The organism is Deinococcus humi (assembly GCF_014201875.1).
In the GTDB taxonomy this organism is placed as follows: Bacteria; Deinococcota; Deinococci; order Deinococcales; family Deinococcaceae; genus Deinococcus; species Deinococcus humi.
This window is the reverse complement of the sequence record NZ_JACHFL010000017.1, coordinates 1-57,671: the sequence shown is the minus strand read 5'-3', so window position 1 is coordinate 57,671 and position 57,671 is coordinate 1. Positions and strand designations below refer to the sequence as shown.

Genomic DNA, 57,671 nt, shown 5'->3' with positions numbered 1-57,671 from the left:
GCGGTTGGCGCCGCTGGACACAGCGATGGCGTTTTCTCCATCGGCACCAACGGTCACGAACGCTGCTCCCGTCTGGTCCGCAACGGAGCGCAGGTACGCCGTGTCAATGCCCTCCGCATCGAGGGCCTGACGAAGCTGCTGGCCATGGTCATCGGTCCCCACACACCCCACAAAGCACACCCGAGCGCCGGCGCGCGCACTCGCCACGGCCTGGTTGGCTCCTTTTCCCCCCGGACTGACCCGGTAAGGGCCACCCAGCACGGTCTCGCCTGGAGACGGCAAGGCCTGCACTTGCACCGCGAAATCGATATTGACGCTGCCCGCCACCAGGATCACGGGGCACACCTCGGGTCAGGACCGCGTGCCCCACACCTGATGAACTGAAGCGAGCGGGGCAGAGGTTCCGCCCCCTCAGACTGCAGCGTCATGCACCGGGGCACCAGCCAGCGTGAGGCCGTCTTCCGACAGGGTCTGGGCGAATCTGTCGAGCTCCAGAATCAGGGCGTCCCTCTCCTCAGCAGTGAGGTTGGGCAGGGGCAGGCGCGAGGGCCCGTTGGTCAGGCCGCGCCAATCCAGGCCGGCCTTCAGATAATCGATCCGGCCACCACCCCGAATCATCCGACTGAACTCACGGATGTGCCGTGAAAGGGCCAGGGCCCGGGCCGTCTGCTGGGCGTCCAGAGCGGCAAAGAAGGCCTGAAACAGCTCGGGAACCACACCGCCTGGGCCGGAGACCAGGCCGTGCCCGCCACTGGTCATGAATGGGTAACACAGATCGTCTGCACCGGCCAGCACACTGAGGCCTGGGACCTCGAGCAGGGCCAGCAGGCGATGCATGTCGCCGCTGGAATCCTTGATTCCCGCGAAGTTCGGCTCACGGCGCAGTTCAGCGATGCTGGAAGCCGACATCGAGTTTCCAGCGCGCTGCGGGATGGTATACGCGTAGACCGCCAGGTTCGGCAGGGCCCGGCACACCGTCTGGTAGAAGGCCAGGAGCGCCGCCTCTTCATAGCCGTAATAAAAGGGGGTGACAACGGCGACGGCTGGCACCCCCTGGGCCTGGGCATGACGGCTCAGACGCAGCACTTCATCCAGCGTGGCCGCGCCAGTGTGCGCGATGATTTGCGTCACTGCGGTGCCGATGGACTGGACGCCGCGTACCACCGCTTCCAGCAGGGATTCACGCTCGTCCAAGGTCAGCAGCGCAAACTCTCCGGTGGTGCCGCCAGGAAACAGTGCCGGCACATCCTGCGCCGCGTAGAAACGGGCCACGGCTTCGGCCTGGGCGAGGTCCACGCTGCCTTGGGGCGTGTACGGTGTGACGATCGGGACCACCAGGCCGCGGACGTGAAAGGCAGAGGAAGCAGTATGGGTCATAAACACCTCGGTGATGCAAGGAAAGGAGAAGGAGGCCGCGGGACCACGCCTGGCAACTCAGGATGTGTCAGGTGTGGTCCCGCAGGTGGGACTTGATGTGCGCTCAGCCCTTCATGGCGCCGGCGGTCAGACCCTCGACCAACTGGCGTTGGAAGAAGATGGTGCCGACAATGACCGGCAGGCAGACCAGGGTGGCGGCGGCGGCCAGGGGGCCCCAGTTGGCCTGCTCGAAGCTCAACATCCCGTAGACCGTGACCGGTAGGGTCTGTGAGCCGGGACCACCCAGCACGGCTGCGAAGAGAAAGTTGTTCCAGGACTGAATAAAAGCCAGGATGATCGCAGCCACGATGCCGGGTTTCACCAGGGGGACGGCGATGAGAGCGAAAGATTGCCAGGCATTACAGCCGTCTACGGTGGCCGCCTGTTCAAGATCGGGCGGCAGGGCCTCGAAAAACCCGATCATGATCCAGATGATCAGTGGGAGGGTAATGGTGATGTGCAGCAGGGTAATAATCACCAGTGAGTCGCCCAGACCGAGCCGTTTGGCAATGATGTACCAGGGAATCAAAAAACTGATGGCCGGGGTAATGCGCGTGATGAGAAAAAGCGTGCCCAGACTGGTGAGCCGCCAGCGTGCGATGGCATAGGCGGCGGGTAGGCCAATGGCCAGGCCGATGGCCGTGGCACACACGCCCACCACCAGGCTGTTCCAGGTGTACTGCAAAAAGGGCATCCGGCGCATCAATTGGCTGTACCACTCGGTGGTGGGTTGAGCCGACCAGAAGGTGGGTGGGTTGGAACTGATTTCCACCTGGGTCTGGAACGACATCGAGATCATCCAGTAGAAGACGAAGACGATGGGAACAATAAAGAACGCAGAGATGAGCAGAGGCAGCAGGTGCGCGGTCAGCGGGTGGGGACGGGCTTTACGGCGGGGAGCCGTGGCCGCAGGAGGACGGACTTCCGTCACCGTCATGAGCGGTCCTCCGCGAGTTTCCGTGCGCGGATCAGCAGCAGGGTAATGCCCAGCACCAGCACCAGCAGCGCGATGACCATACTCGATGCGTACCCCATGCGGAAGTAGTTAAAGCTCAGGGTATACAGGTAGAGGTTGATGGTCTCGGATGCCGTTCCAGGTCCACCCTGGGTCATCGCGTAAATGGTGTCGAACAGTTTCAGCGTATCGATGGCGCGGAACAGCAGGGCCACGAACAGTGAGGGCATCAACATGGGGAGCGTGATCCCCCAGAAGGTCTGCCAGGCATTGGCACCATCGATCTTGGCCGCCTCGTAGGGTTCGGTGGGCAGGGTGGCCAGGCCAGCCAGGGCGATCAGCATCACGAAAGGGGTCCACTGCCAGGTGTCCACCAGGATCAGTGCAGGCAGCACGCTTTTCTCGGCGTAGATCCACTGCTGGGCATTCAGCCCCACGGACGTCAGAAAGTGGTTCAGGACACCGGTTTGAGGGTTCATCATCGTGACGAAAATCAAGGAGATGGCGACGGGCGTGGCCACCACCGGGAACAGGGCCATGGTCCGGAACAGGCCGCGCCCGAAGAAATGCTTGTTCATCACCAGCGCCATCGCCACCCCAAGGACCATCTGCAGGCCGACCGAGCAGACTGTGATCAGTACGGTCCGCCCCAGAGACTGCAGCGCGCGCTGGTCTCGCAGCAACTCCGCGTAATTGGCCAGTCCGATAAATTTCGGAGGATTGGGGCTGGTGATGACCCAATTAGTCATCGACTGGTACAAGGTGTAGCCCAGTGGAAAGGCAATGACCAGGACCGTCAACAGCAGGGCGGGGAGGACAAACAGGAGCGGTGCGGCCGGTCGGCGCCTCAGGCGCCGGAGGGACGTGCCAGGCAACGGCGAGGTGGTCATCTCATTACTTGGCGCTATCCAGCGCGGTCTGGAAGTCCCGGTTGGCCTGGTCCAGCGCCGGCTTGGAGGCTGTGCCCTGGATGGACTGGACGATGGCGATGCCAACGGTATCTCGCATCTCCTGAACCGGTGGAACTTCCGGGAACGCAGGTTTGGCCACCTTCAGGGCGTCGAAATAGGTTTTGGCCCAGGGAATGGTCTCCAGCGGCTTGTTGCTGGCGGCAGTCCAGCTCGACTGGCGCGGTGAGGTCACGCCGTTTTCCACCAGATTCTTGTCAAAGGCGCGGTTGGTGGCCCACTGCATAAACAGGAAGGCTGCGTCCTTGTTGCCGCTGCGCGAGGACATGGCCAGGGCGTTGTAGGTGGCCGGGGCCAGGCGCCCAGGCAGCACGGCGTAGCCCACCTTTCCGGCAACCTTCGATTTGGTTTTGTCCTCCAGCTGAACCGCAAAGCCAATCCCGTCATTGAACATGGCCAGTTGCTCTTGCTGGAAAAGCCCCAGCACTTCGCTCCAGTTGTAGCTGACCACGCTGGGTGGAGCGTACTTTTTCAGCATGGCGCTGTACCAGTTCAGCGCCTTGACCCCCTGTGCGCTGTTGACTGTGGAGTTGCCCTTGCTGTCTACCCACTTCCCGCCAAAAGCCTGGAGTGGGAACGCATAAGTGTAGGCGTTGGCGTTTTTCAGCCCACGTGCGGCGTAGCCATACATCTTGCCGGGCACATGCAATTTCGCGGCGGCGGCTTCGAGCTCATCAAGTGTGGTAGGCACCTTGAGGCCAGCCTGCGCGAAGAGATCCTTGCGGTAGTACAGCACCTGCACATCTGCTTTCCAGGGCAGGCCGATAATACGGCCATCCGTGGTTTTCACAGCCGTGCGGGCGGAGGTGAAGAAGTCATCGAAGCGGTAGGTGGGGTCGAGTTTACCCTCGACCATGTACTTGTTGAGCGGTTCGTACCAGCCGGCCTGAGCAAAACGGGCCTTTTCGACGGTCAGGCTTGAGTCGAACACGTCGACGGTCCGGCCGCCTGACGCAAAGTCAATGGCCAGTTTCTGCCGGGCCTGTTGCTCGGGCAGCACACTCAGATTGACCTTGATCCCACTGAGTTTCTCGAATTCCTGCACGCGGTCTTGCAAGATGTCGGACCAGGGGCTTTTGACCACACTGACAGCAATGGTCTTACCTTTCTGAGCCTGCCAGTTAAAGGCCTGAGCATGGGCAGTGGCAAGGACGCCTGAGCCGCAGAGCGTCAGGGCAGTGGTCAAAGACAGAAAAGAACGCGACATAAAGACCTCCAGGAACAGAAAGGGGTCTGGACGGCCCGCTGCGGGCCGTCACAGTCCAGCACCGACAGTACAGGCGGCTAGGAATTAAACGTACTATCTTTGTATACGGGAAAGACCAAGTTTTGTCAAATTTACGCGCTGGTTTTTTGGAAAACTTTGTGAAAGACAGCGAATTCGCGTCGTTGTCTGGATGAGGCCGGATTCCCAATAGGTCATACCTATATCGACAAAACACCCACGGATGGATTAATCTGGAGACGTGACCACCAAAAGCATCAGTCGCCGCCATCTGGTTCAGTCGGAACTGACGCGCCGGATCGTGACCGGACACGTTTCGCCGCTGTCGCGTCTTCCGAAAGAAACGGAATTGGCCGAAGAATTTGACGTCAGCCGCGTGGTGATCCGGGAGGCCATGAAAGTCCTGGCCGAAAAGGGATTGATTGAGATTCAGCAGGGGCGTGGGACCACCGTCAATCCTGCCCACCGCTGGAATCCTATGGATCCGCAGGTCCTCATGCATCTTGGCAACGGCTCGTCGTTCTATACCGTACAGGCCGAACTTCTTGAAGCGCGTATGGTCTTTGAGGTCAAGTTGGCCGGATTGGCCGCCACCCGCATGACTGACCGCGACCTGGGTCATATGGAAAACCTGCTCCGCACCATGGACCAATACCTGGATGACCCGGACCGATTTTCCGAGCTGGACGCAGAATTTCACGTGACCCTGATTCAAGGGGGCAAGAACGCGATTCTGGCCAAACTGCTGGAACCGGTCCACGACCTACTGAAAGTGGGGTTTCAGCAGACCATTCTCAAACCCGGCGCGGCGCAGCAGGCGCAAGTCTTTCACTGGGCCATCTTCGATGGCCTGAAGCGGCGCGACCCCGTCGCCACGCAGGAGGCGGTGCAACGACATCTCATCCGCGCTCAGGAAAATCTCCAGGCACTGGGCGAATGGCTGAATCCAACGCGTGAGGGCAGCAGTGCGTGACGCTGGCGTAGCCGGCTGTCCGAGTTCTGGCCACTGAACCTCGACGAGGGCCTGGACCTCAGCAAGACGTGAAACGTCTTGCCCCACCGCTGAATTGAGAAGCGGACCTTCGCTTGGCTGGGTCAATGTAGCCGTCTGTCGAAGGACGACGAAGCGTTGCCCGAAACGCCCGAAATGCTGATGTCCCTGGCCACGATTCGACCGACGCTGCGCCGCTTGGTTCGCGGTCCTCCAAAAGGGGTGAGCTACTCTTGAACGATGGCGCCCCAAGAGCTGCCCTTCCATGAGCTGTTGACGTTGGGTGGGTACGCTGTTGGGCTTCGAGGCAACCTCTGGGCGGTCAAAGCTCGGGACGGCACACCTGTGCCCCTCCCAGAGTATGTTGCGCCTGGGCTAGTCGTTCTCCTGGAACGGGTTCCAGCCGATTTTGACCACGAGCTCAGGAGCCTCCTGCAAGCCCAGGGACTCAATGGACAATTCGCCGGGACCTTTCCCTTACCCATCATTCTCCGCCTTGGCCTGGAATGGCCGAGTGAACGTTGGCAGGGGCTCGCCCTCACCTGGGTTGAAACGTTACAGTGCGCCCCTCAGGTCATGAGCGCCTTGGAGGTGACGGCCGTTGACGGCCGGACACAGCGCCATCGGCAGCGGGCCAAGCGTCTCTTGAAGCACGCTCGAAGACCTGAGTAGGCCTTCCAGAGTCGAATGGAATAGTGTGTCTGCGAGCCTTCCAGAACGGTAAAATACGCACTTTAGTTGGCTGCTTCAGGCAGAAGCCATGAAGCTTCCTCCACGTCAGGCTCAGGCTGCTCAGAGAGCTCCAGGGCAAAATGGCGCCAGCTCAAAAAGCATCAGCCCGGCCAGGTGAAGCCGGATGTTCCGCCCCAGCAGCACACTGGGGCTTTTTTCTGGCCAACCGTGCGGCACTGCAGCGACGTGGCGGGCACGGCTCCTGACTCAGGCATGGGTGGCAGTGCCCTTTTGGTTGTGACTCAGGCTGGCAGGTTGGCTTGTCGGTGACCACCTGCACCTGGTCCACCAGTGCGTGCGCCTCCCTCAGGATGACCTGATACCAGGCCTGGGCACTTGCCAGCGCCGCCGTGGCTCTTTCCTGCACGATCTGCAGGAAAGAGTGACTCCAGCCGGGCATTGCGGGAATTCTTCAGATCTCGTTCGCGCTGTAGGCGATCAGCGGCGGCAGTGAGGCCAGGGCAGTCGCGGGGATCTACCGACAGCCCATTGAAGGCGTGCCGCTTCGGGAATGAGGCGACCCACCGGAGAATTCTTGCCTGCTCCAGGGCGCTCGTAAGGTCCTGAAATGCCTGCCCACTCCTCAGGCAGAGATCGGGCATAGGCTGTCCCCCACAGTGGCGCTGACCGGATGAACCCTGGCCACAAGTCGCCTGATGAACACGCCCCATCGTGCGCCGGCGCTGAGGCTTCTGTTGCCATGGGCTGGGGGCACGGCGGGACCCACGCGATCAGGGTGTGCCCTGGATTGGCTGGCACGTTCTTGTCACCGACGCTGGTTCTCACACCTGCACTGACCCTGGAGCTGGACTCGAATGAGGCCGCTAAGCCGTACGCCAGACAGTCCAGAGCAGCAAGAATGCGACCACCGCCGGGGCGTGCGGCTGTGGGCCATACCGCGTCAGCACACCAGTGCCCAGCTGCGGTGATTCAGCGTGTCCTCAGGGCAGCTCAAGTGTCCAGATCCGCTTTCCTGACCGGTGTCAGGAAGCGGACGGCACCCGGCACGATGCTCGCTGTGAAGGGTGTCGTCTCGACGTGCAGCTCACCGTCGTATTGCAGGGGAAAAGGATCGTCAGCCCCGACTGTCACCGTCTTGGCCTCCAGGGTCTCCAGGTTCCCGCTGAACATGGGATCTCCGAGATTCAGCTTGGCCCGAACGGAGTCAATGATGTTGGGCACTAGGCGCAGAATGTTCCCGGCCTTGATCAGCACCACTGTGAGCTTGCCGTCACTGGGACTGATGTCCGACGTGATCGGCAGGCGGTAATTGGCCATACCGAAGTTCGCAACCATCACCCCGATGCCCTCAAATGAGCGGAGCTCGCCATCAATGACGAGGTGAAAGGTGGTCTTCTTCGGATTGACCTGGCGCATCGCGCTCATGACGTAGGCGAGTTCACCGTATTTCTCCTTGAGGTCTTCGGAATCGCGGATCATCGCTGCATCCGCGCCCGCGCCCGCAAGCATGGCAAAGCCGCTCTTTTCGCCCCTGACCTCAATCTCGCCCAGATCCACCCGCACGCTCTGGCCAGCCGCCAGAACGGCCGCCAGTTCGGCAGGGTTGTTCGGCAGATTCAGGTTCCTGGCAATCAGGTTGGCGGTGCCCGCCGGGTAGGCGAGAATGGGCACGTCCGTATACCGCGCAGCGTAGGCCAGACTGCTCACCGTACCGTCACCACCTGCTCCGACCAGAAGATTGAAGTTCTCCAGATCGGCAACGTATTGACTCATCGGCGTGTCCTTGACCAGTTCACGCTCAGTGACGTCCGCTCCGGCCCCCCGGACCAGGCTGACGAAATCGGGGAGGGTACTTTCTCCCTGGCCACTTTTGGGATTGAAGACCAGCAGCACCCGCTTGCCTGCCAGGGCGGAGAGGGGATCAGGGGAACTCGCAGCGCCGGGGGAAGCGAAGGGATCTGCCATAAGTGACCTATTCATATGCCTGAAGGGAAGCTGGCCGTGGTGGACAACTTTTCTGCTTCTTTAGAGTTCACGGGTCTCCGCGGGCTGTGGGCCGACTCGAGTTCCACCGGAATATGATTCTCAACCTGCTTCCACAAAGCCTCTGTACAAGGGTGGTGACAAGATGAGCCACCTCACACCTGGCGGTCCTGCAGCCCTGACGCGCTTCATCTGGGAACCGGACGTTCCTGCGGCTGGCACGGGCTCGGTGTAGATCTCCCAGGTCCCGCAGAAGCGCCGCCCTCCTCAAAGACCGCCGCCACCGACACAAGCGTAACCCGCCATAGCTGGGTGGATCTTGATCCGCCTGCGGCCATTCGGGACGCTGCCCAGGCCGCCAATCTCCCTCTGGAAGGCCCGGCGTTCCGGGACGCCCTGCAAGCGTTTATGGACTGGGAATTTCCACCGGAATCCCAGCACACACCCTGACACTCAATCATCCATGCCTCAGGGCCGCGGATCAATCGCCAGCCACCTTCTCAACCGACTTTTAAACGCTCGTTTTTGTTGACACCCTTGACGGTTTTTGAGGGAGCCCATTCTTTTGGACACAGGACTGATTCTGCTGCTCAGCCTGCTGGCGAGCAAAGTTGGTGGGCGTCTGGGCCTGCCCGGCCTGCTGCTGTTTTTGACGATCGGCATGATTGCGGGCAGCGAGGGTCTCGGTGGCATCGAATTTGCAAACTACGAACTGACCCAACTTGTGGGCCTGATCGCCCTGGCCTTCATCCTCTTTACTGGTGGCCTTGAGACCCGGTGGCACACCACCCGGCCGGTCCTGTGGGCCAGCGTTTCGCTGGCCAAGCTCGGCGTTCTGCTCACCACTCGCCTGTGGCTGCGAATGACGCAATATCGCCCGCACGCGGGCCATCAGCTCCCCGAACACAAAGGGCTTGACCAGGTAATCGTCGGCCCCGGCCTGAAAGTGGGCGGTCCGCTCACCCACGCCGTCGCGGGCGGTCAGGACCAGCACGGGCGTGTCGCCACGTTCGCGCACGGCTCGCAGGACAGCGCTGCCATCCAGACCCGGCAACCCCAGATCCAGAATGATCATGTCGGGGGCGAGTGCGGGCGAACTGTTCCAGCGCCTCGCCGCCTGAGCGGGCGCGCACGGCAGTAAAGCACTCGTATCCGAAGCCAGTTCCAGCAGCTCACCGATGGCCGGGTCGTCTTCCACGATCAGCACGTTGGAAGATCGCGGCGGGGGCAGTTCGGCCATATCCGCTACTGTAGCGGCGCACAGAACGGCACGGGAGGACTGGACCGATGGAGCGTCACCGGACCGCTCTCAAGCGATGCTGGGCTTCTCTTTCAAACGGCCATACTCAGGATTGGTTTGTGAAGGACCGCATGAAAATGGTGGCAATACCCCGGTTTCGTTTCCATACCTCCAGGAGTACAGCAACGCCTAGACCGGCCAGACCATGCGCGACGCCTTTGACGATGGCCTGTGGAGCGGATGGGCATGGTGGATTTCACCCGCACGGACCTGCTCGCCCGCATTGAGGTTGGACAGGCCTCCTCGCCAAGTGACAGAAGGTCCGGTTCCCGTTGGTCGCTGGAACAGTGCCTGAGACCTCAAGTGCTTGGGCGCCCGACGGACCAGGAGCAGGTGGAGGAGCAGCGGATGAAGGAGGTCTTTGAGACTTCGAGGTGAGGCCGTATTTGAGGCCGCAAGTTTTTAGCGGTCGGGGATGTAGGTGGAGCCGCCGATGTACAGCAGGTTCTGGTCGTAACGCGCGAAGAACAAACGCTGTTGCTGGCCGTTCGCCCCCTTGAGGGTGATGCTATACCCGCTGACCGCGTAGGTGCCGCCCGTCTTGCGCGTGCTTCCCGCCACCACGCTCGAGCTGCTGACACTGCCAAAGCTGCCGCCGCTGAAGGTTCCGTCAGGCTGGAAGGTGTAGGTGCCTCCGCCCGCCACCATCACGTCGCCACCCATCGCTGTGTTGCCGCCGCCCGAGATGGTCTGGAAGGCGCCACTGAGCTTGGTCCCGGCCGGCAGGGGTTTTGGGGCTCCCTCAACCTCAAAGGTTTCGGTCCCGCCGTCGCCCCAGCGGATCACGAAGTTGTTGCCCTGACGGGTCCACCTGCCCCACTTCTGCGGTTCGAGCTGACGCGACAGTTTGTAGTTGAAGCTGCCCGGCGCCCAGTAGGGGTCATTGTAGACGGTGCCATCCTTCAAAAAGAGCGAGACTGGGTAGGTGGTCAGGACCATGCCGCCCACCCCGATGCCGGTGGATTGCTCCATGTACGCGCCCAGGATGTCGTTGTCCTTCAGGCCCTGTCCGGCGGCCACCAGGAACTTCTCCGCCGGCTGGGCCTTAAAGCGCCAGCCCGCGTCCACGACGGCGACGGTGGACTTCTTGAGCTGGGCCGTCTGTGCCGGGCTTAGGACCACGCAGTTCTCCAGGGTAATGCCCGTGTCGTGGTCAAACTCGCGCACCCGCCCGGCGACGGTCACCTGACCCTTGGGTGGGTTGTCGGCGTCATTCGCCATGTCATAGCAGTACACGTCGAAACGCGCCGCACGCCGGTCATCCTCCTGTGTGATGGAACGTGACCGCTGCGTGGTGCCACTCACGGCGATGACCGTGCCCAGCGACTGCAACTTCTTCAGGCCAGCAGCATCCTGCTCTCGTCCCGTGGCTTTGCCCAGCGGCGCGAGGGTCTGCGCCATGAGCGAGGAGAGCTGCGCGACGCTGTAGACCGCTACGTTGCTGCTGGAGGGGGAGGTCTTGGCCGCTGTACCCGTTGCCGCAGTCGTGCTCGACCCACTGCCTGGTCCCAGGAGGGTCGTGAGATTGGGAATCTTCTTGCGAATGTTGAAGGTGTCGGACGCGAAGATGGTGGCCACTGCTGGGCATGACTGGCCAGGAGGTCCCAGTTTTTGCAGTGCAGCGTCGAGGGCTTTGAGGTCATTCGCCAACCCCTGGCGGAGCTGTGTCAGCGTCTCTTTGCCGAGCTTCTGGCCCAGTTTTGCTTCGAAATCGGCTAGATTCTGCGTTCCTACCCAGGTCGTATACGCCTGCTTGACCTTTGCAGCGCTGGCTGGGTCACGCTTGAGGCAGGTATCGCGCAGGTAGCCCACACTCACGTACAGGGCATAGGCCGTGCCAAGATCCTGCAGTTCAGTGGCACTCTGGGCGTGGCCGCCAGGCCACAACGAGGGAGCGAGAGCCAGGCCTGCGAGAAGCGCCGTACGTCTGGTCTGCATGCTTCACCATAAATGGGGAGAACTTTAGATCCCAGAAGAGAGTGGGGAGATGGACTTGGGGACGTCTTCATGAACAACGACAGGGCGCCTGTAGCCGAATTAAATCCTGCCGCGATCGTTCATTTCACGCAGGACAACTACGCGCCACCTCTACCTTGGCCCAATTTCCTGGCGAAAAGGAGAGACAGTCGTATGGTCCCCGTACCTGGCTCCCCGCGCCTGCCGCCTATGCCAACTTGGCTCCGCATCCTTGGGGTCGCGGTGTGACTCGTGCCTGGGATTGCGGCCTTGGTGGTCTTCGCCCTGAGCGTCGAGGATGCGCGAATGTAGTGGAAGCGTTGTCTACACGGCTCTGGTACACGGCTCTGGCAACTCAACCTCAGCGGGGCCAGGGAACGCAGCAGGCGGCTTGCTTCTCAAGCCGCCTGCTGCATCGCCTCTTACTCCAGAAAAAGTGCTGCGGTCTGGTTGCTTCGTCGGACTGAAGCAGGCACGGTGGAACGAGTGTGCTGTGGAGGTTCGAGACGTGGGCGTGCAGGGCGAAGCAGCTGCGGGCAGCTACTGTGTCTCGGTGTGACTGGAGCCGGATATCGAGCACGGCACCCTCCCCGTCCACGGCCCGCCACAGCCGGTTTTTGGCTCCGCCAACCTTGATGCACCCCTCGTCGAGAGGCCACCGGGACCCCCGCCTCTGTGCCCGGTGACGCAGACCTTCGACGAAAAGGGCGCTGAACTTGATGCACCACTCGCGGAGGCTCTCGTGGCTGACCAGGGTGCCGCGCTGGCGCAGCAATGCCTGCACGTCTCAGTCACTCAGTGGAAAGCGGTGGTCAAGCCAGACGGCGTGCCTGATGATGGTCACCTTTGAACCGGTAGCGGTCAGGCGTTGCGTCGGTCCCGGCGGGTCACCCTCCCCCCACCCAGCGAAGGCAACACAACCTTATTTTTGCATTCTCTGACGAATCAGGGCGAGGCCCTCGAACCTGAGTCAATCCCCAGCTGTTCAGTCAATCCGCGCGCCCCCCGCCGCCAGTGTCAGCAGCCAAAAGCCAAGAACCAACTCAAAAAGTCACCCCAATGTGTAAAGACTCTGGCATGCGACTGAGATAGATGCAGGCCTAGACTCCGTCCATGGCTCACCTGACGCCCACGGCGCTTGGACCTGCGCCCGAATATCGGCGCCTGGTGGAAGAAATGCCGATCATGCTCTGGACGGCTGACGTTGCGGGACGCTGGACGCATGTCAATCGGCGCTGGATCGAGTACACCGGCGTCATCGGAGAAACCACGGGGTTTGGCTTTGAGGAGGGCCTGCATCCTGAAGACGTTGCCCCCACCCTGGCAGTCTGGACCGAGGCCATCCGCACCGGGCAGCCTTACGACATCGAGTACCGCCTGCGCGATCAGGCTGGGGGCTACCGCTGGTTCGTCGTGCGTGGCCGTAAGCTGGCTGCGCCTCTTGCCGACGACGTGGCCTGGGTGGGCAGTTGCAGCGACATCGATGAGCACAAGCAGGCCGAACTCCAGGCTCTGGCCGCGCAGCGCGCAGCGGTACGCGCCCTTGGGTTGGCGCTCGAAACGCGGGACGGGGACACTGGCGGCCACACAGACCGGGTGGTGCGCCACGCCCTCAGCCTGGGACGGGCGTTGGGCCTGAGCGCCGAGGACCTGACGGCGCTTGAACTGGGGGCCTTGCTGCACGACGTGGGCAAGATCGGTCTTCCAGATACGGTGCTGCTCAAACCAGGCGCGCTGGATGACCAGGCATGGGCGCTGATTCGCAGTCATTCTGCTGAAGGTGAACGCTTTGCCGCCGCCCTGGGCTTCCTTCCCCCAGCCGCGCTGGCCGTGATCCGGCATCACCACGAGCGCTGGGACGGCCAGGGCTATCCTGATGGTCTGGCCTGGGACCGGATTCCGCTGCTGGCCCGCATCTTTACGGTGGTGGATGTGTACGACGCGCTGGTAAGTGAGCGGCCTTACAAGGCTGCTTGGACGCCTGCGCAGGCCCGCGAGGAGATCGCACGGCAGTCAGCTCTCCAGTTCGATCCCCAGGTCGTCGATGTGTTCCTGAGTTCGACACCCGTGCCTGAAGAGAGGTGACGGCAGTGATGTGCAGCGCGCACCTGAAGCGGTCCAGCCGGTCTTTCATCTGCCTTTCCTCTCCCACTGGCTCTGGCGGCGCATGGAGCAGATCCCGCCCCCTTTGCTGAGTCTGTTCGCTGTTTCTGTTGACTTGTCCCACTCCGAGCGTGCTTTCACTGAAACAGCACACTGCTTTCTGGCGTGCTGCCGTATTCAGTGAAGGTCTGCATGAACCCTCCTCAGCGCCAATTGACTCCAGTCTGGTAGCCGATGGTTCGTGTCTCTGTCAGAGGACTCATGTTGTGCGCTATTCATCTTTGAGTGATTGCCCTGTCAATCGGTTCATGTCCCACACTGGCGTATGGGCCATCAGGGGCCCCAGGACGAAACAAAGGGGCAGGAGCAGCTCCACCGCTACCAGGTGCTGGATACCCCGCCCGAGATTGAGTTTGATCGCATGATCCGGTTTGTCAAACAGCTGCTCGACGTTCCAGTCGTCCTCAATTTTATGTCTACGCGCCGAACCCGGCTCAAATCCAGCATCGGCACCAATATCCATGAGATGGACCGGGCCAACGTCTGCTGCAACGAAACCACCGACCACGGCGGCACCCTCGTCATCGAAGACCTGCCACGAGACCCTCCGCGAGTGGTGCATCAAGTTCAGCGCCCTTTTCGTCGAAGGCCTGCGTCACCGGGCACAGAGGCGGGGTTCCCAGTGGCCTCCCGACGAGGGGTGCGTCAAGGTTGGCGGAGCCAACAACTGGCTGTGGCGGGCCGTGGACGAGCACGGGTTCGTGCTCGATATCCTCCAGCGGCACCCGGACACTGACGCGGCGAAGACCTTGCTGACGCTGGTCCTGGGAGAAGACGATGTTCCAGAGGTCATCCATACCGGCGGGCTCTGTCGCGACGGAGCCGCGACTCGAGTGAGACCGAGCTTGGTCCATGTCGCCCATCAACAGGTGCTCTCTACAGCCAGGTGTCACCACGTTCTTGAACAAGACCACCGAGCGACACGGCAACGAGAGCGAAGTCGGCAGGGGTTCAGGCGACGGAAATGCGCTTGAGCGTTCCTGAAGTTGCACGCTCGAGTGATCAACCTCCACCATCACTCCCGCAGCAGTGTTGACGCCGCAGGGCGAAGAAGCAATCAGCAACGCCGGTTCCAGACGTGGTCAACCGTCGCGGCAGGGATGGTCTGAACTTGAGACCACACCTGCTTTCTGCCTGCTGAGAGCCCAGTTCAGGCAACACAACCACCCGAAGAGATCCGCTCGACGAGGGTACAATGGGATGTGCCCGACAGACCGACCCTCGTGCTGCTTCCCGGCGCGTTGCAAGCCAGCGCCTCGCTGACTCCGCTGGCTTCCGCCCTGGCCCCCTTCGCCGACGTGCTGCTCCTCGACCTTCCCGGTCACGGTGGGCAGATTATCCCGGATGTGCTGCGGTCCTGGGAGATTGCGGCAGCCGTGGTCACCGAACTCGACCGACGGAACGTCGCGCGGGCCCACGTGTTCGGCTACAGCCTGGGCGGCTACGTGGGGCTGCTGCTCGCCCGGGCGCATCCCGAACGGGTGGCCGGGGTGTTCGCGCACGCCACCAAACTCGCCTGGACCCCCGAGGTGGCCGCCCGCGAGGTCCGCGGCCTGAACCCCGACCGCATCCTGGAGAAAGCCCCTGCCTTCGCCGCTACTCTCCAACAGGCGCACACACCGCAAGACTGGCAGCTGCTCACTCGGCGCGTCGCCGACCTCCTGACAGAGCTGGGAGAGAATCCGGCAGTGACCGATTCCGTCCTGCGAGCCTTGAAGGTTCCGGTGCAACTCTCGCTCGGCGATCAAGACCGCATGGTCAGCCTAGAGGAAACAGTCGCTGCTTACCGAGCACTGGCCCGGGGGCGCTTGCTCGTGCTACCGGGCGTCACACATCCTTTCGAGCACGCCGTGCAGGAGCGCCTCGCGCCTGAGATACACGCTTTCCTCCAGGCCGCAGAAGAGGTCCACGCGTAAGCTATTGGGGAATTCAAGCCCAATGACCACTGGTTGATCCGCCCTGACCTCGTCGGCAGACTGAGCCTGGTCAGTTGTGGCAAGTGGTCGGGGTAGGGTGACGCGGGGCTGAGCGGTCAGAAACTTCCCGGCTATCGGTCCCCCCTCGCGGTCATGGGGTACGCCGCAAAAGCTGGATCACCGGTTTACGATGAGCTACCCGGATATTGAAGAACCTCTTCTGGAACGTGGAATCCGCGTGACTCGAGCGTCCATTCGTCCAGGTGTTGAAAGCGACGGCGCCGCCGCTGTAAGCCAGAATCAGTCCGGTGAAAGTGTTGCTCGGGCTCAGGTGACACTTGGGGATTGGGTGGGTGAACTGCGATCTGCCTGGTCCGGGCGCGTCCCATAAAGGGGAAGCCGCCACCGAGCCGGGTGCTGCGCTCTGATGGGAAACTGGGTATCCCAGGTTCGTGCCTTAGCGTTCAAACTGGGAAGAGATTGCCCAACTTCATTGCGAAAACGAAGGGGTTGGCTTCAACTCTTTTAAAGCAGCACGTCGTCTCCACTCGTGACGAAAGGGGAGCAGTCCACGGGGAGCTCCCCAATCCTCTTTTTGATTCACGCCAAACGCTATCCTGCCCGAATGCCCGAACAGCCCGCGGCGGCCACAGCGTCGCCCTCCGCCCTGGCGGAATACCTGCAGGACGTCACCGAGGCTCTCGCCGCCGCGACGACGCCGGCCGATGTGTTCAGGGTCGTACTTGAACCCGCCCTGCAAGCCCTGAACGCCGTTGCGGGCGCGGTACTCCTCGTGAACAGGGCAGGAGACCGTCTGGAGATCGCCGCCACCCAAGGTCACGAAAAGGACGCGCAGACCATCTGGCAGGATGGCCCCCTCGACGGGAACGTGCCCGCTGGGGACGCACTCAAGCGGCACGAGCCACTCTTTTTCGAGCATCAGGGGGACCTGACGGGCGCCTACCCTGAACTCGAAGAGCGAACGGGCGCGATTGCCCCTGTCGCCAATGCCGTCTTGCCCATGTTCCTGGATGAGGCGGCCCTGGGTACAGTCGTACTGGACTTCAAGGCGCCGCACCACTTCACCGCAGCCGAGATCCGTTTCCTGCGTACCCTGGCTGGGCAGTGCGCCCTTGCCCTGGGCCGCGCACAGCTCACCACCGACTTACAACGTCGGGTGCAGGAACGGACCCAGCAGCTTGAGGAGCAACGCGCCGCGCTCGACGCCTTCGTCGCGTACAAGACGGCAGTGGGCAGCGAGAGCGACGCGCTGACCCTCGCGTGCCAGGCCGTGCAGGTGGTGCGCGCCAGCCTGCCACACGTGAGCGTTGCGTACTACGAGCTGGACGGCGACCTGTGGACCGCGCGGGCGTGGTCTGACGATCTTTCCCCGGAGATCATCGCCCAGATCACGGCCGGAGTCCCCAGGGACGCGCCGAACTATGCTGAGGCAGCCCGCTTGCAGGCCCCGCACTTCGTGGACGGCTGGAACGCCAAGGCCGAGAGCCTGTCCAGCGCCACGGCCTACGGCGCCGCCGGGTTCCTGCCCCTGTTCATCGGCGGGGAGCTGCGCGTCCTGTTCACGGTGGGAACCCGTCAGGCCCGGGCGTGGCAGGAGCGCGAGAAGGCTCTGGTGCAGGCGGTGGTGCGCGGCCTGGAGCTCACGCTGGAGCGCACTGAGATCACCCGGCGCCTCAAGGAACAGAACGCGGAACTCGACGCCCGCGCCCGGGCGCTGGAGGGCTTCGCGGACCTCACCCGCGACCTGAGCGTGGAAGTGGACGAACCGACCCTGGTGGGGCGCGCGCAGGAACTGGTGATGTCGCTGCTGACCCCGGGCTACGCGCTGTACTACGAACGCCGCAGTGGGTTGTGGCGCAACACGGTGCAGACGGGCGAACTGGGCCGCACGCCCGCTGAAGCGGGGGCGTTGCAGGCGGTGGTGGACGCGGGTTTTCCGTACGACGGGCCACGCAGCCTGGTCGTGCCCTGGACGACCAGGCAACCCTTCTACCAGGACGAGTACCTGCGGGGCGGCGACACCGACGCGGCCCTCGTGCAGCACGTAAGCACCGTGGCTTCCCTACCGGTCTTCGTGAACGGTGCGATCGTGGGCATCATCTGCTTCGTCCTGTTCGACGCCCGGACCTGGACGGGCACCGACAAGGCCGTGATGGTCACCGTGGTGCGCAGCCTGGGCCTGGCCCTCGAGCGTGCACGGGGCATGGCGGAACTGACCCGGATGTCACGCTTCAACGAACTGGTGCTCAGCAGCATTGGGGAAGGCCTGACGACCATCGACAAGCAGGGCCGCAGCACGCTGGCGAATCCAGCTGCATTGAAGATGTTGGGGTACACGAAGGCAGACTTCCTGGGACGCCCTCAGCATCCCCTGATTCACCACTCGTATCCGGACGGTTCCCCCTTTCCCATGGAGGCCTGCGGGATCTACGCGGGGTTCACAGGCGGGCAGATGCACCGGGCGAATGACGAGGTGTTCTGGCGCAAGGACGGCTCCCCTTTCCCAGTGGAGTACACCAGCACTCCCATCGTGAACGAGGCGGGCGAGATCGAAGGCTCGGTGCTGGTCTTCCGGGACATCACCGAACGTCAGCAGGCCGTGGAGACCCTCAAACAGGCCAACGAGGACCTTCGCCGTTCCAATGCCGAGCTGGAACAGTTCGCGTACGTCGCCAGCCACGATCTGCAAGAACCCCTGCGGACGGTGACCAGCTTCTCGCAACTCCTGGCGCTCCGGTACGCCGGGCAGATCGACGAGAAGGGGCAGAACTACATTCAGTTCATAAGCGAGGGGACCGAGCGCATGGCGCAACTCCTCCAGGATCTGCTCGCGTTCTCGCGGGTGGCCAGCGAAGCGGGGGCCCACCAGCCTGTGGACATGAGGGGCACCCTCGCGCAGGTGGTGCAGGACCTGGACGCGCAGATCGAGCGGACCGGAGCGCAGCTCGAGGTCGGAGAGATGCCGGTCGTGCGAGGGGACGCGTCACAGCTGCGCCAGCTGTTCCAGAACCTGATTGCCAACGCCCTGAAGTTCAGCCACCCGGAGCGCACACCTGTGGTGCGGGTGGAAGCGCGGCAAGGGGACAACATGGTGCAGTTCAGCGTGCAGGACAACGGCATTGGGATTGAGTCAGAGTATTTCGAGCGCATCTTCACGATCTTCCAGCGCCTGCACACCCGGCAGAGGTACGAGGGGAGCGGCATCGGGCTGTCGATCGTCCGCAAGATCGTCGAGCGGCATGGCGGCCAGGTATGGCTGGAGAGCACGCCAGAGGTCGGCACAACCTTCTACTTCACGCTGCCCGCAGCGCAGCGCAGCGCGTGAACGGCCTGCAAGGGGCATTAATTGATTCCGAGGGCCTCACGGCGATGCGCGCGGATGAAACCCTCCGGTCGCTGCCGGTGCTGAATCGCTGGCAGCCCACGACGTCAAGCGAGCGTACGCGCCCGGAGCGAACACGTACCTCACCAAGCCGCACGACTTGCCGGTCTTCTTCAACCTGGTGCGGCTGACCGAGCAGTTCTGGCTGACGGCGGCGCGCCTGCCCGGTGGAAACAGCCAGTGACGCGGGTGCTGCTGGTGGAGGATCATTTTCCAGATGCCCTGCTGCTCATGGAATGGCTCGAGATCGTGGGGGCCGCGTGGGAAGTGGTGTATGTGGAAACCTTCGTGGAGGCGACCCTGAGCTGGGAAGCGGAGGCCTTTGACGCGCTACTTCTGGACCTCGACATTCCGGACGGTTTCGGACTGGGCCTGCTGACACGGGCCCTGGCGCTGGTGGGAGACCGGCCGTTGGTGGTCCTGAGTGGGCTGGCTGATGAGGACAGAGCGGCGCAGGCCCTTGAAGTAGGTGCCTGGACTTACGTGGTGGAAGGGCAGGCGGCGGTGCAGGAACTCCTGGTTCTGCTCGAGAGGTCTTGGCGTCTGGAGTGGAGCTGAATGAAGGCTGCTGCAGCGGCTGCACACCCACAGTGCAAGTCGGCTGGCTCAGCCCTCAACTCGCCCCTCAGCCCTCCAGTGTCCCCGGCAGAATGAACGTAGACAGCGGCCCCACCTGCCGTACCACTTCCGCCACATCTGGAAAGCCGCCTGTTGGTGGTCACGCCGAGGGCAAGCGGGACCAGTGGAGCGGGCGGGATGATGCCGATTCGTGATCCAGGCGTGCAGACCGGGAAATCCTTGCGCTCGTCGTCGTGACCTCCAGCCTCGCTGCGAACGGTCCTGGCTCCGAGGGGGACGATGGGATGCTCAACCAGGTTGTTGCAGCGACCGGGCGACACCACCTGCACATGCTCCACCCCGTGGAGTACGGGAAGCTCGCGTAGGGCTGCCCCATAACTCCAGAGCTTGTCAGGGTGAATGACCACCGGCACGTCGCCCCTCCCCCAGCAAACGGTGGAAAAACGACCTGGCGGCCTCGGTATCCCAGTGCGCCTGGAGGAAGACGTCCAGCACGACGCCGTGTTCATCGACCGCTCGCCACAACCAGTGGGTGACGCCTCCGACATCCGCGTGCCGTAACGTCCAGATGCCACCCGGAACCCCGGCGTCCCCTCCCAGTGGCATAGACCTGGGTGAACAGGTGGCCGAACCTGATGTCCCAGGTCCGGATGGATCCGCGGGTCACGCAGACGCCCAGCTCCAGCAGCAGTTCTTCGATGTTGCGGTAGCTGAGGGTGAAGCGGTGATCGAGCCTTGGATTACAGCGAGGGGAAACCGGTCCACCGGAAGCTTCTGACCACTCAGCGTCACGTCACCCTCCTCCAGCAACTTGCCACAAGCGCTTCCAGGTCACGTCAACGGCTCGGGCCATGCCCAGTGCGGGAGGAGTTCACCCAGTGCTTTTGCCGTATCACGCCCCAGGATCACCTGAGTCGTGATGTTCAGGGCATCGATTTGCCGAATGAACTCTCGACACCGCCCGCAGGGAGGGAGAACAAAGAGTTCTCCGCTTTCTTCCTTGCGCCACACCGCCACAATGGACTGAATGCGGGACTGGCCTGCCGTTACCATCGCGGCGATGGCTGCATGCTCCGCACAGAATCCGGTTCCGGACCCTGTGTCGATGCAGACGCCGTGGAAGTGTCGCTGAGCTTCAGTGACCAGCACGCAGGCGACATCACCGATGAGACGATCGCCGACCCAGCGTGGACGCAAGACCTGAGCCGCCTCGAGAATCAGCCGGTCAAAGGGCTGAGACCCGTCAAGGATGAGCTTGGAGGACGTCACACCCCATCGTAGTTTGCCTGGCGTCATTGAGCCCAGTCGGCGACTGAGATGGGTCTGACCGGAAGCCGTTGCCGCTACCGTTTTTCCTCGCGCGTGATGGGCTCCGCCCGCGGGTTCTTCCGACGCCTCCCACCCACTCAGCACGATCTTCAGCCATGCTCCACGAGCACGGCCCAAAAATTGATCTCTCTGCTCGTCGCAGGTGACGGAGACGCGGTTTGCACGCCGCACGTGACCGAGGTCTTCAGGCGGCCCGGCAGTGGGCCGTGTGATGCCGGCTGGGACGGTTCGGGGACTCGACGGCCCGCCTCGCGAACCTGCCCGAGCAATTCGACTCCACCATCCTCTCGTCACCGCTGCTGGCCGACACAGTCATGCCCTGCGTGCCCTCCAGTCAGAACGCAGCGAGAGGGACTGTGCGCCGAACGATCGTCGGTGCACAGTCCCTTGAGGTCAAGGAACATTACACCTGGCAAAATAACCTACGATAGGCATTTGATTACCCAAAATACTACTTTACCTTAGTTATCTATTATGTTAAGTTATCTCCATGACGACTGCCCTTCCCCCCACCCACGACACCGAGGACGTCAGCCGCTTCCTCACCGTCATGTGGCGCTTCAACCGCTCGCTTGCCCAGGAAATCGAACCGCTGCTGCAACAGGAGCTCGACACCGATCCTCGCAGTTTCATGCTGCTCAAGACCATCCAAAGCGGCCTGCATTACCCGAAACTGGTCGCCCAGGAACTGATGATGCCCACCACCCTGGTCAGCCGCTATCTCGACGACCTCAGCAAACGCGGCCTGATCGAGCGGCACATTGACGAGCAAGACTCCAGGCGCATCCACCTGAGCCTGACCCCTGCTGGCACTGCCCTGATCCATGACATCGAGAGCACCGTTCACGCTCAAGTCAGTTCGCGCCTCACCCGTCTCACCCCAGATCAGCTGCGCACCCTCAACGAGGCCATGACCGCGCTGACCCCCGAAGGAAGTCCCGCATGACCACCGCCACCACCCCGCGCGTTTTTACCCAGCAGGAGAAAACCATCACCCTCTTTGGCCTGATGGTGGTGTTCCTGCTCAGCGCCCTGGACCAGACCATCGTCAGCACCGCCATGCCACGCATCATTGAGCAGCTCAAGGGGCTGGAATATTACGCCTGGGTCACCACGGCGTACCTGCTCGCCAGTACCGTCATGGTGCCCATCTACGGCAAACTGAGTGACCTTTTTGGCCGCAAGCCGATTCTGGTGATCGGCATCGGGCTATTCCTGTTGGGCTCGGTCCTCTGCGGGATGGCCGGCGAGCCCTTTATGGGCAACCTCTTCGGCGGCGGTATGATTCAGCTCATCGTGTTCCGCGCCCTCCAGGGCCTGGGCGGCGCCGCGCTCTTTACCAGCGCGTTCGCGATCATCGCCGACATGTTCCCGCCTGCAGAACGCGCGAAATTCGGCGGGCTGTTCGGGGCGGTCTTCGGCCTGTCCAGCGTTCTTGGGCCGGTCATTGGCGGCTTCCTCACCGACCACGGGAGCGTCAGCCTGCTGGGCTACTTCATCGAAGGCTGGCGCTGGGTCTTCTACGTGAACCTCCCCCTGGGCGCCGTCGCGCTCTTTATGATCCTGGCCAAGATGCCCAGCCTCAGCCACAAGGCAACGGGCAGGATCGACTACCTCGGCGCCGTCCTGATCGTGGCCACCACCCTTCCGCTGCTGCTCGCCCTCACCTGGGGCGGCACCACCTACCCCTGGGACAGCGCGCGCATCGTCAGCCTGTTCGCCTTCAGTGCCGTCAGCCTGGTGCTGTTCATCCTGGCCGAGCGCAACAACCCGGACGCCATCCTTCCACTGGGCCTTTTCCGGAACCGCACCTTCAGCATCTCCAACCTTGCCTCGTTCGTCATCAACATGGCCTTCATCGGGATCGTCATGTTCCTGCCACTGTTCATGCAGACCGTGCAGGGCGTCAGCGCCACCAACTCCGGCCTCGCGATGCTGCCCCTGATGGCGGGCCTGATGCTCTCCAGCATCACGGCGGGCAACCTGGTCGCCCGCAGCGGGAACTACAAGCCCTTCCTGCTCGGCGGGACCGTCATCCTGATCGCCGGCGTGTTCTTCCTGACCCAGATCAGCGTCGGCACCACGCGACTCGACCTGGGCTGGCGCATGTTCATCGTCGGTCTCGGTCTTGGTCCCGCCATGAGCCTGTTCAACATCGCCATCCAGAATGCCGTGCCCATGCACCAGCTGGGCGTGGCCACCAGCAGCAGTCAGTTCTTCCGGCAAATCGGGAGTACCATCGGCGCGGCCATCTTCGGAACGCTGCTGCTCAACAACCTGCACACGGAACTGCCCAGGTACCTCCCGAACGTACCCGGGATGGAAAACGCCGCGAAGAACATCAACCTCGGCGAGATGCGTTCCAGCAGCGGCGGCGACACCGGTCAGCAGATCAAAGCGGCCCTCGCCCAGCAGTACGCTCAGATCGAACGGGCCTTCAACGGTGACGCGGAGGCGACCCAGGCGCTTCTCAAGAACCCGCAGCTGCCCGAAGCGCTGAAATCCACCCTCAAGAATGGTGGCGTCCGCGCACAGGTTCACCAGCAACTCACCGCACAGGCCAACACGGTCGCCACCACCCTGAGCCGGGGCGAAGCTGGCCGTCAGGCCCTCCTGGGGAGCGGTGCGACACCCGCGCCACTCAAAGCTCAGCTCCGCGCCCTGCCTGCAGCGGCCCTCGCCACACCGCAAGCCGCTCAGGTGACGGCGCAGCGCGTCCAACAGGGCATTCTGTCGAGTGAACCCCAGGTGGCCGCACAGGCCACCACGGCGGCCCTCAAGCAGATCCGCGCAGGTCTTGACCAGCAGGCGGCGACCGTCGCACAGCAGGTCTCGGTCGGGATGAAGCGTGGCTTCACGGAGGCCGTCAAGAGCATGATCGGCACGAGCATTTGGATCATCCTCGTTGGCCTGATTCTGACAACCCTGCTGCCCGTGGTTCCGCTGCGCCGACATCCCCAGGACGTCGGCACGAACGAGGACGCTCCTGCTCCCTCCTTCAGCCACTAAGGCCCCTGAGTTTGCCAAAAGGCGACGCCTCGTGAGGCGTCGCCTGGGTTATTTGCGGGATTCGGTGTCGCCTGCACCGTAACGTGCTTCGCCGGTTCCGAACCCCCACAGGATGCTGAGGGTGGGCGCGGAGCGGCTTCAAGAAAGAGAGGTCACGTCCGTGATGGAATCAGAGACCGAGGGGAAAGCAAGCGCGCTTCCCGCTGACTGACGGGGCTGTGGACAGCGACGCTCACACCGATCACTGCTCAGTGGCCTGCCCCGGGTGGGCCCGGAGCTCGGGCATGTCATGAACGCGATCTCCCCCGTCTACCTTCTTGATGCTCGCCGGCGCTGCGCGAGGACGTAATGGAGGTCGTTCAGGCGCAGCTCATGCCGGAAGGCGCGCAGTCGGGTCTGAGCGTCAATCACGGCCAGTTCCACACCGGCAATCGCCGCGAAATCCTCGATCAGCTCCGCCGGCGTAGATCCAACCTGCGCAGGCGGTCTTGAAGTCTGGCTTGCATGCCCATACGGCGCGCGCCGCGGGCAGCTTGGGAAGCTCGGGATGGTCTACTGCCTGCACCTCGTTCACGATGAAGTTCAAGCGGCTGCCCGGGTCGGCCAGTGAAACGTTGAGGGCCGGGCCCTGCTGGGCCTCGAACACCAGGCGTACCGGGTCCTCCTTGCCACCGATCCCCTGGGGATGAACTTCCAGGCGGAGGCTGCCCGTACCCGAGGGTGGTGTTCAGCACTGGCTGTGGAGAGCTGTCGACAAATACGGAGCCATGCTCGGCCTCCTGCTTCAAGCACATCGAGATACACAAACCCGCCCGGACTGTCTTCACTCGGCTGCTCAGTGGGTCCGAGGTTCCGGAGGTCATTCATACCGACAAGCTCTGCAGCGATGGGGCAGCCATTCGGGAACTTTCCGTGCTCCACGGCGTGAAGGACGTTCAAGTCACCTCGAGTGCGCGGCGTAACAATCCCGTTGAGCAGTCGCACCGCTTGACCCGACGACAGGAACGGCAACCACGGGGCTTCAAACGCCGCCGGGCCCAGGAACTCCTCGCCCCGCACGCCCGAGTCTCGAACCTTCACCGGCACGTCCACACCACCGGACCCGCCCGGTCCGACGCCGCCCCTTGATGGACACCCTGCGGGTCTGGGATGAGGTGGTGCAACGGGCATGCGGAAGTTCAGGCTGCCCACCAGGAAAGTCGGTCCGCTCCTCGTTCACTTGCCAGAACCCATCCTGGAGAGGTGCGGCCATCAAGTGGGAGATGCCCGCCTCCTGGACAGCTCCTCGTCGCGGGCATCTCCCAGGTGCCTCCACAGCGTCAAGGCGATGGGCGGATACGGCGAAGGATTTCATCGACAACCTTCACAAGCGGTTGTGTTGCATTTACCGCTCTGCTGCTGGGAACGTCTTCCTTTTTTCGATACAGTCGCGCAACGAGCTCTTTTTCCTCTGGTTTTCCGCCCCATTCTGTTGGATCCCGCGCGACACGCGCGTCAAGCTGCCGATACAACGTGCCCAGGACGTTGACCTCCAGCACGAAAACGCCGTCAAACAGCCGGATGAACTTTCGAAAATTCCTCGAACCGCCGCAGAAGAAGGAGATCGCTGTGCTGTGATCGGCGATGACCGACTTCACTCTGCCGACATCCCAAAGGAGATGCTCGTGTTGTTAGACGGCCCTGTCACTTTCGCGCTCATAGGCGGGTTCGTTGACCCGCTCTCCCGTCTCTGGATTCCCCCGGTCTTTTAACTCCCGGTCACCGTGGAGGACGTGATAACCGCGCCGCTGTAACTCTTCGGCCACCGAGGTCTTGCCTGTACCCGAAACGCCTTCAACGAGGTCATTCCTCTTGCCCACTGGTCCATCCTTCTGGCGAGTGTTTTTGGTCTACCCTCCTGGAGGCAGTGCCGGGGCGAGCTGTGACCCTGAGGGGTGAACTCAGCGTCTGAATATTGTCCGCCTTCCCAGGGTAGTCCGCTGTTCCTGCTCTTGACTCATCCTCTTCCCCCTTTCCCACATCACCTGCCAGCCATTTCGGAGCATAACGGCTGTTGAACGACTCTTTCGAGCAGGTCCCGCGCCAACAGGAGGCGTTTGAGGACCATCGGGCCTGGTTCGCGTTCATTATCGCCCGATCACGTCGCATCACCTGGCCGAGTGCCTAGCGCTGGAACTCGACGACGCACAACGCGCTTTCGTCGCCCCGAACGTCCTTTCTCTCGCGCAGGCCTCCGTCAACCCGGACCTGCGCCCTTTCGGCGTGTACGACGACGGCAGTCTCGGCTTTGAGGCGCCCGTCACGCCCATGGTCGGCTTCGTGATGCTGCAGGTCACTGCCGGCGTGGGCTTCGTGCTGCGCTTGATGATCGACCGTCGCTTTCAAGGCCGAGGACTCGCGAGAGCGACATTGCGCGAAGCCGTTCGCCGACTGCGGCTCGACCCGGAGGTGCGGGTCATTGCGACCAGTCATCGACACGAGAATCAAGCCGTGGGACCGCTGTTGACCTCGGAAGGCTTTGTGCCCTGGCCGATCGAATACGCGCAAGGTCACGCGACGGAAACGTCCTTACCTCGAGTAGGACTTGACGGGTCCGGGCATGAGCGCTTGAGATCTATCAATTTCAGGGGACGCGCCAAGACATTCAAGGCCACCTTCAACCGTAGCCGGACCCCAGCGCAGTCCAGCCCTGGTCAATACGGAGAATGCCGACTCGACGCACTTGCGGGTGGACTGGGACGAGACGGCAAGATGACTGGACGTGGACTTCACCCAGGCATGCTCAGAACGTCCACGGTGAAAAGCCCCTTAACGAACGCCTCTGCGGCTGTGAATGGTACGTTCACAGCCGCAGAGGCCATAGGCTGGGCTGCGTGCTGATTCGTTTTGCCCATCAGTCTGGTCCAGACGCGCTCAGGCCTCGCCATGGGAACCAACATCCTGCAGGACACCGTTGACCTGCCGGTCCCGCACAAGCCTTTCCAATTGCTCTACAAAGCGGTCAAAGTCGAGCGATTTGACCAGGTATGAACTGGCTTGCAGGGCGTACGCCCGCTCCACATGCTCTTTGTGACCGTACCCCGTGAGCACGACCACCTGAATCTGCGCCAGACGTGCGTCCTGCTTCACTTCTCCAAGCAGCTGGAACCCATCCATATAGGGCATGTCGAGGTCAAGCAGCATCACATCTGGCCTGACGCCGTGATTGCGAAGAAGATCCAGCGCAGCGCTGGCGCTTTCGACACACGTCAAGACCGCTGCCGGGCTGATGAGCTCGAACGCCACCTGAACCAGCACACGGTCTGCGGGGTTGTCATCCACCAGAAGATAGTGTGGCGGCGCCTTCACGGGACTGATTTTGAACCACGTGGGCCCGGGCAAGATTTGAAAGTGCTAAATGAGCGCCGGCTATGCTTGAGGCGCTTTCCGCCTGGCCTGTCCTACCTGCTCTCCACCACTGTGCGGCTGGTCTGCCAGTATTTCACCACTGTCTCCAGCTGTTCCAAAAACTCGCTAAAGCTCTCGGATTTGACGAGGTATGAACTGGCATGCAAGGTATACGCCTGTTCCACATCCCGCTCGGCGTCGGACGTGGACAGAATCACCACCGGAATGCGGACCAAACGTGCGTTGGCCTTCATGGCCTGCAGCACCTCGAAGCCGTTCATCCCGGGCATGTTGAGATCGAGCAGCACCACATCCGGCTGGAACATCTGGGTCTGAAGTAATTCCAGCGCTTCCATGCCGCTTCCCACACAGGTCACCACACATTCCGGGCAGAGCTGCTCGAACGCTGCCTGCGTCAGGAAGTGATCGTGCGGATTGTCGTCTACGAGCAGGTAATGGCGAGGCAGCGTCATCGGGGTGATGGTAGCGCTTACTTTATCCAGCGAGAATGAAGCGCAGCCGGGCATGGCCTTCACCCAGCCGTACCTGAAGGGGGCCCCCCTCAAGACAGCGAAGCCCAGTGGGCTGGCCCACCCCCGTCATGCAGCAGTTCCACAAGCACTCCTGCCAGGACAGGATCAAAGTGTTTCCCCGCCTGCGCCGCGATCTCCCTCAGCGCCGCTTCGGGGGACCACGCGGCCTTGTAGGGCCGCGCACTGGTCAGGGCGTCGTAGACATCGCACAGCGTGAAGACGCGTCCCGCCAGACTAATCTCGCGCCCGGCCTTGCCCGCCGGATAGCCCTGCCCGTTCCAGCGCTCGTGGTGATCGCGCACCACATCCAACGCAGTCTCCGGCAGAAATCCCAGGACACTGGCGAACTTCATCCCCTCCTCCACATGGCCGCGCATGACGGCCCACTCGTCAGCGTCCAGTGGGCCAGGCTTGAGCAGCACCGCGTCGGGAATGGCGATCTTGCCGATGTCGTGCAGGTACGCGCCCCAGCGCAGCGCCCGCGTCTGGGACGGAGACCAGCACATCGTCTGCGCCATCTGGGTCGCCAGTGCGGCAACGCGGTCCGTGTGCCCCTTGGTCTCACGGTCACGGGCCTCCAGCGCCAGACCCAGGACCCGGAGTTCGGCCTCACGCAGCTCGCTGGTCCGCTGATCGGCCGCCAGACGCTCGACGAAGCGGAGGTGGGCTTGGGCCAGATCGTCTTCACCCATGCTCACTTCAGCGAGGAAAAATCGATGCAGCCTTTCCGACAACAAGCCCTCAGCGTGGCAGCGCGGGCCTCACACTGGTCTGAACGAGCACGTGGCCAGGAAGATAAAGGGCGGAGCGTGCACCAAAGCGAAAGCGCGCTCTGCGGATCTCAGGCGCACCCCCACGAGCGCTTCCAGGGTGGCCTGATCGTGTCAGAGCGCCATCAGCGCAGCACTTCGGTGCTGCCCCACAGGGCCCGACGCAAGCGCAGGCAGAACACCGGGATGACTTTTCTCCCCTCCTGATCGGGGCTGAATGCGTCCTGACTATTGTCAATGGCTTCTGGCTGCCTCCGGTCGCCGTGAGCGTGGTGGGGGCCATCATAATTGCGATCAAAGTGCGGCCAGACCACTGACAGCAGGCGCTGGGCCTGGCGGCACTCCACGCCCCGACGCCCGAAGCGCTGGAGGAGCACGTGGCGCAAGTGATTGCGGCCGTGCCCGCCCGGACCGCCACGGCCAACCGGGGAGCGGCAGACCAGGGCGCGACGTTCAGCGTCACGCTGCCCAAACCACCCTATGCCACAACCTGTGCGGCCTTACCCTGGGAGGTGAACATGCCACGAAACGTGATCCTGATTCAGCTCGACTCACTGAACAGACACTACCTGCCAGCGTACGGCAACCGCTGGGTCCACACCCCTAACCTTGACGCCTTCGCCGAACGTGCCATTACTTTCGACCGACATTTCACGGGTTCTCTTCCCTGCATGCCCGCCCGCCGAGAAATCTGGGCGGGCGTAGAAGAATTCTGGTGGCGTGGTTGGGGACCGCTGGAACCATGGGATGAGCCCATTGCCTATCAGGCCAACCGTGTGGGCATCACCACACAGCTGATTACCGACCACTATCACTTCTTTGAATGGGGCGCCCACAGTTACCACCACGACTTCAGCGGTTATGAATTCATCCGCGGACACGAACACGACAACCACATGACGGCTCCACTCCACCGGGAACCCACCTGGGCCAGGCGCATGGTGACTGAGCACGGCGAGAGCGCCCGCATCTATCTGCGCAACGTGGCCGACTTCATGCGTGAGGCCGATTTCTTCGCGCCCAAGGTCATGAGCGCAGCAGCCCGCTGGATCGACCAGAACCACACCCTGGACCGCTTTTTTCTACACGTCGACAGCTTCGACGTACACGAGCCCTTCCACGTCCCCGAACCCTACCGTAGCCTCTACACAGATGAATCGCCGGAGGCCTTTAATCCCTGGCCTCGGTATGGCCGCAGCGATGAAGGAGACCTCGCGCTCAGTGAGCGCGAACTCAATTGGGTTCGTGCTCAATTCGCTGGGAAGCTCACCATGGTCGATACCTGGTTGGGCCAGGTGTTCGACGCATTAACCAGGCATGACTTGTGGCAAGACACGGCCGTGATCATTACGACCGATCACGGGCACTACCTGGGTGAACATGGACGCATCGGCAAGCCTGCCAGCCCACTATGGAATACCCTCACGCACGTGCCGCTCCACGTGTGGTGTCCCGGACAGCCGGCGCGGCGCGAGCAGGCCATCACGCAGACAGTGGATCTGCATGCCACAGTCCTCGATCTGCTCGGCTTGCCCAGTCCAGGTCCACATTCCCGCAGTTTTGTGCCCGTCCTGCTGGGACAGCGTTCGAGTCACCGTGACATAGCCGTGTACGGGTACGCCAATGCGCGGGTAGGTATCACCAACGGCGAGTGGACGCTGTTGCGTGATCACGATCCGCGTCTTGGGGCGGCGCACTGGTACTCCCTGCAGGTCGGTCACCTGGATGTCCGAAGCCACGCGGCCCGGTTCGAGCGGTCCACTGTGTTTCCGGACTTGGTGGCTGGGACGTTCATTCCTGGTGTGAAGACGCCGCATTGGCGGATGCCGGCGATGTCCAGCGACATCCAGCATCTCCCCCCGCTCCGCGAGGATCTGCTGTATCAGGCCGGTGACTCTGAGCAACTGCAGGATCTGCACGCTGGTCATCCTGAGGAAGTCCGGCGCCTGGAGGACCAATTGCGAGCACACATGTCTCGGCTCGGCGTCCCCCAGGAGCAGTTTGCACGTTTAAAGCTCTGAATGGTTCTGGCAGCGGGGCCGAAAGGCTTCCTTCCCCAACAACTTGCCACAAGTTGAACAAAGCGAGGTGACGGCGGTGAGTGACGCTTAGTCGTCTCCTGTGTCGCCTGGACGCGATAGGCCCCCAGGGCTCTGGCGACGCCCCGACGGCGGCGCGCCGGGTGGACAGCCAGGACCGAGAGGCAGGGCGATGAGAGCAGCCAATTGTGACGGCGTAGGGGCCCGAAGAAGATGATCCCGGTGCCGATCAGTTGTCCGCCCTAGTCCTCGGCGACGGCCACCCCGGCGCCGGGGTGGAACGCATCCAGAAGATCAAGGGTGACACGACGGGCAAACTGGACCTGGCCAGTGTCGGGACTGTCTCGCGGGAGCTGAGGCGTAGGCCGCGCCGCCGGTATCCCGGAGGGGACGGATCCGATCTATCGGAAGATCGCATGCCACCAGGACCCGGCACCGCGCAGTCGTGCGGCCGGGAATTGCAGACACCAGGTACGGTCCCAGAGTCTGGGCACTTTCAACCCTCCGTGGCGTTAAACGGTCGCGCTCGTGACTGTGGGCTTCCTGCACACGCTGGAGCTGTACTTCAGGCGTCCCTACGCCAGGGACTCTTCGTCATGGCTTCTTTGCTGTGAAGAAAACGTGAGATTTTCATAAAGCGGCTATGGTCAGATAACCCATGGAATGGATCAACGTGAGTCGGAAGATTGGCACCCACACCCGTCTGGTCACCACTGGCGCAGAGATTCAGAAAATCACCGAGTGCATGATGACGTTCTACCTCTCTGGCACGGAGCGGCCTGATGAGCGCCGCCACCCGTTTTTTACGGGTGTGGGACCCACACCCAACGTTGCTGAAGAAATGGCTTACATGGTGTATCTGCGGGCGCACAACTGTTCCCACCAGTTCGAGCCGCGTGACACCACCACACAGGTGTGCAGGGTGTGTGGGGTGATGCGGCGCGCCCACACTGCCGCGTCCCGCTCTGAACGGTTCATGTGGCAGCGCTGGTTCAGGGGCGCGCCCCGCAGCCCGTCCGCTCCAACCGGCAAGTGACCCCCATCACGGGCATCTGCATGCGGCGGCGCCCACACGTGGGGCCCAGCTCAGGCTGTGTTCCCCTCAAGGCGGCTGACGACGGCGCCTGGGTCATGGGCACGCGCACTCTAGGGCCAAGCAACCCAATGCTCTGCAACTTTTCAGTGCTTGGGCAGGTGCCGTCAAGAGAGGGGCTTGGCAGCTCGTCCCACTTGATCGAGAGAAGTTAACTACAAAAGTATATTCTCGAATTTCATCTCAGCCAGAATTGAAGCTCCTGAAGAGGGGCCTGTCTTCGGTCAACCACAGCTGTGAGCGGACCTGAATCCATGTTTTAGATGACGTTCGGTCAACCTGGCACAACCGATTCAAACAGAGGAAGCGTGAAGATGCTCAGCTTGCATGCCCAAAGCGGGCATCTTCACCCTCACCTGCGGACCAGCGGGGCTACCATGCCTGGAAGAAAGCGTTCCAGCTGTGGCGTCCGGAGGCCACAAGAGTGGCCCGAGAATCACGCCACTCCTGCTCTCCACAGGCCGTACGTTCAGTCAAGGCAACTCAACTGTTCCTGAACACGCCGCCCGGGTGGGGAGTAGTGGTAGAGCCAGACGGCAGAGCCGATGACGCTCGGCGGGAAACGGCAGACACAACGGCTTGCGGTGGGACACAGCTCAGCCGCCTGCGGAGATGAAGCGGGCAGAACCCCCAAAAGAGCCACCGAGTTCACGCGCTGACCTCCACGACCTTCTGGGGCTGCCACGGCTGACATGGCAAGGGCTCAAGCTGTGTGGCCAGCCAGTTTCGCCAGGGTTGAGGCGCCTGGCCATGATCTTGCCCTGCCAGGCGCGTCAGTTCCAGGTGGGCGTGCCGGGCCAGCGGGCGGCGCGCGTCCTCCAGATAATCGGTCAGCACCGCGTACCCATGGCGGTCTCCACACCGGGCGGCTGCCCGGTTCACGATCAATTCCAGCATGGCCTGACGCTCGGCGAAATAGTCGGGCTGTCGCCACTCGCGGCTGCATTGACCGTGGAGGAGCGGTTCACGCTGCAAGCCGCGGAGCAGTGGCAGGCAGACCGGGTCGCCCAGCCGTTCAGCGAAATCGCACAGGGCGTCCACATAGTGAAAGAGGCCACTGGTGGGATCACGCAACCGCTCCGGGGTGGCGGCCAGGTGCGCGGCCACCCGCGTCATCAATGGGAGCGCCCGGCGATCCCGGACCAGGGCCAGGGCGTGGAGCAGATAGCCCAGGTCCGGCATCGCGCCGTGATCGGGCGAGTCCTGGGTGAACGGAACAGACCCGCGGTGGGGCAGCTCGCCGCCCGGCCACAGGCGCTCCGCTTCCTGGAGCAGCACGGGGGTGGCCGCGTGATCGCCGTGCCAGGCCAGCGCCCGCGCACACGTCACGCGCCGGGGTGAATCCAGGCCAAGCTGGGCGCGCAGCAACGCCGCGATTCCGGGACCAGCAGTGCAGATGGCCACGAAGGGTATGGGCCCGCGCCAGACCTCATGAAACTCCATCAAGGAGAGATCTGGCAGCCGGAGGTTGTCGTTCAGCGCCTCGACCCAGCCTGGCCACTCCGCACGCGGGGCGGTGGGCGGCTCCACGGTGCGGGCCAACACGTCTGGCGGCAGGTTGCCCGCCTCCACCAGCGCTTCTTGCAAGGGGCGCATGGCGAGGTGACGAGGCGCGACGTTCCGTTGCGCGCACAGCGCGGCGGCCCATCCGGCGGCGTAGCCCAGGTTTTCCAGATCGGCCTGCATCCGCACGGCGGGCAGAGCGTCGCTGCTGGCCGAGAGCGCCTTGCCCGTCACGATCAGGCCGTCCAGCGTGACGGGCAACAGGGCGCGGTACGGCACTTCCACTTCCAGATTCGGGGGAATCAGGCCGATCCTGAGCCAGTCTGACGAGGTGTGGCCTTTCACGTCGTGGTTGGAAAACGCCACGTTCACCACATCCGGCCAGCGCTTCTGGGTCAACTGATCGGTCAAAGTCAGTTGAACTGCGCCCCGCAGGTGCCGGGACTGGCGTGGGGCGAGGTAGCGCCCGTGGTCATGCCCCGGATTGCGCCGCCGTCCGTTGACGATGGCGCGGGTGTAATCCTGCGGATCGCCCACGTCCACGTTGCTCGTGAAGTTGTTCTTGGTCAGTCCCGGACGCGGGTGCTGCGCCAGCGAGGCCCACATGGTCACGCCGTCCCGCGCCGCGCCGTAGTCCGCCGCCGCTCCGGCCCGCACAGCCACGTCCGCGTCCCCGGTGGCGTCCACCACCACAGCGGCATGCACCCGCAGCAGTCCGTCCGGCGTGGCGAAGGTCGCGCCTGTGATCCTCTCTCCAGGCCCACCGTGGGTCTCCAGCAGCACGCTGCCAAGCTGAACGTTCACCTCTGCTTCCTGCGTCAGCCGTTGCCAGGCCAGCGCCTTGGCCTCCACATTCCATTTGGCGCCGGCAGGCCAGTTCATCCAGGCGTGTTCCTCCGCCACCCGCGCCGCCACTTCCAGATTGAACCCCGCGCGCCGCCCGAACCAGTAGCTGTCCACGCCGCCCAGCGTGCCGCTGCCGCCCAGGCCGTCATGCATCTCGGCCAGCATGACCCGGCTTCCCGCGCGGGCGGCGGCCACTGCCGCCGCCGCGCCGCTGCTGCCGCCGCCCACCACCAACACGTCCACCTCGGCGTCCTGGCTGGGGGCATCCACCCATTGCCCCGCCCCTGACGCCTGGGGCCAGGACCGTTCCAGCATTTGATGGGCGACGCGCGCTCCCTGCCGGGCCAATTCCAGGGGGCCAGGAAATGGTTGGAATGACCCGCGAAGCGTCCACAGCCCCGTCTCCCGGTCCTGGTCTGCTTCCCCGCGGGACGAACAGCGGGCGACGCTGCCCATACCCGCGATCCGGCACACGGCAAATGCGGGGTGGTGCGTGATCAGCCAGCGTACCGCGCTCAGAGAATGAGGCCTCGCCTGAAGGAGAGCCGCGCTGGTGGAGGGGGGTGCGGGCCAGCGCAATTCCAGGAGAATGTGCCCGTTGGAAGAGTGTCCACGGGCCAGCCACGCCGTTCCCAGTTCCTCAGGCAGCGGGACTGCTCCTGAGTCAACACAGCTCAGATTAACGCCCGTCAGGTGCATCACCCGGCGACAGACGACGTCCTGACGAAGCTGAGCAGTCCCGCTGCTCCAGGTGGCGATCCCCGTAGACCCAGCGTCCAGGATGGCCTGCGTGTGGACGCGGCAGCGTCCCGCCTTGGCCGCAAAGTCTACTTCCGAATGACCCCGACGACGAACGGGCAGCCAGCCATAACGTAGCGCCACCCCCGCATCAAGCAGTGCGTCTTCCAGCGCGATTTTGAGGAGATCGGGAATCACTGCTCCCTCCGGCGAGAAGCATGTGCCGGGCAGCTTCAACAGGTTTTGCAGTTCGAGTAACTTCGCACTGTCCCCCCACAGGTGGATGTCGGTGGTCAGCTCATGGCCGGGTTCGTTCCCCGCGTCGGTCAGCAGCACGGATTGACCCCGATCGGCCAACGTGAGTGCTGCCAGGACACCAGCCACACCGCCACCAGCGATGACGACATCGGTGGTGAAAACCTCGGCAATTTCTGGTTCGATGGTGGGAGGGAGTCGCTCGTCTGACATGGAAGCTCCTGTGCAATGCAGGCGGGTAAGGAAGCTATGTTATTTAAAAGATTTAAGAAATAGGATAATCTCTGGGCCAAGGACAGACAACTCGGCGGGCAGTGGGCGGAAGAGCTGTCGCCTGATGGTTCTGGCACCTTCAGCTCGGCGGGGCCAGAGGCGCAGCACTGCGGTCTGTGGGTTCGTCCCACGAGCCAAGAGAAGGTGCAGCACCTTCTCACAGAGCCCCGCTTCGGTCCACTCCACCATTCTTCACCTGCACCTGAGGCCACTTTCCAAACCAGGCGGTGGAGGTCAGGAGCGCCACGGCAGACCATGGCCTAAGACAAACACGACACCTGCAAGGACCTGGCCCGCAGGAATTCCTGGCCAATCCCCTCGGTGTTTGCGGGCTCCAGACGCAGGACAGGCGCAACCTGCGCCCACAGCAGGCCAGGGCTCAGCTGGTCCACCAGCGACGATGTCACGCCAACGTCTCCAACTCGCGCAAAAGGTCATGCAGAGCCCACACCGCCATGTTCTGCATCTCCCACTTGGCCTCAAGAGCCGGCAAAATACGCTCCACATACAGCAGGGCCGCGTGAAACGCGGCCCTGGGCCGAGAGAGCTGGTAGGTTCGAAACAACATCTCCGGCGTGGTGACACCTTCCCAGGCCGAGAGGTACGCCTTCACGATCCGTTCCCGGGCGTCCGGCTGGTGAGGCAGAAACGAATCCATCTCCGCCAGAAAGAGCCGCAGGCTGAAAAACGGGTGCGTGACCGTGGCATCCGAGAAATCAAAGAACACGGCCTGCTCATCCCGCAGGGCAACATTCGTTGGCCAGAAGTCCCCGTGCTCCAGCGTGTCCGGGATGCCGCAAGCGGCCAGCTGATCGCAGAGTGACTTGAGCTGCGCGCCAAGGGCGCGCAGCCGCTCGATCTCCTGCGGACCCAGTGGCGCGGGCAGTTCAGGGAGCCTGCTCAAGAGCCCGTCGACACGTTCGGCGAGACCTGCACTGGCATACCGGGGGATATCCGGGAGATCCTTGATGAACGCCCGCTGCATCTCCCCATATCGGTGAACCACCTGTTCATACCGCGCGACATCCCCGGTTTCATGCAGCGGAACCGCCTCCAGGTCTTGCATCAGGAAGCCGCCCCGAAGCTCGTCTATCGCCACGACCGTGGTGACTTCGCCAGGGAAGCGCTCGCTCAACCATCTCAGGAGGGGACCTTCATGCGCGAGAGGTGCAGGAGCCGCCTTGTAATACAGCAGGCCCCGCTGGGTCGGCTGTTGAAGCACCGTGGACCGCTCCCAGTTGCGGAGTTGCTGGACTGGGCCGGTCGGCGTGGCGCCCGTTTCCCTGGCGTGCTGCTCCATCCACACACTGACATTCTGAAACCACCCTGGCCGGGCCCAGGCCCGCCGCGCCTTCGGACGTTCGGCGGCCTGCTCCCTGAACCAGTCGTCCAGGTATGGGCGGTGCTCGGGCAGAGCGAGAGAGGCTCGCTACATCGTCGCAGTCCACCCATCGGCTGCCTTCGGGTTGCCTGGCGTCCGGGGTGAGGTTCTCCAGTTCATACACGCTGTTGATGGCAGTGGTCCCAGGCTTCCAATCATCACCCAGCGAACGAAGGGTGATGACCTCAAGGCCCAAGGCCTGCTGAACAGCTTCGTTGAGATGCGCGACCACGCCGAAATGGGGGTCAATCGGCGTGAATTTCGGCAGAGCCCAGCCGCCCTCTTCAGGAAGCACGAGCAGTGACGAACGACTGGGATGAGGCAGCAGGAGATGGTAGCTGCTCGGAATGGTGGACCAAGACTCGCCCATGCGGGCCTCCCTCGGGGTGACGAAGATGCAGAAGCTCGAGGGAGGACGCCCGATCGGGAAGAGGGGAACGACGTTTCCCTCCGCCGTCCCTCACGAACAACACAGCCCTCACTCCAATCGGTGGAGTGACGTTGTGGGACGTGAGGGTCACGGGCGTCTGAACATTCGGAGTCCTTGAATAGAGTGCACTGAGCTTAACACGTCCCCATCCGACTTCAAATTCAGCAAAGGGTTTGAGCTTCGGTTCTCAGCCCAATGAGCGACGCCCCATTTCAGGCGCGCAGCACGAGGTCACCTCGACCGACGTGCGTGTCCGGACGCACGCCCACTGCACTTCTGGCAGCCTTGGCGCGCGGTCGTCATGTCCTTGCCAGGGCCGCCAGCCGGCGGCAGTCGGCTGCAAGGCGCTGTTCGTTGATGTTGGTCACGCCGAGCAGCAGGCCCTGCGCCTGGGGTGCCCGCACGGACCACGGCGAGAGCGGGGTGGGGGCGAGGCCGAACGGCCAGGCCCGCCGGGCGATCTCAACGTCGGACCCGGGACCGGTCAGCCCGGTGACCACCGCCATGCCAGCCGTCATCTGCACGGTCAGGGCGTCTGACGCCTCCTCTTCGAGGCAGCGGAGCAGCGCCGCGCGTCGAGCGGCGTACAGGCGCTTCATACGGCGGAGGTGACGCAGGTAATGGCCCCCGTGCATGAAGTTCGCCACGGTCCGCTGGACCGCCCCTGCGGGTGCAGGGGCGAGGCAGGCGGCCAGGTCGCCAAAGGGGCGCACCAGGGCGGGCGGCACCACCAGAAAGCCCAGGCGCAAGGCTGGGCTGATCGTCTTGCTGAAGGTGCCGACGTGCAGCACCCGCTCATCGTGCGCGAGTGAGGCCAGGGCGGGCGCGGCCCGCCCGTTCAACTGCAGTTCGCCCAGGTAGTCGTCCTCAATAATCCAGGCGCCTGTGGACCGCGCCCAGTCCAGCAACTGGAGCCGCCGGGCCAGTGACATGGTCATGCCCAGGGGTGCCTGCTGGCCAGGGGTCACGACGGCCAGCGTGGCGTTGCCTGCGAGCCTGAGGCCCGCGTCGACATCAAGGCCCTCGGCATCGACGGGAATCGCGGCGACCGTCAGGCCGGCCAGCGTCAGCCCGGTGCGCGTGAGGGGAAAGCCTGGATCCTCCACCCAGGCGGTCTGCCCTTCCAGGCGAAGGCCGCGGGTCACGAGTCCGAGCGCTCCGGCAAAGCCGGCCGTGATAAAGACCTGGGACGGGCTGCACTGCAGGCCGCGGGCGATGCTCAGGTAGGCCGCCACCTCCCCGCGCAGCGCGGCGTCCCCTCGGGGATCCGGATACCCGACCGGGGCGGTTGAGGCCTCGCGCGCCGCCTGGATGGCCAGGCGTGACCAGAGCGGCTGCGGAAACGCGTCCTGAGCTGGGACGCCCATCTGAAACACCACCGGACGGGTGGAAAAGTCCCGGAAGAGCGTCGACATCGGCACGGCCTCGGTCGTCGTGACGGAACGGGATGAGCTGGGCGGGCGCTCGGTGACGCGGGTGCCGGCGGCGCCGAGGCCAACGGCGAGCTGCTCATCGATTAGGCGTTCATACGCCAGCCGCACAGTGCCGCGCGACACGCCCAGTTGTGCAGCCAGATCGCGCCAGGAGGGGAGCTTGGCGTGGGCGGGAATCTGCCCCGACTCAATCGCGTCCCGAATCGCGCAGTAGATCTGTTTCGACAGCGGCATCTTCTTGACCCGGTCGATGTGGAAGGCGAGTGCAGTCATCGATCATGGTACATCGGAACGCGCACATCTTGGCACTTTTTTTTGACCACGGGTGAGCGCACGCTGGGCTTGGGAAAGGACCGTGCAGCCCCCAGCGCAACGAGCCCTCGGGGGGCTGAAGCGGGACGCCGGGCGTCCAGTCATTGAGGGATCGCCGGGGCAGCGGGGACGGCTGGCCCTCTCGTCTGGCCACACCCCTGCCTCTTTCCCAAGACGTTTCACATGACCCCACGATGGACCAGTAGAGGAGCCCGACTGATGAAAGCGATTGTTGCGAAAGACGAAGCCTCAGGCACAGCAGGACTGACGTTGGTGGAGCGGCCTGATCCGCAGGCGGCCATCAATGACGTGGTGGTTCAGGTGTATGCCGCCGGATATGTGGTGACTGAACTCACGTGGCCTTCAGCCTGGAAGGACCGGAGCGGCCGTGACCGGGCGCCGTCCATCCCGGGCCACGAACTGGCTGGTGTGGTGACCTCACTGGGCTACGGCACGACAGGGTTATCAGTTGGGCAGCGGGTGTTCGGTCTGGTGGACTGGTACCGCGACGGCGCGATGGCCGAGTACGTGGCCATGGAGTCACGCAACCTGGCGCCGCTGCCCGGGGACGTCGACTTCACGGTTGGTGCGAGCCTGCCGATCTCCGGTCTGACGGCGTGGCAGGGGTTATTCGTACACGGCCACCTGACGGCAGGCCAGAGCATCCTGGTTCACGGTGCCGCTGGCGCCGTCGGCTCCATGGTGACGCAGCTCGCCCGCGAGTTTGGTGCCTACGTCATTGGCACTGGACGCGCGGGCGATCGTCAGAAGGCACTCGACTTCGGGGCCCATGAGTTCCTTGATCTGGAAGGCGAGACCCTGGAAGATGCCGGCCATGTGGACTTCGTGTTCGACATGATCGGCGGCGAGATCCAGAAGCGGTCAGCGGCGCTGATCCGGCCTGGGGGAGTCCTGGTGACGGTGGTCGGGCCTCCCGAAGCGCAGCCCGAGAGAGGCACGGCCATCGACTTCGTGGTTGAGGCAGACCGGGCGCAGCTCACCGAAATTGTCCAGCGGGTCCGAGACGGCCGGCTCCGCCCGAATGTCGGCGTCGTTGCGGACCTGGGGGACGCTGTGGCCACCATCCAATCTCGTGAACGCCGTCTGGGCAAGACAGTCATTCGGGTTCGGCAGTAGGTTCATCACGCTGCCGTGGCCCATGTCGCGATCGTTCCTTGGGTGAGAGTCGCTGTCACGGGATGAACGCGGAACCAAGCATAAGTCGTGTGTTCTGCGCTTCTGTCAGGGTCCACAGCCGCACCTGAGTGGTGCGCTTGTGGCCGCTTCGCGGGCACGGGGGATGAGGTCGCGCCGGGTGGTGTGGCTGAACGGCACCACCTGTTGGGTCTGCAACCAGGTGAAGGCGCTTTCCGGAGCGGCAGGCAGTGAGGCAGGCTCCTGCTGAACGAAGGCGTGGACCAATGGGCCTTGCTCCGGGCCGCAAGGTGGAAACCCAGCCGGATCAGGGCCAGATGGTGAAGGCATGAACAGAATCCGCGTCTTCTCTGGGTTCAAGGCCCATCAAGCGGGGCATCAGGCTGGGGACACTCTTTGGCACAGAGGGCCACCCACCGTTCAGAAGCGTCACCGACAACGTCAGACCAGCGCCGCAATCCAGCAACGCGCCAAACAGGATCAACCTTCCTACGGAAGCATCCGGATCCTGCCTGAGGAGGACACACATGACCAACGTTTCGAGAGGATTTCGTGGCCGCCAGCAGGCAACGCGCGAGGACACCCGCGTGCCACCCGGCCAGTACGTCACCACGGAATTTCCTGTTTTGTCTGCCGGTCCCACCCCGCGTACACCGCTTTCCCAATGGGACTTCACGGTCGAAGCTGAAGGTGAGCGTGAACCACTGGTCCGCTGGAGTTGGGATGAGTTTCGCGCGCTGCCCAGCGAAGCCATCACGCGTGATATTCACTGTGTGACGCGCTGGTCCAAATTGGACACGCGCTGGCGTGGGGTCTCTCTGGATACACTGCTGGACGCGGCCGGGGTGGAGTTGCCCTTTCTGGTGGCCCACTGCGACGGCGGCTACACGACGAATCTGCCCTGGGAGGACGTCACGGGCGGCCGGGCCTGGATCGTCTACGACTACGAAGGCCAACCGCTCGCCCCGGAGCACGGCGGCCCAGCGCGCCTCCTTGTTCCTCACCTGTACTTCTGGAAGAGCGCCAAGTGGGTGCGCGGCTTGCGGCTGGCGAGCCAGGATGATCCTGGGTTCTGGGAGGTGCTCGGGTACCACAATCACGGTGACCCGTTCAAGGAACAGCGGTATGACGGTGATTGAAGCGCCCCAGCAGCGTTCGGCGTGGTTGAGTGCGCAGCCCGTGGCTCTCATCCGTGAGAACGCGCGAACCCGTTCCATCACGCTGCAGGTACCGGGTTGGCCGGGGCATCGCCCGGGGCAGCACCTGGATCTTCGGCTCACGGCTGAGGACGGCTATCAGGCTGCACGCAGTTATTCGATTGCCTCAGTGGCGCGCGGCGACCTCATCACGATCACCGTCGAGCGGGTCGAGAACGGTGAGGTGAGTCCATATCTGGTCGACGAACTGCAGGTGGGCGACCGCCTGGACGTGCGCGGCCCCATTGGTGGACACTTCGTCTGGACGGCTGAGCAGGGCGGCCCTGTGCTGCTGGTTGCTGGCGGTTCGGGGGTGGTGCCGCTCATGAGCATGGTTCGTCACCGCTTTGAAATCGGCAGCGACATTCCAATCACGCTGTTGTATTCGCTCCGCGCGCCGCAGGACCTGATCTACGGCGCGGAGTTGGCTCAACGGCACGCGGCGGCCGATGGCCTTCAGGTCCTCCTGACGTACACGCGCGAAGTTCCAGCGCAGTGGCGCGGGTATCGCCGGCGGATTGACCGCGCCATGCTGGCAGAAGCCATGGGCCCGGCTGGCCCTGAGGGGCATGCCTTCGTGTGCGGCTCTGCACCGTTTGTCGAGGCGGTTGCCGAGCCCCTGATTCAACTGGGATACCCAGTGGAACGGGTCAAGACTGAGCGGTTCGGCCCCTCGGGTGAAAGGACATGACGAGGGGGATGACGGCCAGTTTGATGTCCGTGTTCCTCCAACCGGTCCACCCTGCACCGGGCGAAGACTTGCCTGGCCCACCCCTCTGGCCGGTGCCGAGTCCAGCAGAGGTGAAGCGGCCGTCATGAGTTTGTCTCCCAAGGACCGCCAGGGCCACGCGCCTCTACAGCCTGGGGCGTCCTTTCCTTCCTTGCGGGCCGCACAGGTGGGTGGTGGGCCATTGACTCTGCCGGATCATCTCGCTGGGTTCTGGGGCGTGGTGCTCTTTTACCGCGGGCATGGCTGCGGCTACAGCCGCTGGCAGCTGCTTGATTTCCAGAAGCGCTCGGCCGGGTTTGAGCAGGCGGGGGCGCGCGTGGTGGCCCTTTCGACAGATCCGAAGGCCCAGGCTCAGCGCACCGCCGAGCTGTATGGTCTGACGTTCCCCGTCCTGTGGGGCGCTGACGCGCACCAGGTGGCCGCCTCAACCGGCGCGTATGTTCTGGGCGATCCGCCCATCTTGCAGTCCACAGGCTTTCTCCTGCAGCCTGACGGCAAGGTGGCGCTCGCCGTGTACTCCAGTGGTGCGGTGGGCCGCTTGGTGGCGCATGACACGCTGCGCCACGTGCAGTATCTCAGGCGCCGGGCGCCTGCAGAGGTCAACTGAGCGCAAGGACTGCAGCGATCCAGGAAACGGGGCAGCCAAGGTCAAACGAGGAGCGCGGGCACCCGGTCAAGCCAGCCGGGCGGGCATGGCCGGACCAGGGCGCGTCCTGCAGGTGCTGGCGATGGCGGTCAGTCCACCGACGCTGGCCTCGGGGCTGGCCGCTGGTGAGCGGCACTCTCCCGGCTGAGGTCCTGAGGAATCTTCAGGCTGTCTCGCTTGCCTTCGGCGGACCACCAGATTGAACAGAACGGCTGGCCCGCTGACCGGGAGCGGCATCAGGCCGTACAGTGCACCAGGGGTGAGCGCGCCGGACTGTCCTCTTCAGAGGGGACCCATCCGCAGGTCGTGGCCGAGGGTTGAGACGACCGAGCCATTCACGGCAGGACGTCTCTTGGGCGGTGACCGTGCTCAAGGTGACCTGCTGGGCCATCCCTTCACCTTGGCCGCCTGGGGACGCCCGGGACCAAGCAGACATCGACATATGACTGACCATCACCGCGAAGCCGCCTTCAGGACGCGGCAAGAAACCGTCCAGCAGCTGGCCTGACGTTCAGGTCGCTCACCTTGTTGTGACTCCTTGACTTCTCCGAAACCAACCACTGCAGTGATCTCCATGACCGTAGCCGGACTTGGACTGGCCTCCACCCCAAAGAACCCAGCCGGCCTTGAGAGCGTACTTGCCGAGCATGGGACGACGCTCAGGGGTCAGGAGCTTCAGCGGAGCCACCTTTGCCTTCAGCACCGGATGACTGGTGACGCGCAATGGAGCCCGCCCATGTTTGCACCAGTGTATTTCTCCCCGGATGCCGCCCCCCATACTCGTCGCCCGGATTGAACAGCGCGCAACGCTCCAGCGACAAACAACCGCAACGGATGCACCCGCCCAGATCGTCGCGTAGCCGGGTCAGCATGGCAATCCGGGTGTCAAGTTCGGCGCGCCAGCTTTCCGAGAGCTGTTCCCAGTCTGCCGCTGTCGGGGTGCGTCCGGCGGGAAGGCCAGTCAGCGCAAGGCGAATGTCGGTCAAGGGCACGCCCACACGTACCGCTGCGCGGATGAAAGCCAGTCGCCGCACCGTGTCGCGCGCATAGCGGCGTTGGTTGCCCGCGGTGCGGGTGCTGTCGATCAGGCCCTCACGCTCGTAAAAGTGCAGCGCGGAAACGTTCAGGCCGCTGCGTTTGGCCAGTTGGGCGGGGGTCCAGTCGGGAGCGGGTAAGGGCATACAGCACCTCCAGGGGCTTGACCTCAACTTTACTTGAGGTTTTAAGCTGAATGACGACAAAGCCGAGGAGCATCCATGAGACCAACCGTGAGCCCGTCTACCCGCTGCCCCGCCCTGTGAACGCCGCACGCTCGCCCCCGGAAGGCCACCCATGCACATTGACTGCCTGACCCTGTTCACCACCAATCTGGAAATCCAACATGCCTTTTACACCGGCACGCTCGGTCTGGACGCGGTAGGAAGAACATCCCAGAGCGTAACTTTCCAGGCTGGACGAACCCTTCTCACCTTCTGCCAGCACGACGGTCCTGAGACCTTCTCACATTTCGCTATGGATATTCCGCGCAACCAGGTGGACGGTGCAGAGGCGTGGCTGCGCGGACGTGTCGCCCTGCTGGAGGACTCGGCGGGAATCAGCCGCTTCCCGCTCAGCGAGAGCTGGAACAGTGAAAGCCTGTATTTTGAGGACGCTGCCGGGAACATTGTGGAATTCATCGCGCGTCATGACCTGACCAACGACAGCCCTGCCCCCTTCGGTCCGGCCAGTGTGCTCCATATCAGCGAACTGGGCGTTGTGGTTCCCGATGTGACGGCGACTGTTCTGGAGCTGGAGCGACGCTTCGGCCTTTCAGCTTTTCATGAGCAGAGTCCGACCTTCTCGCCTCTGGGAGGTCAAGATGGCCTGTTGATTGTGGTCAGGGAGGGCCGGGGCTGGTTTCCAGTCGGGCAGCCTGCTCGAGCTGCGCCGTTTGAAATGACGTTTCGCAAAGATGGACAACTGCAGCGCCTGCGAGACATCGATCTTCGGGAACAGGCTTGAGCCAGGCAATTCCGCGTCTTCGGACCTGCCGTGAAATCAGCCACCCAGATCAGGCGGCCTTGCTCGGGCTCAGGACCGTGCTGGCACTTCCTGGTCCGAACGTCAGTCGGTCACGCCCTGGTGATCACAGTTCTCGTCGGGAGGGACATGGCTGCACTGCAAACGCTGTCAATTCATGCACGGATGAATAAACACTGAACTCGGCAGAACCCGCCTGAGCAGAAGTCTGGCGACATCTCCTACGGTGGACGCCAGCGCAGGTTTCGTACCCTGATGCCACGCGAGGGGTCCACCTTCGCTGAAGGGAGGCGCCCACCTTCGAAAAAACGGACGTACGAGCGGGCGGCCAGTCGGCGCCCAGACCGGTTCGAGCCCGGTCACCCGCACCCTTGAGGGCACCTTCTCGGTGCCCCCTTCTGTTGAGGGAATGGGGAAATGCTGCCTCGAACTGCAGCGCGTGGGCCCCTGGGTGACCGCACGCTTCTCGCTGTGGATGAGGGACACCCTCCCCCCATCCAGCGCACGAGGGTCGTCCCAAATCTCCCTGTGCGATGAAGCGAGAGCAGAGGCCCATACTGGAGGCGTGCCGCCTGGCCCTGACCGGCAGCGGTCTACGCAGGGTGCGTGAAGTCCCACGGGGTCACCGACGAAGACAAGGGGCGCGAGGGCCACAAGGCAAGGGTCACCGCCAACGAATTCGGTACGCGTGCGCTGCGTGGCCGCTTGCCACCGCCATGGGCGAGGCCGGGGCAGCGGTTAACCGGGGCATACGGGATACGGGAGCACAAGCGGCCACGGGCGGGCGACCGTGGCCTGGAGAGGAGGCGCTGCATGGTTGGAATCAGGGTTACCGTGGTCGGCCTCCGTCCGGTGCTATCCGGGGCTCACCGAGCGGCAGCGTACGGCCGGGGCCCTCTCCTATTCGTTGAGCCACTCGATCTTGTATTCGAAGTGGAAGGACAAGATCCGTTCTGCAAGACGGCCGTGATGGTTCGTCTGGTGATCGGAACTCGCCCGCCCGCCGTGTCAGAGGTGCCGCCAGAGGTCTACCGGTGTATGCGCGGGCGATCCGAGCGTCAATCCACGCCAGCCGTCCACAATCACTGGGGAGCGAGCTCAAGTGCAGGAGTGGGTTGAAAACGCCGTGCACGTATCTCGCTCGCGTTTCATCACGTTCTGCACTTATGACGATGTGTCGCGAACCACTCGTAGCCACTCGCATGGCGGGTAGCAGCCTTGGCCGGAGCGCGCCTTCGCGTTGATGCCGGTCAAGCTATCTCGACCCGAAAAGGACCTGCTGCGCTGGTGTCACACTGTTCCTGAGGAAAACGGACCTTTCCTGCTGCGCGTCGCACGCTGACAAGGTGTGGGCGGGGCCAGTGCCCCGCCCACACCTTCCTCTTGCCTCACTCCACAATGACTTTGGCGACCATGTTGGTGTGCGGCAGGCAGTAGTACTCGTACGTGCCCTTCTTGGTAAAGGTGTACGTCCAGGCTTCGCCCTGTGCCAGCATCGTCGGTGTGCCCTTCGCTTCGTTTGACGAATCGAACGCCCGTGTTTTCGGATCGCCGCCCGGCAGCCCCGAGGTCACGCTGTGGCCCACCGCATCCCGGTTGACCCAGGCCACCTTGGTTCCGGCTTTGACATGCAGCTCCTTCTGATCGAAGGCGAAGCTGGCAATGTTCACCACTCTGACGGGAGAACCTTCTGGCAGGTGATCAAACTCGTCGTTGTGCGCGGGGCTGTCATGCCCGTAGGTCGGCGCCGGCGTGCTGGCCTGCCCGCCGTGGCTGTCATCTCCGTGCTGGGCGGGCGTCCCTGCGCCGTGGCTGTGCCCACCGGCATCAGCCCCCATCAGGGCACCCTGGGCGTTCAAGGCTGGTCCACCCTTGATCATGACGTGGATGCCGCCGGGGTAGATGCCGTTGTTCGTGACGTCCTTGACGATGTGATCGTGGAAGGGGAAGTCCCCGTCACGGCCCTTGACCAGAATGTCGATGCGTTCGCCGGGTCCGATCAGCAGGGTGTCCTGCTGCACCGGCTCCGGCAGGGAGAACCCGTCCTTATCCAGCATCAGGAAGCTGTTGCCGTGCATGTGCAGGCTGTGCACTTCCTCTCCGAAGTTTGCCACCCGGATCAGGTCGGTCTGGCCGTCCGGAATGGTGATGTCGGGAATGAGCGGGAACGACTTGCCGTTGATCAGGAAGTAGTTGGGTTCGCTCTTGTGGATGGCGGCGTGGGGGTCCTGGCGGCTGTCCCATTCATCGAGGATGATGGCGTGCTCGTCTTTCCAGATTTTCTCCTGTGGGTTTTTGGGCTCGACGATGATCGCACCGTACATGCCCATGTCGGCGTGCAGGTAGGTCTGGAAGTGGCAGTGGTACCCGAAGGTGCCGGTTTCTGTGGCGACAAATTCGTAGGTGCTTTCCTGGCCGGGCAGAACCTCGGTCAGACCGTCCATTTCCTGAGACAGCCGGTCGATCCCATGCAGGTGAAGGGTGTGCGGCTGGTCGTGAGTGTTCTTGAAGTGGATGACCACGTGATCGCCCTGTTGCACGACCAGTGCGGGTCCAGGCACGGAGGCCGGCTGTCCAGGGAACCCGAAGGCCCACTGCTCGACCTGGACACCGGGCGCGATTTCGGCCTTGATCTGGTGCACTTCAATGGTAAATTCGCGCCGCTGGCCCGTGGCCGCCTGCACAGGGACCGTGCGGTTGCCAGCCTGCTTGAAGCGCGACACGATGGCGTTGGCGGAGGTGAGACCCTCGCTGCCGGCGGTGCCCGGCGTATTCGAGCGGGCGGAAGCGAGGAAGCCGGTGGTCAGGGCGACACTGAGGATGAGGAGGGTGATAGAAACGGTTTTGGCGCGGCGGGCGGCGATTTGAATGTTCATTCGGGAACTCCGGGGGAGAGGTGGGGAGCGCAGGCGCTCTGGTGACACGTGAAGCCTCCTCCCCCCGAGTTACGAGGGCGTTACGGAGCGGGGCAGCGGAACAAAACGTTGTGTCTGAAGGCGTGTGGCGCGTGAGGGGGCAACCCGCTTTCGTGGCCGGGTCTCACATTGATCCACGCGGACGCCCGGCCCGAACTTTTCAGGTGGCGCGCACACCACTCGAACCGGAACATCTCTATCGACAAATGGAGCGGAAGGAGACCCAAGGGTCTCCTTCCGCCGGTGTGTTGAAGCGCATGAGTTGAGGGTCTCTCGGAGCAAATGATGGCGCTTGGCGCTGAGACCGATGGGAACCAGGGCTGGCACTGCAGCCGGCATCCTTCAGTGCGTCGGAACTACGCCAGCTGGAGCAGTTCCGCGTAATGTCCGGGACAACGACCATCACTCGTCAGCGGGCAATTGTGGGTCAGCGGCGCATCCTCCCGCTCCCCCCGCTGGCAGATCCGCTCGCCCGCCTTGACCTGCTCCGCCAGCTCAACCGTCTCCGGCATGGGCGTATCACTCAGGTCGTCATGCAGGAACTTCACGAAGCGGCGGTAATGCTCCGTGGCCGCGTACTTGCCTTCCACCACCGAGAGGCAGGTCATCAGTTTCTGGTGGTAGTTCTCACCGATGAACGGATCAGCCCGCAGAGCCGCCACCAGATCACGGACGGCCAGATCACAGTGCAGGTGCTCGCAGTGCAGCACGGAGCGCTCGATGCACGCCCGGGTGTAAGCCGCGCGATGTTCTTCCCGGGCCGTCTGGGCCCAGTCTGCCTGGATGTGCGGCAGAAAATCCCCGGTATAGGCCTCAATCGCCTGGCTCAGCGAGAAGAAGCGGGCGTCGCCCTCTGTACTCTCGGCCTGGCCGAGTGACGCGTACAGGGTAAACACATCGCTGGCACGCAGTACATCGTCGGAGAGCCGGTAGGCGCCGTACTCCTCGGTGATGCTCTCCAGGCTGCCCAGAGCAGTGCGGGCGCGGTGGAGGGTCACGCGGAAGCGGTTGCCGCTGCGGGCGGTGGGGTCCTCATGCCAGATGGCGTCGATGATTTCGTCCCGGGTCTGGCCTTCGGGGCTGGACAGCAAGAAGAGCACCAGGTCACGGGCACTTTCCGCACACCACTTCACGGGCTGGCCTTCACGGAGGATTTCGGTGCGCCCGAGGGAACGCAGACTCAAAGTGGGCATGGTGGTCATGAATTACCTCAGGAAGAAGTTTGAACGCCCCCGGAGACGGCAACGTGGTCCACAAAAGCCTAGCTGCTTTAATATTACATTAATGTGACGGCTTCACTAAAGCAACGATGAAGATGGCTTCATCAGGAGGAACAGAAAAATCGTGTACCGCCATGTCCTCGTCCCCACCGACTTCAGCGCTGTGAGTGACCTGGCGACCAGACACGCCTGTGATCTTGTCCGGGCGCTGGGAGGACAGCTCACATTGCTCCATCTGCTGGAGGGCCCCGCCGCCGATCCGGAGGAAGCTCAGGTGCAGCTGGAACGCCTCCGCCGTTACGCACGGCGTCCCCCCACTTTGCTGACCCGCCACTGCGCGCCGGAGGGTGTGGTCAGCAGCATCCTCACCTGCCTCTCGGAGCAGCGCGCCGACCTGATTGTCGTGGGGGCCACCGGACAGGGCCGCTCAGGCTCCCTGAGTTCGGTGGCCCGGGAGCTGGCGTTTCATGCCAGCGTTCCCGTTCATGTGGTGCCGGCTGCCTTGACCCGAACGACCGCGCCCCCCAGCGGGTGGCGAAACATCGTTCAACCGACCTGAGGGGAGCAAGAAGGAACGTTTCGCGCTAAGTGTCCAACCTGAGGCGAAGCTCGTGATGAACGAGGAAATCACTGGGCAGGGTGCATGGCCGGTAACTCTGCGGTAATACCCTCAAGAGACAGTGTGCTCGGCGGCGACGCTGGAAGGAGAGCACCTTGTTTAAGCACATTCTGGTTCCTGTTGACCACCACCCGGCGTGCGTGAACGCGGCGCTCCATGCCTTTGACCTGACCCGCGCCCTCGGGGGTCAGGTGACGCTGATCCACTTGTTGCAGCAGGGCACACTTGAGAATCAAGTGCCCGTAGAGCAGTACCTCGCTCACCTGGCCAGGAGGGCCCGTCGTCCGCCCGCGCAGGTGATCCTGTCGATCGGGACTCAGGATGCGGTCGAGGCCCTGGCAACATACGCCAGTGGTCATGGCATTGATCTGATTGTTCTGGGTGTGAGTGGCGAGGGAGGCCTGGTGGACGCAGCGCTTGGGCAAGTGGCGACGGATCTGACTCGCGTGAGTGGGATTCCTGTTCATCTGGCCGGCGGACGACGGCTTCAGCAGATCGTGCCTTGGGGCTGGCAGCGCGTCGTTGACACCGTCACACAGCCGTGAGCGGTGGAGTGGGGGTTGACAAAAGGTCAACCCAATCTGATCCGTAGGTGGATGAACAAACTGCACGGTTGTGTTGCATTCCTCGAACGCGGATGGGAGTTGTGGCAAGTTGTTGATTTCAAGGAAGTCAAGGTAACTCGAGCAGGCAGGCGACCCGAACGTCAGGCTGCCTGGAGTACAACCCGCTGCCACCGCTTGAAGGCGGTCTCCGTTGGTGATAAGGACGGTGGCGGGCGGGAACGTTGCAGCGTGTGGGATTTGAGAGGCGGGCGTGCAGATCGAGAAACAGGCACAGGATGCCAATGATGAGGTCATTATCCACCCCAAGGGGAACGACGTCCTACACCGTGCCGATGCACTTGACGCTCATCCGTTCGTCCCCTCGCCGTATTCGTCCTCCCAGGACGTGCTGCCCGCACTCACCCGGCTCTGCATGCTGATCAGGCCTAGCCAGGTTCAGTTCGTCAATGTGCTGGGTCAGCGCACGCTTCTCGGAGGCCCGGGGCACGAGGGTCATGCTGTTGATGTTTTTAGAGAGAAAGAAAAATAATGTTGTCAACAACATAGGAATCAGAAATAGGCCTTTCTAGAGGACAAAAAACTTCAAGGTGACCGTGGATTTTGCCAACCACTTCCCCAAAGTGGCCGTGCAAAAATCACCTGTTGCCCCAGAGTGTCCGCTGATCTGACTCTCTTATCCTCCAAAGTGTCCGCACTGCCCTCCAAAATTCCAAGCAAAGCAAAAAATTCTTGAAAAGCCGTCCTGGTCGGGCTTCAGTCGAGATTGGGCGGTTAGGTCTTCTAAAGACTCGTTTCCCCCATCCCCCAAAATGTCCGTGATTCGGCATGCTGGATACAGCATCTGAGAAGCTGCGGGATACAGCACCTTGACAGCGTGCTGAAGCAGGTTACCTGTCTCCCCTTTCCGCCTCTGCCATGGCGGACGACCAAGGCGTCCCCCTGGAGATCCGCCCAAGTCAGCGCCAACGCTTCCATAATCCGCAGTCCGCCGTGGGCGCACAGCAGGGTCAGGGCGCGGTCGCGCAGGCCGCTCGCCGCCAGCAGGCCTTCAAGAGGAGAAAACGGGCGCAGGAATGCCTGCGCTTGCACGCTCGGATCATCAATCTCCACCATCATTCCCACACCAGCGTTCCCGGCACGACCTGAAGAAGCAAGCAAAATCAAGCGTTCCAGACGTGTTTAACCGGCGCGGCAGGGGTGGTCTGAGACTCAGACCGCCCCTGCCCTCCGCCTGCCGTGAGACCAGCCAAGGCAACACAACCCTTTCCGGGTCCTGACAACCCAAACTGCAAGCTCTGATTTAAGGCTGAGGCGCAGCCTGAAGCGTAAGCGGGTTTCTTGCAATTTGGCGAGGGCGGCCGATGACGCGCTCAAGGGCAGCAACCACCTGGGGATCAAAATGCCGTCCTGTCTGCATCCGAATTTCAGCCAGGGCCTCGTCCAGTGGCCAGGCTCGTTTGTAAGGCCGTACGGTCGTCAGTGCATCAAGCACATCTGCCACCGCCACGATCCGGCCACTGATGGGAATCGCATCGCCGCTCAGGCCGTGGGGATATCCACTGCCATCCCACCGTTCATGGTGTGTTCGGGCAATCTCCTCAGCCATCACCACCAGTGGGCTTTGTCCGCCCGATAGGATATTCGAGCCGATCAGACAGTGGGTTTTGACCGTCTCGAACTCCTCAGCCGTCAGGCGTCCCGGCTTGAGCAGGATCCCATCAGGGACTCCAATCTTGCCGATGTCGTGCATGGGTGCTGTCCGTTCAATGAGTTGTACCTGCCCTTCTGACAGGCCCAGTTCACGCGCAATGCCCGCTGCTGTTCGGGCCACGCGAAGCATATGTTCGCCCGTTTCGTCATCCCGGTATTCAGCCGCTCGCGTCAAGCGATCGAGCACCTCCAGTTGGGCTGCCTGTGCCCGCGCCGTGAGGGCCGCATTGTGGTTCCGAACGGTGGTTTCCGTGACCTTCCGTTCGGTGATGTCAATGGCGACTCCGATCAGCCCATTCAGCTGGCCGTCGTGTCCCCAGGCGGGCATTTTCTTGGACAAGAACGTACGGTATGCTCCACTGCTCAGTTGGTCTGTCACTTCATAAGAGAGCGCACGAGCCTGAGTGAGCACTTGTTCATCCCTGAGACGGGCCGCAGTGGCCGCAATCTCCGGGAACAGTTCCTCATCAGATCGGCCCAGAATCTCGGCTGCGGTCCGCCCGAGCTGTGCTGCGCCTGCGGGATTGATCATGGTATAGCGCCGGGCCAGATCCTTAACGAAGATGGTCTCGGGAACCGTGTCGATGACCGTCTGCAGGAGTTGGTGGCTGGTCTCCAGGGCATCCTGCGCAGTCCTGAGCTCGGTCAGGTCACGCAAGGAGGCGGTGAACAGACGCTCGCCGGGCACCTCAAGAGCGTGAACGGACAGCTCACACGGAAAGACCTGCCCGTCCCGACGCAAGGCTGACAGGTGAAGGCGTTTGCCTAAGAAAGGGCCTTCGCCAGTCTGGAGATAATGCGTCAGGCCGCGGCGGTGGGCAGCCCGCTGCCCTTCAGGAATAATGTGATCGCTCAGGTTCTGCCCCAGCACTTCAGAGCGCTGGTAGCCAAAGAGTCGTTCAGCAGCCGGGTTCCATTCCGTGATCTGACCGCGGTGATCCATCACGATGATCGCGTCGAGAGAGGCCTGGAGTACGGCGGCATGCACCGATTCTCGGCGGGCCAGTGTGGTCAGCGTCTGGCGCAGCTCCAGTTCGCTCACGACACTGGCCGCCAGATGCTGCAGGGTCTGACACTCCTCCGGTGTCAGGCCAGCTCTGGCCTGAGTGTCCAGGATACAGAGCGTGCCGAGTTTGTGCCCGTCAGGCGAGATGAGCGGCGCACCGGCATAAAACCGGAGATATGGCTCACTGGTGACCAGCAAATTATGGGCGAACCGAGGATCTGCATGGGCATCAGGAACGACCAGAACACCGTCCAATTCCAGGGCATGAGCACAGAAGGACAGGGAGCGATCCGTCTCGCGCAGGTTCAGACCGTAGCAGGACTTGAACCATTGCCGCTGCTCATCGACCAGGGAAACCAGCGCGATAGGGGTCTGAAAGATAGAAGCAGCGAGCTGAGTGATGCGGTCAAAACTCTTTTCAGGTGGAGTATCGAGAATCTGATAATGATGCAGGGCACGGAGCCGCGCCGCCTCGGTGAATTGGGGCGATTCAGGTCGGGTGGCCTCCGGACTCACCTGCCCAGCGTAGACGAGTGCTGATTTCAAAAATCTCACGCCAGGACACCTGAATGCTGTCCGGCGGGTTTCGTGATGCTGTGGGGAGTGCTTCGATCTGCCGGGACTCTACCACCAGTGCGTCTGAGCGCCATTCCCATGGGCACCAAGAGTTGACAGGCGCTGTGCGTCAGGGCCAACAAGGCGCCCGTACCGTTCGCGCGCATCACCGTTACCACCGGTCGTGGCAAGTTGTTGGGGGAAGGTGACGCGGTCCTGAGCGGTCAGAAGCTTCGCGGTTATGGATTTCCCCTCACGGTGATCGGCTACGTCGCAACCGCTCGTTTACCGGGATGGAGAACTGCTGGAGCGCGGAATGGCTGTCACTCGCGAGACCGTTCGCACCTGGCGTCGGGGCGCCCCGAGCCGTTGGTGCATCAGGTTCAGCGTCCTCTTCGCTCAGGGTCTCGGCCACCGGGAACCGCGCCCCTGCTCCCGGTGGCATCTCGTCGTTACGGCACGTGGATGCGGGCGGCATCACGCACTGGTGGCGGGCTGTCGACGACCATGGCGCTGTATGGGATGTCCTTCTTCAACCGCGCCGGGATACTGACGCCGCTTGATCGTCCTATCAGCACGTCCTCGGCAAGCACAACGTGCCAGAGGGCATCCAGACCGACAAGCTCTGAAGGGAAACGCGCTCAGGAATCCCTGAGGCGCCAGGCACGAATGGAGCACCTTCACCCCCACTCCCGAACCAGCGTGCCTGGCCGCACCAGGAAAAGCAACCAGAAGCAGACCCTCCAGACGTGGTCAAGAATCGCGACAGGGATGGTCCGATCCTCAGACCATCCCTGTCCTCCGCCTGCCGTGGATCAGGTTGAGGCAACACAACCTGACTTCTAGATGGAAGGTATTGCGCTCACGTGAAGGTCATGCAGCAAGCCATCCCGGCCGGCGGGTGTCGAGGCACTTGGTCAGGCGACGAAGCGGACGACGCCGCCGTCCACGCGGAGAGCCGCGCCGGTGGTAGCCGAGGCCTGGTCTGAACAGATATACACGACCATGTTGGCGACCTCGTCTGTCGTCGCGAAGCGCTGAATAAGGCTGGTCGGGCGAAGCGACGTGAGGAAGGCCTGCTCGGCTGCCTGCTGCGTGATTCCTTGCGCTTCAGCTTGCTGCGCCATCAAGCTGCCCAGAGCCTCTGACCTTGTCGGGCCGGGGAGGATCGCATTGACGGTGACTCCGCTGCCGGCAACTGCCTCAGCGAGGCCCCGTGAAACGGCAAGCTGCGCGGTCTTGGTCACGCCATAGTCGAGTAATTCCTTGGGAATGTTGACGGCGGATTCGCTGCTGACGAACACCATCCGGCCCCAACCTTTTGCGACCATCTGCGGCAGGTAGTGGCGGGAGGCGCGCACGCCGCTCATCACATTGAGCTGGAACAGGCTGAGCCAGTCCTCATCGGGAATCTTGGCGATGTCCTCGATGCCGTGATATTCCCGCATGTGCGCTGTGCCCACGTTGTTGACCAGAATGTCAGCGTCTGGCGCTTGCGCGAAGAGCGCTTCAGCGCCCTCGGCAGTCGCGAGATCGGCGGTCACGCCGACGATCTCACTTCTGGGAAAGGCCAACTGCATTTCTCGCACCACCGCGTTGACCCGTGCGGCGTTGCGCCCGTTAATGACGACCGAAGCGCCAGCTCGCGCCAGCCCCTCGGCGATGGCCCGGCCGATGCCTGCGGTCGATCCAGTGACGATGGCCTTCCGGCCCGTGAAGTCAATCATCATCGTGTGTCTCCTGTTTTCACTTCTGCGTGAGGGTAGAGCAGCCTCTGGAATCACGGTCTGTCCGTGTTTCTGGAGCGCCACGGGCGGTGGGCGTCGCTTCAAGGTATATGGCCGTTGGAGACAACCAGTTCAGCTGTAGCTCTGGACGTTGTGCTGGTTCCGGTCTTTCCGGAGGCAGGGGTGAGACCGTGGATTTTGACCTCTGGCCCTGCGAGGCGGCGGTGCAACAACGGGCCTCACTCGATTCGGCTCAAGGACGAACCGGGCCATCCAGTTGAGGGCGAAGAGGAATGGAGCACATGTAATCGATACAACTACATGCCGGGTAAAAAAATCAACCAATACGTCGAGCGAGATCGGACATCACGTCCGCAAGGGTGACATTCGCCAGGTAAGCATCCAACACTTCCTGCGCCCCTCCGAAGACTGACCCCAGGGTGTCCAGAATATTGCTCCCGACCGAGCACTGGGGGTTGGGCTGCTCATGCACCCTGAACACTGATTCCGGCGCATCAACCGCGCGGTAGATCTGGAGAAGCGTAAGCTCTTCTGGCCTGCGCGTGAGGTCAATGCCAGCGACACCCTGTTGAGTCTGCACCAGGCCTGCACCCCGCAGGAGCTTGACGATACTGCGGATGACGACAGCATGCGTGCCTACACTGCTGGCGAGGTCTTCCGAGCTGAAGCTTCGTTGAGGGTTCAGAGCGATCATGGACAGAATGTGAATGGCAACGGCGTATTGGGTTCTCATGGGGACGGCCTCCCTTCCGTCATGTAATCAGTATGACTACATGTCCGAAAGGTGTCAAGTGCGCGTCCGTCGAGGCCCACAGGTTGATTGTGTCGCCCTGACTTGGTCAGGGGCAGGCGATACCGAGGGGTGGCCTGAAAATCAGCCTACCCCTGCCGTTATCTGACGCCAGGTCGCGAAGGCCTGGCTCTGACGGCTTCGTCGCATGTGCGCGGGAACAGTGGTGAGGGTCCCGGTGGCGCAGCTCCTCGGGCACAAGGGAAGCAAACTTGATGTACCTCTTGCAGAGGGTTTCGTGGCTGACCTGGCTTCCGCGCTCCAAAAGGGGTTCCTGCACAGCCCGGTAGCTGAGGGGAAGCGGCGGCACAGCCAGACCGCGTATCCGATGATGCCCACCGGGAAGCGGTGGCGATCTGGCTTTAGGGCAGTCACAGCTGAATCCCTTGCCTCAACAGCGCTAACCCGCCAGAACCGGCGGTAGGGTTTTGGGTTGGTCACGGCGGTTCAACCGAGCCCGACCCGATGTCAGGGGGCGTGTGCGAGCAGCCGCTCAAGGATCTCGTGTGCGCGTGTCCACAAGATAGAACCGCCTTCGTTGACGTCGAGGAAGCGCTTCGCGTGCGGCAGCCGCTTCGCCAGGATCACGCCGAAATCCGGAGAGTGCACGGTGCTGGTGTCCTGGCCGCCGAACCACAGGTCCACCGGAACGCACATCTCTTCGGGCTGGTACGGCCATGATCCCAGGGCGTTCACGAGATCGCGAGCGTACGGGCGGGCGCCGCGCACGAAGCCCTCGTCGAGCGTCTGACGGTACGCCGCATGGAAGGTCGAGTCGAGGTACACCAAGCGGTCACGTTCACCGCTCATGCCCAGGATGAGGTTCCACAGGCCCTCGGCCGTGGCGAAGCTGGCGAAGGCAGCCTCGAAGCCGTCTGGGTCAGTGGCGATGGCGTTTACCATGTCTGCCACGTCCGGTAACAGCAAGGGCGTCAGGGCGGGGTGTCTCAAGTCATCCTGCGGGGACACCAGCGCAGCTGCTCCCACCAGGTCCGCTCCGGCCAGGGCCAGCGCGAACGGTGCTCCCTGCGAGAAGCCCACCACGCGAACCTTTTGCAGGCGGGTTGTGTGTAGCAGACACTGCACATCCGCCACCCAACTGTCCAAGGTCTTTTCGGGATGCGGATCGCTGCGGCCCAGCCCAGGCCGGTCCGGCACGATCAGGCGCACGTCCAGCGCGCCCAGCCTGTCCGCGCCGAAGCCAAGCGCGCCGCTCATGGCCGCGCCGGTACAGAACACCACTGGACACCCATCCTGAGGACCCCATTCGGACCACGCAAACACCCGTCCATCTGGTAGGCGCAGGTCGAATTGCCGTTCGGGCGGCGTGACTCCGTACATCATGGCGTGCAGTGTAGACAGAGCTGCCGCTCGCCGCATACGCCGTTTGGCGGGCCCTCAGGGCGCCGCGCTCGGTGTCGGCACCGCACATGCCCCGCCCTTCCCCTTTGCAAGTCGAAGCGTACCGCAGGAGCGGGAACGTACGGCGAAGGCAGCTTTTGCCGCGCATGACCTGTTCAGGCCTCGCAGGGTTGACCTGTCACACGATCCGGCGTCCTCCGGGTGGCACAATCATGCCCCTGGCACGTTGCGCAGACGACAGAGAGGGCATTCGAGCTTGCTCAGTCAGAAGAAAGAGTCACCTTCCACTTGGCCCTTCCTCTAGTGAAGGGCCAATTCCTTCATGAACTTTGCCGTTCTCTTGCATACCCAACTGTAAAAGCGCAGGCTGTGCTTACCCACAATTGAGTGCCTGATTTGATCTCTTGCAGCCTGGTTGTTTTGGTCCTTTCTGTTGTGGGACGAGGTGCTGTCTATGGAGAAGCGTCATCCTGGCCGTGTCCTGATCGGTGCTGGCCTCACCTTGCTGCTCGCCGCCTGTTCCCCGTCCGCTCCACCCACTGAAACGGAAGTCAA

General features: G+C 63.0%; 45 protein-coding genes and 6 pseudogenes (1 of these 51 running past the window's edge). 22 read left to right on the top strand and 29 right to left on the bottom strand.

Features of this window, described 5'->3' with window-relative positions; translation table 11 throughout:
* From HNQ08_RS21640 to HNQ08_RS21620, 5 genes are all read right to left on the bottom strand, one after another.
* Positions 1-336 carry the 5' portion of a ribokinase gene (locus HNQ08_RS21640; RefSeq protein WP_184136771.1) on the bottom strand. Its footprint begins 624 nt before the window's first position, so 336 of the gene's 960 nt are visible here — the first part of the coding sequence; the start codon lies at positions 334-336; its stop codon lies beyond the left edge, outside the window.
* Positions 337-411: 75 nt separating this feature from the next.
* Positions 412-1,377 carry a dihydrodipicolinate synthase family protein gene (locus HNQ08_RS21635; RefSeq protein ID WP_184136769.1) on the bottom strand — a complete coding sequence of 322 codons (966 nt, stop codon included), beginning with the start codon at positions 1,375-1,377 and terminating at the stop codon, positions 412-414.
* Between the two features lie 103 nt (positions 1,378-1,480).
* Positions 1,481-2,353: a carbohydrate ABC transporter permease gene (locus HNQ08_RS21630; RefSeq protein ID WP_229790169.1), complete on the bottom strand. Its 873-nt coding sequence runs from the start codon at positions 2,351-2,353 to the stop codon at positions 1,481-1,483.
* On the bottom strand, positions 2,350-3,261 hold the full coding sequence (locus tag HNQ08_RS21625) for a carbohydrate ABC transporter permease (protein WP_184136767.1): 912 nt from the start codon (positions 3,259-3,261) through the stop codon (positions 2,350-2,352). Before HNQ08_RS21625 ends, HNQ08_RS21630 begins: the two co-directional genes overlap by 4 nt.
* A gap of 4 nt (positions 3,262-3,265) precedes the next feature.
* A complete protein-coding gene (locus HNQ08_RS21620; RefSeq protein WP_184136765.1) occupies positions 3,266-4,546 on the bottom strand; it encodes an ABC transporter substrate-binding protein in 1,281 nt (426 codons plus the stop codon).
* Positions 4,547-4,805: 259 nt separating this feature from the next.
* Here HNQ08_RS21620 and HNQ08_RS21615 point away from each other — a divergent pair, with 259 nt between their 5' ends.
* A complete protein-coding gene (locus HNQ08_RS21615; RefSeq protein WP_184136764.1) occupies positions 4,806-5,537 on the top strand; it encodes a FadR/GntR family transcriptional regulator in 732 nt (243 codons plus the stop codon).
* A 1,701-nt stretch (positions 5,538-7,238) separates the two neighbouring features.
* Here the strand turns inward: HNQ08_RS21615 and HNQ08_RS21610 are convergent.
* Positions 7,239-8,228, bottom strand: coding sequence for a diacylglycerol/lipid kinase family protein (locus tag HNQ08_RS21610; protein WP_229790170.1), 990 nt, complete (start codon positions 8,226-8,228; stop codon positions 7,239-7,241).
* 550 nt (positions 8,229-8,778) lie between these two features.
* On the opposite strand from HNQ08_RS21610, the pseudogene HNQ08_RS27600 reads away from it, so the two are divergent.
* Positions 8,779-9,018, top strand: a pseudogene (locus HNQ08_RS27600) (cation:proton antiporter domain-containing protein); the annotation flags it as partial.
* A gap of 102 nt (positions 9,019-9,120) precedes the next feature.
* Here the strand turns inward: HNQ08_RS27600 and HNQ08_RS27595 are convergent.
* From HNQ08_RS27595 to HNQ08_RS27590, 3 genes and pseudogenes are all read right to left on the bottom strand, one after another.
* A pseudogene (locus tag HNQ08_RS27595) lies at positions 9,121-9,471 on the bottom strand (response regulator); the annotation flags it as partial.
* Positions 9,472-9,933: 462 nt separating this feature from the next.
* Complete coding sequence (locus HNQ08_RS21600) at positions 9,934-11,469, bottom strand: hypothetical protein (RefSeq protein ID WP_184136760.1); 1,536 nt, start codon at positions 11,467-11,469, stop codon at positions 9,934-9,936.
* Between the two features lie 541 nt (positions 11,470-12,010).
* Positions 12,011-12,365 (bottom strand): annotated as a pseudogene (locus HNQ08_RS27590) (DDE-type integrase/transposase/recombinase); the annotation flags it as partial.
* Positions 12,366-12,600: 235 nt separating this feature from the next.
* On the opposite strand from HNQ08_RS27590, the gene HNQ08_RS21590 reads away from it, so the two are divergent.
* On the top strand, positions 12,601-13,572 hold the full coding sequence (locus HNQ08_RS21590) for an HD domain-containing phosphohydrolase (protein WP_184136756.1): 972 nt from the start codon (positions 12,601-12,603) through the stop codon (positions 13,570-13,572).
* Between the two features lie 289 nt (positions 13,573-13,861).
* Here the strand turns inward: HNQ08_RS21590 and HNQ08_RS21585 are convergent, their stop codons facing one another.
* Complete coding sequence (locus HNQ08_RS21585) at positions 13,862-14,158, bottom strand: hypothetical protein (protein ID WP_184136867.1); 297 nt, start codon at positions 14,156-14,158, stop codon at positions 13,862-13,864.
* Here HNQ08_RS21585 and HNQ08_RS28335 point away from each other — a divergent pair.
* The 4 genes from HNQ08_RS28335 to HNQ08_RS21565 all read left to right on the top strand — a co-directional run bounded on the left by HNQ08_RS28335 (position 14,112) and on the right by HNQ08_RS21565 (position 19,527).
* Positions 14,112-14,624, top strand: coding sequence for a DDE-type integrase/transposase/recombinase (locus HNQ08_RS28335; protein ID WP_184136755.1), 513 nt, complete (start codon positions 14,112-14,114; stop codon positions 14,622-14,624). The two genes, HNQ08_RS21585 and HNQ08_RS28335, sit on opposite strands and share 47 nt — an antisense overlap.
* Before the next feature lie 228 nt (positions 14,625-14,852).
* On the top strand, positions 14,853-15,566 hold the full coding sequence (locus HNQ08_RS21575; RefSeq protein ID WP_184136753.1) for an alpha/beta fold hydrolase: 714 nt from the start codon (positions 14,853-14,855) through the stop codon (positions 15,564-15,566).
* Positions 15,567-16,191: 625 nt separating this feature from the next.
* Entirely contained in the window at positions 16,192-18,912 is a 2,721-nt protein-coding gene (locus HNQ08_RS21570) for an ATP-binding protein (RefSeq protein WP_184136750.1), read from the top strand.
* Positions 18,913-19,149: 237 nt separating this feature from the next.
* Positions 19,150-19,527, top strand: coding sequence for a response regulator (locus tag HNQ08_RS21565; protein WP_184136748.1), 378 nt, complete (start codon positions 19,150-19,152; stop codon positions 19,525-19,527).
* Positions 19,528-19,938: 411 nt separating this feature from the next.
* On the opposite strand, the gene HNQ08_RS28330 is transcribed toward HNQ08_RS21565, so the two are convergent.
* Complete coding sequence (locus tag HNQ08_RS28330) at positions 19,939-20,154, bottom strand: DDE-type integrase/transposase/recombinase (protein WP_425321367.1); 216 nt, start codon at positions 20,152-20,154, stop codon at positions 19,939-19,941.
* Between the two features lie 225 nt (positions 20,155-20,379).
* Entirely contained in the window at positions 20,380-20,817 is a 438-nt protein-coding gene (locus tag HNQ08_RS21555) for a hypothetical protein (RefSeq protein ID WP_221284358.1), read from the bottom strand.
* A 550-nt stretch (positions 20,818-21,367) separates the two neighbouring features.
* Here HNQ08_RS21555 and HNQ08_RS21550 point away from each other — a divergent pair.
* Together HNQ08_RS21550 and HNQ08_RS21545 are read left to right on the top strand one after the other, a co-directional pair.
* Positions 21,368-21,823 carry a MarR family winged helix-turn-helix transcriptional regulator gene (locus HNQ08_RS21550; RefSeq protein ID WP_184136743.1) on the top strand — a complete coding sequence of 152 codons (456 nt, stop codon included), beginning with the start codon at positions 21,368-21,370 and terminating at the stop codon, positions 21,821-21,823.
* Complete coding sequence (locus HNQ08_RS21545; protein WP_184136741.1) at positions 21,820-23,886, top strand: MDR family MFS transporter; 2,067 nt, start codon at positions 21,820-21,822, stop codon at positions 23,884-23,886. Before HNQ08_RS21550 ends, HNQ08_RS21545 begins: the two co-directional genes overlap by 4 nt.
* A 403-nt stretch (positions 23,887-24,289) precedes the next feature.
* On the opposite strand, the gene HNQ08_RS27585 is transcribed toward HNQ08_RS21545, so the two are convergent.
* Positions 24,290-24,532, bottom strand: coding sequence for a hypothetical protein (locus HNQ08_RS27585; protein WP_229790171.1), 243 nt, complete (start codon positions 24,530-24,532; stop codon positions 24,290-24,292).
* A 64-nt stretch (positions 24,533-24,596) separates the two neighbouring features.
* On the opposite strand from HNQ08_RS27585, the pseudogene HNQ08_RS21535 reads away from it, so the two are divergent.
* Positions 24,597-25,014: pseudogene (locus HNQ08_RS21535) on the top strand (DDE-type integrase/transposase/recombinase); the annotation flags it as partial.
* 191 nt (positions 25,015-25,205) lie between these two features.
* Here HNQ08_RS21535 and HNQ08_RS27185 read toward each other — a convergent pair.
* Together HNQ08_RS27185 and HNQ08_RS27180 are read right to left on the bottom strand one after the other, a co-directional pair.
* Complete coding sequence (locus tag HNQ08_RS27185) at positions 25,206-25,523, bottom strand: hypothetical protein (protein WP_221284357.1); 318 nt, start codon at positions 25,521-25,523, stop codon at positions 25,206-25,208.
* A gap of 33 nt (positions 25,524-25,556) precedes the next feature.
* Positions 25,557-25,745 (bottom strand): AAA family ATPase, encoded by a 189-nt coding sequence (locus tag HNQ08_RS27180; protein WP_221284356.1) that lies wholly within the window; start codon positions 25,743-25,745, stop codon positions 25,557-25,559.
* Between the two features lie 253 nt (positions 25,746-25,998).
* Here HNQ08_RS27180 and HNQ08_RS28325 point away from each other — a divergent pair.
* Positions 25,999-26,364 (top strand): annotated as a pseudogene (locus HNQ08_RS28325) (GNAT family N-acetyltransferase); the annotation flags it as partial.
* 71 nt (positions 26,365-26,435) lie between these two features.
* Here the strand turns inward: HNQ08_RS28325 and HNQ08_RS28320 are convergent.
* From HNQ08_RS28320 to HNQ08_RS21510, 4 genes and pseudogenes are all read right to left on the bottom strand, one after another.
* Positions 26,436-26,619 (bottom strand): annotated as a pseudogene (locus tag HNQ08_RS28320) (hypothetical protein); the annotation flags it as partial.
* A gap of 180 nt (positions 26,620-26,799) precedes the next feature.
* Positions 26,800-27,207 (bottom strand): response regulator, encoded by a 408-nt coding sequence (locus tag HNQ08_RS21520; RefSeq protein ID WP_229790173.1) that lies wholly within the window; start codon positions 27,205-27,207, stop codon positions 26,800-26,802.
* 119 nt (positions 27,208-27,326) lie between these two features.
* Positions 27,327-27,746, bottom strand: coding sequence for a response regulator (locus HNQ08_RS21515; protein ID WP_184136735.1), 420 nt, complete (start codon positions 27,744-27,746; stop codon positions 27,327-27,329).
* Between the two features lie 89 nt (positions 27,747-27,835).
* Positions 27,836-28,498 carry an HD-GYP domain-containing protein gene (locus HNQ08_RS21510; RefSeq protein ID WP_184136855.1) on the bottom strand — a complete coding sequence of 221 codons (663 nt, stop codon included), beginning with the start codon at positions 28,496-28,498 and terminating at the stop codon, positions 27,836-27,838.
* Between the two features lie 455 nt (positions 28,499-28,953).
* Here HNQ08_RS21510 and HNQ08_RS21505 point away from each other — a divergent pair, with 455 nt between their 5' ends.
* Both HNQ08_RS21505 and HNQ08_RS21500 read left to right on the top strand, forming a co-directional pair.
* A complete protein-coding gene (locus HNQ08_RS21505; protein ID WP_229790174.1) occupies positions 28,954-30,597 on the top strand; it encodes a sulfatase in 1,644 nt (547 codons plus the stop codon).
* Between the two features lie 691 nt (positions 30,598-31,288).
* Complete coding sequence (locus HNQ08_RS21500) at positions 31,289-31,651, top strand: hypothetical protein (protein ID WP_184136733.1); 363 nt, start codon at positions 31,289-31,291, stop codon at positions 31,649-31,651.
* A gap of 705 nt (positions 31,652-32,356) precedes the next feature.
* Here the strand turns inward: HNQ08_RS21500 and HNQ08_RS21495 are convergent.
* The 3 genes from HNQ08_RS21495 to pdxR all read right to left on the bottom strand — a co-directional run bounded on the left by HNQ08_RS21495 (position 32,357) and on the right by pdxR (position 38,840).
* A complete protein-coding gene (locus tag HNQ08_RS21495; protein WP_184136731.1) occupies positions 32,357-35,263 on the bottom strand; it encodes an FAD-dependent oxidoreductase in 2,907 nt (968 codons plus the stop codon).
* Between the two features lie 463 nt (positions 35,264-35,726).
* Positions 35,727-36,623 carry a phosphotransferase gene (locus HNQ08_RS21490; protein ID WP_229790177.1) on the bottom strand — a complete coding sequence of 299 codons (897 nt, stop codon included), beginning with the start codon at positions 36,621-36,623 and terminating at the stop codon, positions 35,727-35,729.
* Between the two features lie 810 nt (positions 36,624-37,433).
* Positions 37,434-38,840, bottom strand: coding sequence for a MocR-like pyridoxine biosynthesis transcription factor PdxR (gene pdxR, locus HNQ08_RS21485; protein ID WP_184136727.1), 1,407 nt, complete (start codon positions 38,838-38,840; stop codon positions 37,434-37,436).
* A 258-nt stretch (positions 38,841-39,098) separates the two neighbouring features.
* Between pdxR and HNQ08_RS21480 the strand changes: the two genes are divergently transcribed.
* From HNQ08_RS21480 to HNQ08_RS21465, 4 genes are all read left to right on the top strand, one after another.
* The gene (locus HNQ08_RS21480) at positions 39,099-40,016 is read left to right on the top strand and encodes an NADP-dependent oxidoreductase (protein ID WP_184136725.1); all 918 of its coding nucleotides are present in this window, start codon (positions 39,099-39,101) and stop codon (positions 40,014-40,016) included.
* A 545-nt stretch (positions 40,017-40,561) separates the two neighbouring features.
* A complete protein-coding gene (locus HNQ08_RS21475) occupies positions 40,562-41,173 on the top strand; it encodes a sulfite oxidase-like oxidoreductase (protein ID WP_184136723.1) in 612 nt (203 codons plus the stop codon).
* A complete protein-coding gene (locus tag HNQ08_RS21470) occupies positions 41,160-41,921 on the top strand; it encodes a ferredoxin reductase (protein WP_184136721.1) in 762 nt (253 codons plus the stop codon). The genes HNQ08_RS21475 and HNQ08_RS21470 overlap by 14 nt, the downstream gene beginning before the upstream one ends.
* Positions 41,922-42,045: 124 nt before the next feature.
* A complete protein-coding gene (locus HNQ08_RS21465) occupies positions 42,046-42,567 on the top strand; it encodes a redoxin domain-containing protein (protein ID WP_184136719.1) in 522 nt (173 codons plus the stop codon).
* 698 nt (positions 42,568-43,265) lie between these two features.
* Here the strand turns inward: HNQ08_RS21465 and soxR are convergent.
* A complete protein-coding gene (gene soxR / locus HNQ08_RS21460) occupies positions 43,266-43,787 on the bottom strand; it encodes a redox-sensitive transcriptional activator SoxR (RefSeq protein ID WP_184136717.1) in 522 nt (173 codons plus the stop codon).
* Positions 43,788-43,938: 151 nt separating this feature from the next.
* On the opposite strand from soxR, the gene HNQ08_RS21455 reads away from it, so the two are divergent.
* Complete coding sequence (locus HNQ08_RS21455) at positions 43,939-44,607, top strand: VOC family protein (RefSeq protein ID WP_184136715.1); 669 nt, start codon at positions 43,939-43,941, stop codon at positions 44,605-44,607.
* A 1,406-nt stretch (positions 44,608-46,013) separates the two neighbouring features.
* On the opposite strand, the gene HNQ08_RS21450 is transcribed toward HNQ08_RS21455, so the two are convergent.
* Together HNQ08_RS21450 and HNQ08_RS21445 are read right to left on the bottom strand one after the other, a co-directional pair.
* Complete coding sequence (locus HNQ08_RS21450; protein ID WP_184136713.1) at positions 46,014-47,501, bottom strand: multicopper oxidase domain-containing protein; 1,488 nt, start codon at positions 47,499-47,501, stop codon at positions 46,014-46,016.
* Between the two features lie 395 nt (positions 47,502-47,896).
* Positions 47,897-48,742: an AfsR/SARP family transcriptional regulator gene (locus HNQ08_RS21445; RefSeq protein WP_184136712.1), complete on the bottom strand. Its 846-nt coding sequence runs from the start codon at positions 48,740-48,742 to the stop codon at positions 47,897-47,899.
* A gap of 142 nt (positions 48,743-48,884) precedes the next feature.
* Here HNQ08_RS21445 and HNQ08_RS21440 point away from each other — a divergent pair, with 142 nt between their 5' ends.
* The 4 genes from HNQ08_RS21440 (at position 48,885) to HNQ08_RS21425 (ending at position 51,091) form a co-directional block, all read left to right on the top strand.
* Positions 48,885-49,319, top strand: a complete 435-nt coding sequence (locus tag HNQ08_RS21440) for a universal stress protein (protein WP_184136710.1) — start codon at positions 48,885-48,887, stop codon at positions 49,317-49,319.
* Positions 49,320-49,474: 155 nt separating this feature from the next.
* Positions 49,475-49,924 (top strand): universal stress protein, encoded by a 450-nt coding sequence (locus HNQ08_RS21435; protein ID WP_184136708.1) that lies wholly within the window; start codon positions 49,475-49,477, stop codon positions 49,922-49,924.
* Between the two features lie 271 nt (positions 49,925-50,195).
* Positions 50,196-50,474, top strand: coding sequence for a hypothetical protein (locus HNQ08_RS21430; protein WP_184136706.1), 279 nt, complete (start codon positions 50,196-50,198; stop codon positions 50,472-50,474).
* A 386-nt stretch (positions 50,475-50,860) separates the two neighbouring features.
* Positions 50,861-51,091 (top strand): hypothetical protein, encoded by a 231-nt coding sequence (locus tag HNQ08_RS21425; protein ID WP_184136704.1) that lies wholly within the window; start codon positions 50,861-50,863, stop codon positions 51,089-51,091.
* 154 nt (positions 51,092-51,245) lie between these two features.
* Here HNQ08_RS21425 and HNQ08_RS21420 read toward each other — a convergent pair whose 3' ends face one another.
* From HNQ08_RS21420 to HNQ08_RS21405, 4 genes are all read right to left on the bottom strand, one after another.
* Complete coding sequence (locus tag HNQ08_RS21420; protein ID WP_184136702.1) at positions 51,246-53,177, bottom strand: PAS domain S-box protein; 1,932 nt, start codon at positions 53,175-53,177, stop codon at positions 51,246-51,248.
* A gap of 956 nt (positions 53,178-54,133) precedes the next feature.
* Positions 54,134-54,946, bottom strand: coding sequence for an SDR family NAD(P)-dependent oxidoreductase (locus tag HNQ08_RS21415; protein WP_184136700.1), 813 nt, complete (start codon positions 54,944-54,946; stop codon positions 54,134-54,136).
* A 334-nt stretch (positions 54,947-55,280) separates the two neighbouring features.
* Positions 55,281-55,697 carry an Rrf2 family transcriptional regulator gene (locus tag HNQ08_RS21410; RefSeq protein WP_184136698.1) on the bottom strand — a complete coding sequence of 139 codons (417 nt, stop codon included), beginning with the start codon at positions 55,695-55,697 and terminating at the stop codon, positions 55,281-55,283.
* Between the two features lie 525 nt (positions 55,698-56,222).
* Positions 56,223-57,098 carry an alpha/beta fold hydrolase gene (locus HNQ08_RS21405; protein WP_184136696.1) on the bottom strand — a complete coding sequence of 292 codons (876 nt, stop codon included), beginning with the start codon at positions 57,096-57,098 and terminating at the stop codon, positions 56,223-56,225.
* Positions 57,099-57,671 lie beyond the last annotated feature (573 nt).

Coding starts and splice junctions, on each gene's coding strand:
- HNQ08_RS21635 (WP_184136769.1), bottom strand. CDS start 1,377: ATGACCCATACTGCTTCCTCTGCCTTTCACGTCCGCGGCCTGGTGGTC.
- HNQ08_RS21630 (WP_229790169.1), bottom strand. CDS start 2,353: ATGACGGTGACGGAAGTCCGTCCTCCTGCGGCCACGGCTCCCCGCCGT.
- HNQ08_RS21625 (WP_184136767.1), bottom strand. CDS start 3,261: ATGACCACCTCGCCGTTGCCTGGCACGTCCCTCCGGCGCCTGAGGCGC.
- HNQ08_RS21620 (WP_184136765.1), bottom strand. CDS start 4,546: ATGTCGCGTTCTTTTCTGTCTTTGACCACTGCCCTGACGCTCTGCGGC.
- HNQ08_RS21610 (WP_229790170.1), bottom strand. CDS start 8,228: ATGAATAGGTCACTTATGGCAGATCCCTTCGCTTCCCCCGGCGCTGCG.
- HNQ08_RS21600 (WP_184136760.1), bottom strand. CDS start 11,469: ATGCAGACCAGACGTACGGCGCTTCTCGCAGGCCTGGCTCTCGCTCCC.
- HNQ08_RS21590 (WP_184136756.1), top strand. CDS start 12,601: ATGGCTCACCTGACGCCCACGGCGCTTGGACCTGCGCCCGAATATCGG.
- HNQ08_RS28335 (WP_184136755.1), top strand. CDS start 14,112: ATGAGATGGACCGGGCCAACGTCTGCTGCAACGAAACCACCGACCACG.
- HNQ08_RS21570 (WP_184136750.1), top strand. CDS start 16,192: ATGCCCGAACAGCCCGCGGCGGCCACAGCGTCGCCCTCCGCCCTGGCG.
- HNQ08_RS28330 (WP_425321367.1), bottom strand. CDS start 20,154: ATGCCACTGGGAGGGGACGCCGGGGTTCCGGGTGGCATCTGGACGTTA.
- HNQ08_RS21550 (WP_184136743.1), top strand. CDS start 21,368: ATGACGACTGCCCTTCCCCCCACCCACGACACCGAGGACGTCAGCCGC.
- HNQ08_RS21545 (WP_184136741.1), top strand. CDS start 21,820: ATGACCACCGCCACCACCCCGCGCGTTTTTACCCAGCAGGAGAAAACC.
- HNQ08_RS21515 (WP_184136735.1), bottom strand. CDS start 27,746: ATGACGCTGCCTCGCCATTACCTGCTCGTAGACGACAATCCGCACGAT.
- HNQ08_RS21510 (WP_184136855.1), bottom strand. CDS start 28,498: ATGGGTGAAGACGATCTGGCCCAAGCCCACCTCCGCTTCGTCGAGCGT.
- HNQ08_RS21495 (WP_184136731.1), bottom strand. CDS start 35,263: ATGTCAGACGAGCGACTCCCTCCCACCATCGAACCAGAAATTGCCGAG.
- HNQ08_RS21490 (WP_229790177.1), bottom strand. CDS start 36,623: ATGGAGCAGCACGCCAGGGAAACGGGCGCCACGCCGACCGGCCCAGTC.
- pdxR (WP_184136727.1), bottom strand. CDS start 38,840: ATGACTGCACTCGCCTTCCACATCGACCGGGTCAAGAAGATGCCGCTG.
- HNQ08_RS21480 (WP_184136725.1), top strand. CDS start 39,099: ATGAAAGCGATTGTTGCGAAAGACGAAGCCTCAGGCACAGCAGGACTG.
- HNQ08_RS21475 (WP_184136723.1), top strand. CDS start 40,562: ATGACCAACGTTTCGAGAGGATTTCGTGGCCGCCAGCAGGCAACGCGC.
- HNQ08_RS21470 (WP_184136721.1), top strand. CDS start 41,160: ATGACGGTGATTGAAGCGCCCCAGCAGCGTTCGGCGTGGTTGAGTGCG.
- HNQ08_RS21465 (WP_184136719.1), top strand. CDS start 42,046: ATGAGTTTGTCTCCCAAGGACCGCCAGGGCCACGCGCCTCTACAGCCT.
- soxR (WP_184136717.1), bottom strand. CDS start 43,787: ATGCCCTTACCCGCTCCCGACTGGACCCCCGCCCAACTGGCCAAACGC.
- HNQ08_RS21455 (WP_184136715.1), top strand. CDS start 43,939: ATGCACATTGACTGCCTGACCCTGTTCACCACCAATCTGGAAATCCAA.
- HNQ08_RS21450 (WP_184136713.1), bottom strand. CDS start 47,501: ATGAACATTCAAATCGCCGCCCGCCGCGCCAAAACCGTTTCTATCACC.
- HNQ08_RS21445 (WP_184136712.1), bottom strand. CDS start 48,742: ATGACCACCATGCCCACTTTGAGTCTGCGTTCCCTCGGGCGCACCGAA.
- HNQ08_RS21425 (WP_184136704.1), top strand. CDS start 50,861: ATGGCGGACGACCAAGGCGTCCCCCTGGAGATCCGCCCAAGTCAGCGC.
- HNQ08_RS21415 (WP_184136700.1), bottom strand. CDS start 54,946: ATGATGATTGACTTCACGGGCCGGAAGGCCATCGTCACTGGATCGACC.
- HNQ08_RS21410 (WP_184136698.1), bottom strand. CDS start 55,697: ATGAGAACCCAATACGCCGTTGCCATTCACATTCTGTCCATGATCGCT.
- HNQ08_RS21405 (WP_184136696.1), bottom strand. CDS start 57,098: ATGATGTACGGAGTCACGCCGCCCGAACGGCAATTCGACCTGCGCCTA.